Origin of the sequence: Aeromicrobium sp. WCS2018Hpa-31, assembly GCF_031843905.1 — a bacterium.
Lineage (GTDB): Bacteria > Actinomycetota > Actinomycetes > Propionibacteriales > Nocardioidaceae > Aeromicrobium.
In genome coordinates this window covers 110232-164361 of sequence record NZ_JAVTJF010000003.1, presented here as the reverse complement: position 1 = coordinate 164361, position 54130 = coordinate 110232, and the positions used below count along the sequence as shown (strand labels likewise).

The window sequence follows — 54130 nt, the reverse complement described above, 5'->3', positions numbered from 1 at the left end:
TTCGCGCGAGTCGCGGGCGACGAGGGACCGGCCCGACGCGAGCGGATCATGTTCGCGCCGGGACCACGCCGGTTCGCTCCCGACTCCGCGATCGCGACGGTCCACGGCGACGCGTCGATGTTCGTGGGTGGCATCCGTGCGCTGCTGCTCCAGTCGCTGCACCCGCTCGCGATGGCCGCGGTCGACCAGCACTCGGGGTTCCGCGGCGACCCCTGGGGCCGGCTCCAGCGCACGAGCGGCTTCCTCGCGGTCACCACCTTCGGCACCGACGCCGACGCAGCGCGGGCCATCCGCGCGGTGCGCGCCGTGCACGACACGATCTCCGGCGTCGCTCCCGACGGTCGGCCGTACCGGGCCTCGGACCCGCACCTGCTGCGCTGGGTGCACGTGGCCGAGGTCGACAGCTTCCTGCGCGCCCACGACCGGTACGGACACCGGCCGCTGGACGCCGAGGGGCGCGACGCCTACGTCCGCGAGGCCGCCGTGGTGGCACGCGAGCTCGGGGCGAGCGACGTCCCGGAGTCGGTCGCCGAGCTCGAGGCGGCCCTCGAGGCGTTCCGTCCGGAGCTCGAGAGCACCGAGGCGGCCCGACGAACCGTGCGGTACCTGCTCGTCCACCCACCCGTGCCCCTCGCCATCCGCGTCCCGTACGGCGTGCTCGCGGCGGCCGGAGTCGGACTCATGCCGCGCTGGTCGCGCTGGCCGCTTCGCCTGCCCTGGCTCCCGGTGGCCGAGGCGAGCGCCGTCCGGCTGGGCGGCGAGGTGGTGACCCGGTCCATCCGCTGGGCCATGACGCCGCCCGAGCGCCCGATCGAGGCCTGAACGTCCCACTCACCACGGATTCCTGCCACTCACCATGGCGGGCACGCCATGGTGAGTGGGAGATTCCCGTGGTGGGCTCATGATTCCCATCAAGTGATGGGAATCGCCGGGACGTGCGGTGGTCGGGAGGCCTGGCAGGATCGGGGGGTGGACCAGAAGAGCTTCGAACCTGACGTGATCGTGGTGGGTGCCGGACTGGCGGGGCTGGTGGCGACGCACGAGCTGGTGCTGGCCGGCCGCAGCGTGCTGGTCGTCGAGCAGGAGAACCGGTCGAACCTCGGCGGGCAGGCCTTCTGGTCGCTCGGCGGGCTGTTCCTCGTCGACTCCCCGGAGCAGCGGCGCATGGGCATCAAGGACTCGCCCGAGCTCGCCCTGCAGGACTGGTTCGGCTCCGCGGCGTTCGAGAGTCCGGCCGACGACGAGACCGGGCACGACGCCTGGGGCCGACGCTGGGCGGAGGCGTACGTGCACTTCGCGGCCACCGAGAAGCGCCAGTACCTGCGCGACCTCGGCCTCAAGGTCCTGCCGATCGTGGGCTGGGCCGAGCGCGGCAGCGGCAGCGCGAGCGGGCACGGCAACTCCGTCCCGCGGTTCCACCTCACGTGGGGCACCGGTCCCGAGGTCGTGCGCGTGTTCGCCGAGCCCGTGCTGGCCGCCGAGCGCGCCGGGCGGGTGCGGTTCGCCTTCCGCCGCCAGGTCGACGACCTGGTCGTCGAGGGCGGGTCGGTGGTCGGCGTGCGCGGCACCGAGCTGGAGCCGGACGAGTCCGACCGTGGCGTCGCGTCGTCGCGCACCCCGGTCGGCACGTTCGAGGAGCGCGCCGCCGCCGTGGTGGTCACGTCCGGCGGCATCGGCCACAACCGCGACCTGATGCGGGAGTCCTGGCCCACCGACCGCCTCGGACCCGCGCCGGAGCACATGATCCTCGGCGTGCCCGCCCACGTGGACGGCCGCATGCTCGCCATCACCGAGTCCGCCGGCGGCCGCGTGGTCAACCGCGACCGCATGTGGGCCTACACCGAGGGCGTGCACAACTGGGACCCGATCTGGCCCGACCACGCCATCCGCATCATCCCCGGCCCGTCGTCGCTCTGGTTCGACGCGACCGGCCGACGGCTGCCCGCGCCCAACTTCCCTGGCTTCGACACGATGGGCACGATGAAGGAGATCCTGGCCACGGGCCACGACTACTCCTGGCTCGTGCTCACGCAGTCGATCATCGAGAAGGAGTTCGCGCTGTCGGGCTCGGAGCAGAACCCCGACATCACCGGCAAGGACCTGAAGTTCCTCGCCCAGACGCGGCTCGCGAAGGGCGCACCGGAGCCGGTCGAGAAGTTCAAGCAGCACGGCGAGGACTTCGTCGTCGCGCACACGCTGGCCGAGCTGGTCGAGGGGATGAACGCGAGGAGCCGCGGCGGGGCCACGATCGACCTCGCCACGCTGGAGCAGCAGGTCGTGGAGCGCGACCGCGAGGTCGACAACGCGTTCAGCAAGGACCTGCAGCTCATGGCCGTGCACAACGCGCGTCGCTCCCGCACCGACAAGATCGTGCGCGTGGCCAAGCCGCACAAGATCCTCGACCCCGAGCACGGTCCGCTGATCGCCGTCCGGCTGAACATCCTGTCGCGCAAGACGCTGGGCGGGCTGCAGACCGACCTCGAGTCCCGCGTGCTCGACGACAGCGGCATGCCCGTGCCCGGCCTCTACGCGGCCGGCGAGGTCGCGGGCTTCGGCGGTGGCGGGGTCCACGGGCACAACGCCCTGGAGGGCACCTTCCTCGGCGGGTGCATCTTCTCCGGCCGTGCGGCGGGGCGATCGCTCGGACGACGTCTGTCCTGAGGGCCCCCTCGACGGGCTCGGGGAGCGGCGTGGGGCGGCCCGACTGGCTGGCCGCGACGGAGTGGAGCAAGATGGACGGACCACCACCGAAGGAGGGTCCGACGTGAACAAGCTGCTCATCGCGGCTGCTGGCGTCGCCGGCTACGTGCTCGGCACGAAGGCCGGCCGCGAGCGCTACGACCAGATCCGCACCCAGTCCCAGAAGGTCTGGAACTCTCCCACCGTCCAGAGCGGCGTGGACCATGCCGCCGACGCCGCCAAGAGCGCCGCCGGTGCTGCCGGCAGCGCTGCCGCCGACGCCGCCACCAGCGCCGCGAGCGCGGCCGGCTCCAAGGTCGTCGACGCGGTCAAGAGTCACCGGTCCGACGACGCGTCCTCCGACGGCGTCTCGGCCGACCCGGCCGACCCGTCGTTCGCGATCGACGAGGTCGCCGACCCCCAGCTCGACGCCGACCTGGCCGAGGCCGACACCGAGGTCCCTAGCTCGCCCTCGGTGACCACGCCGCCCACGGCGGCCGACCTCGCCGAAGACCGCCTGGGTCGCCCGTGACCGCGGCGCCGCAGGACGAGTCCACCGGCCGCCTGATCGCGCAGGCCACCGAGGACATCTCGACCCTGATCCGGGCCGAGATGGCCCTCGCCAAGGACGACCTCGCGCAGGCCGGCAAGCGGGTCGGCGTGGGTGCCGGTCTGTTCGGCGCCGCCGGCGTGATCGCGCTCTACGGCCTCGGTGTGCTGCTCAGTGCCGCCGTGCTGGGTCTGGCCAACGTGACCGACCCGTGGCTCGCCGCGCTCATCGTGGCGGTCGCCCTGTTCGTGGTGGCCGGCGTGGCCGCCCTGCTGGGCAAGAGCAACGTCTCGAAGGTCGCGCAGGCTCCTGCCGCACGCGTCGAGAGCGTGCAGGCCGACGTCGCCGCAGCGAAGGGGAACCCGTCATGAGCGAGCGCGACCAGCTGGAGGCCGAGATCGCGGCCACCCGTGAGCACCTGGCCGAGACGGTCGACGCCCTGGGCGACAAGCTCGACGTCAAGTCGCGCGCCCAGGACGCCGTTGCCGAGGCCGACAAGGGCCGTATCGCCGTGCTGGCCGGGGCCGCCGTGGCCGCGGTCGTCGGCATCGTGCTGCTGCGTCGCGGCTGAGCCACCTCGCTCAGGCAGCACGCACCCACTCGACGAACTCGAGCACCCGCGAGCGCAGGTCGTCCACCCGCAGGTCGGGCGCGCCCGTGATCGACTTGTCGTGCGGCTTGAGAGGTCGGCGCACGCGCTTCCAGCAGGCGAGGTCGCCGCACACGTACTGCCCGACCGTGTCGCCGGCCCGGCCCCGTGGGCCCGCCCGTCGGGCGACCAGCAGCCGCGCCGTCGACGTGCCGTCGTCGGTGCGGCACCAGTCGCACAAGGTCGTCCGCGCAGGCCCGACGGACGTGCCGACCCGCAGCTCGATGCCCACGGGCTCGTCGCTGATGTCCTCACCCAGCACGACGTAGGCGCGCTGCGGGGCCTTCGCGTCGACCCAGCCGAGGTAGTCGCGCTCCTCGAGGCGGTCGGGCGGCCACGGCGCGGGCAGCGTCATGGAGGCGACCTTGCTGCGCGAGCTGTTCACGAAGCAGGCCCGGACCTGGTCGGCGGAGAGCGGTTGCATGGAGCGTCCCTTCATCGTTTCCTAACACCATTAGGTATACACCTAGTGGTGATAGGCTGATCGCGTGCCCCGTGCCGGACTCACTCGCTCGCTCGTCCTCGATGCCGCCGCCGACCTCGCCGACCAGCTCGGCTTCGAGGCGGTGACGCCGTCCGCCGTCGCGCGCGCCGTGGGCATCCGCACGCCCAGCCTGTACGCGCACGTCGACGGCGCCGAGGCGCTCCGCGACGGCATCACGGTGCGGGCGCTCGACGAGATGGCCGACGCAGCGTCGAGGAACGTCGCCGGCCGCTCCGCGGGATCGGCGCTGCGCGCCCTGGCCGACGCCTACCGCGACTACGCGCGCGTCCACCCCGGCCGGTACGCGGCGACCCGACGCCGACTGGCCCCCGACCACGACGGCGTCGAGGCGGGGCGACGCCACACCCAGCTGCTCGCCTCCGTGCTGCGCGGCTACGGCGTGCCGGAGCAGGACCACGTGCACGCCGTGCGACTGATCGGCAGCACCGTCCACGGGTTCATCGCCCTCGAGGCCACCGGGTCCTTCGACCACAGCGACCCCGAGGCCGGCGTCAGCTGGGACCGGGCCGTCGACGTGCTGCACCGCGCGCTCGACACCTGGCCGCCCGCCTGAGCCTGCGACAGGCTCAGTGACCTCGGTCGATCCACTCCTGCAGGTGGGGCGCCTCGTCGCCGATGAGCGTGTCGTCACCGTGGCCGGTGTGCACGACGGTGTCCTCGGGCAGCGTCAGCAGGTGGTCACGGATGGACGCGACGATCGTGTCGAAGCTGGAGTAGCTGCGTCCGGTGGCACCGGGCCCGCCGTTGAACAGCGTGTCACCGCTGAACAGGACGCCGAGGTCCTCGCTGTAGAGGCAGGTGCTGCCGGGGGAGTGGCCCGGGGTCGCGACGGCCCGCAACGTGCTGCCGGCCACCTCGAAGGTCGTGCCGTCGGTGAGGTCGTGGTCCGGTCGCACGTCGGTGCCGTGCTCGGCCTCCCACAGCATGGCGTCGGCCGACGGGAACCAGATGGGGGCGCCGGTGAGGTCGCGCAGCTGCACCGAGGCGTTCAGGTGGTCGTTGTGCCCGTGCGTGAGCACGATGGCCCGCACCGTGCGACCGTCGACGGCCGCGGCGATGGCCTCGGCGTCGTGCGGTGCGTCGACGACGACCACCTCGCTGTCGTCACCGACGATCCACACGTTGTTGTCGACGTCCCAGCTGCCGCCGTCGAGCGCGAACTGGCCCGACGTGACGACCTTGGTCACCTGGGCGGCCATCAGATCATCACCACCGAACGCAGGACGTCGCCGCCGTGCATCTTGTCGAACGCGGCCTCGACGTCGTCGATGCCGATGCGCTCGGTGACGAAGGCGTCGAGGTCGAGCCGACCCTGGCGGTACAGGTCGACGAGCATCGGGAAGTCGCGGCTCGGCAGGCAGTCGCCGTACCAGCTGGACTTGAGCGAGCCGCCACGACCGAACACGTCGATGAGCGGCAGCTCGGGGACCTTCATGTCCGGCGTGGGCACGCCGACCAGGACCACGGTGCCGGCGAGGTCGCGGGCGTAGAAGGCCTGCTCCCAGGTCTCGGGACGGCCGACAGCCTCGATCACGACGTCGGCGCCGAACGTGTCGGTGAGCTCCTGGATGCGCTCCACCACGTCGTCCTTCGAGGCGTCGACGGTGTGGGTCGCGCCGAGGGCCGTGGCCTGCTCGAGCTTGCGCGGGTCGAGGTCCACGGCGATGATCTTGGCCGCTCCGGCCAGACGCGCTCCGGCGACGGCGGCGATGCCCACGCCGCCGCAGCCGATGACGGCCACGGAGTCGCCGCGACCCACGTTGCCGGTGTTGATCGCGGCACCGATGCCGGCCATCACGCCGCATCCGAGCAGCCCGACGGCGGCCGGGTCGGCCTCGGGGTCGACCTTGGTGCACTGCCCGGCGGCCACGAGGGTCTTCTCCGCGAACGCGCCGATGCCGAGCGCCGGCGAGAGCTCGGTGCCGTCCTCGAGCGTCATCTTCTGCTCGGCGTTGAAGGTGGCGAAGCAGTACTGCGGGCGGCCCCGCTTGCAGGCCCGGCAGTCACCGCACACGGCACGCCAGTTGAGCACCACGAAGTCGCCCGGGGCCACCTCGGTGACACCTTCGCCGACCGACTCGACGACGCCCGCGGCCTCGTGGCCGAGCAGGAATGGGAACTCGTCGTTGATGCCGCCCTCGCGGTAGTGCAGGTCGGTGTGGCACACCCCGCAGGCCTGCACGGCCACGACCGCCTCACCGGGCCCGGGGTCGGGCACGACGATGTTCTCGACGGTGACGGGTGCGCCCTTGCTGCGGGCGACGACGGCCTTGACGGTCTGCGGCATCGGGTTCCTCCTGGGGGTGGCGTGGCTCACCGCCGACGCTAGCGGAGCAGTGGGTGGCCCGCTCGGTCCAGCCCACTGAGCGGGAGTCGAGGTCTGCCGTGCAGGTCGCGCCCGACGGGCCTACCGTTCAAGCACCGACGCGACCGGCGCGTCCGGGCGAAGGAGCCTCCCGTGCGCATCATCCTGCTCATCCTCGTGGTCGTGGCCGTCATCTACCTCGTCCGGATGCTGATGGCCAAGCGCTGAGCCACCTGTTCAGATCGACCCGCTACGCTCCGGCCAGCGACGACGGAAGGACCACATGGGCGTCATCGACCACGGCAAGACCCTCGCGCTCGAGGTGCTCGGCTGGATCATGGTCCTGCTCGGCCTCGCCGCGATCTTCCTTCCCGGGCCCGGCCTGCTGCTGCTGTTCGGCGGTCTGGCCCTGCTGTCACAGCGCTACGAGTGGGCGCGCCGACGCGTCGAGCCCGTCAAGGACGCGGCCCTGCGCACCGCCGCGCAGGGCGTGCAGACCTGGCCGCGGGTCGCGCTGTCGCTGCTCGGCGTCGTGTGGCTCGCAGGGCTCGGCGTCGTGTGGGGGCTGCGTCCGCCTGCTCCCGACTGGTGGCCGCTGCGCGAGTCCTGGTGGCTGCTCGGCGGCTGGGGCACCGGCGCCACGCTCATCTTCTCCGCCGCCATCGCCCTGGCGACGATCGTCTACAGCTTCCGTCGCTTCCGCGGCCGACCGATGGCCGACGTCGAGCGCGAGATCGCCGAGACGTAGACCGGACCGAGCCTCAGGCGGGCCAGTCGACGAGGTCGTCGGACCGGCCCTCGTGCTTGCGGATCCAGCCCGCGACGTAGGGGCAGTGCGGCACGATGCGCAGGCCCGCCGCGCGCACGTCGTCGAGGGCGAACTGCACGAGCACCGACGCGAGCCCACGCCCGCCGTAGGCGTCGTCGACCTCCGTGTGCAGGAAGTCCCTGTGCGTGATGGTTCCGTGCGTGGGGGCGCCGTCGTCGCCGAGCTCCCGGTAGTCGGTGTGCCCGATGACCTCCTCACCGTCCGCCAGCTCGTAGCGGTGCCGGTCGGGGGCATGCCGGACCGTGATGCCGTCGTGCTCGATCGGGTCGAGGGCCATGGGTGTCCTCCTGGTCAGCCGCGCGGGCGGATGCGGGCGTTGGGCAGCTCGGGGGCGGGGAGGGCACGCTCGGGGTCGCCCTCGGGCAGGCCGTACAGACCGTCGGACGCGGCGCCGGCGGCCTTGCCGTCGATCTCGGCCATCCACGCGTCGCGGTACTCCACCACGTCGTCGTGGCTGCGACCGACGAAGTTCCACCACATGACGATCTGCTCGCGGAACGGCGGCCCGCCGATGAGCAGCACCCGGCTGTCCTGGCTCGCGCGCAGCGTGATGCGGTCACGGCCGGGGGCGAGGTAGCCCAGCTCGTCCTTCGCGATCGGGTCGGCGTCGGCGAGGACGGCGCCGGTGTCCACGAGCACGCCGTGCTCGAACGTCGGGTCGACATCGAGCTGCAGCACCGTGCCGGCGTCGAGGCGCAGCTCGGCACCCAGCAGCGGGGTGTGGGTGGAGACAGGGGACGTGGAGCCCAGCAGGCTGCCGAGGAACACCTGCGCGCGCCAGGCACCTCCGTCGGCGCTGCCCTCGAGGGTCGGTGGGGCGTAGTGCTCGAAGGTCTTGTCGACGAAGCGCGCCTCCTGCGGCAGCGCCACCCACAGCTGGGCACCGTGCAGCACCGTCGTGTCGCGCGTGGAGCGCTCGGAGTGGCTGATGCCGCGGCCCGACGTCATGAGGTTGAGCTCCCCGGGTCGTACGTCGGCGTGGAACCCGGCGCTGTCGCGGTGCTCGATGGTCCCCGAGAACAGCCAGCTGACCGTCTGCAGCCCGGTGTGCGGGTGGGGCGGCACGTCCATGCCGCCGGACTCGGACACGTCGTCCGGTCCGTAGTGGTCGAGGAAGCACCAGGCGCCGATGAGGGAGCGCTGACGCTGGGGCAGCGTGCGGCGCACGGTCATGGCGCGCGGCCCGCCGAGCGGCACGTCGCGCGGGGTGAGGACCTGCAGCTCGGCGGCGGAGTCTTCACCACACACCAGCTCGTCGGGCGATGTCTCGGTGTTGCTCATGGGCCGCTCCACCCCTTCGTCGTGACGGTGCCGTGTCGCGGCACCGGTCGTCGCCAGGGTAGCTCCGCGTAGTCTGTGCAGGTGACAGAGCGCGAGCCCGGCCCCTCGCGCCGCGCGAGTTCCACCGCTGTGGGTCGCCACCGCGCGGCGAGGCAGCGTGCCATGCGTCGACGTCGGCGCCGTGCCGCAGCGCTCGGCGGATCGGTGCTCGTCACGCTCGTGGTGGTGGTGCTGGCCGCCGTCCGTCCGTCGTCGGACGAGCCCGCCGCGTCGGCCGCCACGAACGTGTCGTGGGCCGACGACGCCGTCATGCCGACGCTGACCCCGGCGCCGAAGCCCACCCCCACGAAGACAACCCCCGCCCCGGAGCCGACCGACTTCCCGCAGAGCGGCGAGGGCACGTTCGCCACGGCCGCGGTCGCCGACGTGGCCGGAGCCGGGTCCGGGCGCAACCGCCGCTACTCCGTGGAGGTCGAGGGAGGCCTGCCCCAGGACCCCGACCGCTTCGCCCGGCAGGTCGCGCAGGTGCTGGGCGACGAGCGCGGCTGGCGCTCGGACGGCTGGTCCTTCGAGCAGGTCGAGGGCGGCGGCGACTTCCAGATCATGCTGGCGAGCCCCGACACCGTCGACCGGCTGTGCGCCCCGCTGCTCACCCGGGGCGAGGTGTCGTGCCGCAGCGGCTCGCGGGTCGTGCTCAACGTCAAGCGCTGGGCGCTGGGCGTCCAGTACTACGGCGACGACCTCAGCGGCTACCGCACCTACCTCGTGAACCACGAGGTCGGGCACGCCCTCGGCAAGTACCACGTCGGCTGCCCGGCACCCGGGGCGAAGGCGCCCGTCATGCTGCAACAGACCAAGGGCCTGCAGGGCTGCGTGAAGAACCCCTGGCCCTGAGCGACGTCACCGAGCCCGTGAGCGGCCGAGCAGCGCCCGGGAGGTCTTCACACCGCGCTCCCCGTGCGCGAGGGTGAGGAGCATGGACCTCGCGTGCAGCCTGCTGGTCAGCCGGACGACCTGGTGGAGTGGACCGGCGTGACGGCTCGGTCCTTGGCGCTGTCGGACGGCCGCGTGCTCGACGTGCACGTCGCCGGTGTCGACGAGCCGTCCGCTCCCTCCCTCGTCTTCCTGTACGGGACACCCCACACCGGACGCCACCCCGCGCCCGTGGTCGCTGCAGCCCGGGCGAGTGGACTGCGACTCCTCTCGGTGACCCGGCCGGGCTACGGAGCCAGCCCGCGACGCCCCGGTCGCACCGTCCTGGACTGTGCCGCGGACGTGCACGAGACGCTCGACCAGCTCGGGATCGCCCGCACCGCGGTGGCGGGCTACTCCGGTGGCGGTCCACACGCCCTCGCACTGGCCGTCCTCCTCGGTGACCGCGCGACCCACGTGGCCACCTTCGCCTCGCCCGCTCCGTACGACCACACACCGGGCTGGTTCACCGGCATGGCCGGCGGCGGTGGCGGACTTCGTCCGGCCGCCGACGGCCGCGCGGCGCGGGAACGCCACCAGCAGCACGCCGAGCTCGACCCCGAGAGCTTCACCGCCGACGACCTCACCGCCCTGTCCGGACCCTGGGCGGCCATCGGGCAGGACGCCCAGGCCGCCAGCTCGGCCGGCAGCGACCATGGGGAGATCGACGACGACCTGGCGTTCGTCGCACCGTGGGGCGTCGACCTCGCGACGATCACCGCCCGGTGCACGCTCTTCCACGGCGCCGACGACCGGATCGTGCCGTCGCACCATGCCGAGCGGCTCGCCGAGCTCGTCCCGACAACCGACCTCCGGCTCCTCCCGGGCTCCGGTCACGTCGCCGTGCTGGACGAGGTGGAACCGTGGATGCGTGCGGTGGGCGCCGACGTGGCGACGACGTCGTCACCGTGAGTGGACCCGGGCTCGAGCAACCGTCGGCTCCCCGGCGGCGACGTCGGCGGCGCAGGACCTAGGCCGACTCCTCGACCCGCGCGTCGCCGGGCCAGAACGCCACGTGGCCCTTGATCCGCCGCGCGAGCGGGGACGGGTGCCGGTAGGTCCACGCGGCGTGGCGGATCGTGCGCCCGCCGGCCGTCACGTGGAAGTAGCGGGCAACGCCCTTCCAGTAGCAGAGCGACCGCATCCAGGACGGCTCGAGCACGCCAGGCCTGATCGCGTCGAGCGGGAAGTACCGGTGTCCCTCGACCGTGACCGTCGCGTCGCTCTCCGCGACCACGTGGCCGTCGAGGACGGCGCGGTAGCTCGGCACGGCAGTCCTCCTGGCTTCGGCTCGTGGGGGGTACCCACCAGCCTGGCACGGGCTCACCAGTCGACGCTGTGGCACTCCGGTGCGCGGGCGCCCTCGACCTGCAGGGTCGCGTGCTCGACGCCGTGCCGGTCGCGCAGCGCGGCTCTGGCCTCGGCGAGGATCACGTCGACGTCGGCGCTGCCGTCGGCCACGAGGTGGGCGGTGGCCACGTTCATGCCGGAGGTGAGGACCCAGACGTGCAGGTCGTGCACGTCGCCGACGCCCTCGATGGCCTGCAGGTCCGTGACCACCTCCTCCACGTCGAGGCCCTCGGGCGCGTGCTGACCGAGCACGGCGAGGACCTGGCGCCCGAGCAGCACCGCCCGCACGGCCACGAAGGCCCCGATGGCCAGCGCGACGCCGGCGTCCCACCCGGTCTGCCCCGTGGTGGCCACGAGGACACCGGCGACGACCACGCCGACGGAGCCCGCGGTGTCGGCGACGACCTCGAGGTAGGCGCCGCGCATCACGAGCGACTCACCGGCGCCCGCGCGCAGCATCACGAGAGCGACGACGTTCACCACCAGCCCGAGGGTGCCGACGACGATCATCGGCCGGGTCTGGACCTCGACCGTGGAGCCGACCCGGGCCAGCGCCTCGACCACGACGTAGACGGACACTCCGAGCATGACGAGCACGGCGAACCCCGACGCGAACACCTCCGCGCGGTAGGAGCCGAACGTCCGTCGCCCGGTCGTGTCGGGCCGGGTGGCCACCTTGGTGGCGGCGAGCGCGGCGCCGAGCGTGACGACGTCGGCGGCCATGTGACCGGCGTCGGACAGCAGGGCGAGGGACGACGCGAGGATGCCGTAGACGAGCTCGACGACGAAGAACGCGGCGACGAGGACGAACACCACGGTCAGCCGCCCGCGGTGTCGACCGCTGGCGGGTCCCCCGGCGTGACCGTGCGCGTGGCCGTGACCCATCAGGCCGCTCCGGTCGGCTCGGTCGCGTCGGGCTCCGGGGTGCCGCCGACGGTGCGGTCGAGCAGCAGGCTGCTCGCCCGCAGCAGCGCCTCGGTGGCCTCCGGGTGGGCCAGCCGGTAGTACGACGAGCGGCCCTCGTGGCGCACGTCGAGCAGGCCGCAGTCGCGCAGGCACGCCAGGTGGGCCGAGACCGTGGACTGGGCGAGCCCCAGGTGGGCGGTCAGCTCGACCACGCGGTGCTCCCCGAGCCGGAGGTGCTCGAGGATCCGCAGCCGGCCCGGGTCGGCGAACCCGTGGAGCAGCCGGGCGACGAGGTCGGTCCCGTCGGTCCCGACGTCGAGGTCGGCGTGCCGGTGCTGCTCGTGGGTGCGCGCGCCCGCTCCGGTCCGCCGGGTGACGTGGCCGTCAGACGGGTGATGCTTCATCGCCATACGACGATGATAGCGCCGTCGGGCGCTGATGTGCCACCCTCGAGGCACCTGCCACGAGCCGCACTGCGTCCCGGCGCTCAGGCGAGCGCTACTACAGTGCGTCGTAGCCGACCTGTTCCCGCCGCCGCTCCTGGAGGTAGCCCGTGCGCTCGTTCGTCCTCGGTCTCGTCGCGACCCTTGCGTTGCTCGCCGTGCCGACGCCGGCCCTCGCTCACGCGTCCGTGGAGTCGTCCGACCCCGCCGACGGCGCCACCATGAGCGCGCTGCCGCAGACCGTCTCGGTGACGTTGAACGAGGAGATCGGCAGTGGCGCGGTGCTGCGCTTGCTCGACTCCTCGGGCACCCGGCTCGACGACGGCGAGGTGACCGTGGCCGGACGTCGGGTCCTCGTGGGCGTGCGCACCGCCGACGCCGAGCCCGGCGCCTACCGGCTCGTCTACCGCGTCGTCTCGGCCGACGGCCACGCCGTGAGCGGCCAGGTCGGCTTCACGGTGAGTGCCGGCGCGAGCGCCTCGGAGCCGTCGGCGTCGGCCGGCGCCTCCGGCAGCTCCCAGGACGACGTGACCATCACCGAGGTCGAGGACGAGCCCACGCAGAAGTGGGCTCCGCTGTGGGTCCTGGGCTTCCTCGTGATCTCGTCGGCCCTGATCGTCTACATCGTCAAGGTCGGCCTCACGTCGGCCGACGGCGAGGACGAGGTCTGAGCCGCTCCGTCAGCCCCACGCCGAGGTCGGCTGCAGCACGGCCTCGCTGAGCGCCTCGGTCCGCAGGTGGGTGACCTGCTGGTACTCCGGGTCCGCGACCATGCGGGCGAAGGCCGCGCGCGAGGGGTAGCGGACCAGGAGCACGGCGTCCCAGGCCTGACCGTCCTCGGCGACGAGCGCGGCGTGGCCCCGGCCGGCGTACACGACCTCGCCGCCCACCCGCGGCAGGAACGTCGAGACGACGGCGCGTGAGTACTCGGCGTAGAGCTCGCGGCCGCCGGGGGCGAAGCGCAGCAGGTTGAGCATCACGACCGGTCCGCCGTCGTCGGCCGCGAGGAAGGCCTTGAGGTCGGAGCCGGTGGGGTCGACGGCCATGGGTGGTCCTCTCGTCGGGGTCGGTCCAGTGTGCCCGACAGTCAGCCCAGCACCCGGTCAGCCCAGCACCAGGTCAGCCCAGCACCAGGACGAGGGCCAGCGCCATCAGCAGCGAGTCGATGCGGTCGAGCAGCCCGCCGGCGCCGGCCATCATCGTGCCGGGGTCCTTCACCTCGCGCCGCGCTTGACCATCGACTCGACCAGGTCACCCACCGGCCCGTCCTGGGCACTGCCTCCGACCCGCCAGGCCGGAGGCCCTGGCAGGCTCAGCGACGCAGGAACGCCTCGAGCAGCGGTCCCGCGGTGGCCGAGCCGGACTCGCCGTCGGCGACGAAGACCGCCACCGCGAGGTCACCCTGCGTGCCGATCATCCAGGCATGCGTGCGTGGAGGCTGGGCGTCGCCGTACTCCGCCGTGCCCGTCTTGGCCGCGACCGGGTCACCGGGGACGTCCTGCAGGAACCCGCCGCTCCCGTCGGTCACCACCGCACGCATCATCGCGGCCAGGTCGCCCGCCTCCTGCTTCGTCACGGGGTCGGCCGGGGCGGGCGGCTCGTCCGGATCCAGGTCGGGCAGCAGCACAGGGGTCACCAGGGCTCGGTCCTGCACCGACGCGGCGAGGACGGCCATCGCGAGCGGTGACGCCTCCACCCGGCCCTGGCCGATGACCGACGCGGCGCGCTCGGTGCCCTCCGCCACCGTCGGCACCTGGCCGAGGAAGGCCGGGATGCCGAGGTCGACGTCGCGGCCGAGTCCGAGGCCCGCGGCGGCCGCCGTGAGCTCGTCCTGGGGCGCCTCGTCCCGCTTGGCGATCATGGCGGTGTTGCAGGACTGGGCGATGGCGGTCCGCAACGGGATCTCACCGATCGCCGAGGCCGGGTAGTCGGAGTAGTTCTCGAACCTGCGGCCGTCCACGGTCACGGTCGCGGTGCACGGCACGTCGGTCGTGGGCTCGAGGCCGGACCGCAGGAACGCCAGCGCGGTGGCCACCTTGAACGTCGAGCCTGGGGCGTACCGTCCCGATGCCGCGGTGTCGGACCCCTCACCGCCGGGACCGCTCGCCAGCGCCAGGATCGCGCCGGTCGACGGCTCGATCGCGACGATCGCGCTGGCCGGCTCGACGTCGGCCAGGAGCTCGTCGGCGGAGGCCTGCAGCTCGAGGTCGAGCGTCGTGCGCAACGGCTTGCCCGGCTTCGGCTCGCTCAGGAAGAGCCGGCGAGGGTCGGCTCCGGCCTCGTCGTCGACGGCCACCACCTCGACGCCCGGGGTACCCCGCAGCGCGCGGTCGTACCGGGCCTGCAGGCCGGACAGCCCCGCCTGGTCCCCGGTCACGAGGTCGCCGTCGGACTTCTCGATGATCTCGGCCGTCGCCTCGCCGACGCTGCCGAGCACGGGCTGGGCGAACGCCCTGCTGGGGGCGAGCGGCAGCTCGTCGTCGATCGCCACCGCACCCGGGATTGGGGCGAGCTCGTCGGCACTCGGCACGTCGGCGTCGGCGCGCAGCACCAGTCCCTCGACGAAGGCGCGGTCGCCGGCGGCCTCGACGCGCCGGCGGTAGCCCTCCGCGTCGATGTCGAGCACGCCGGCCAACCGCTGCGCAGCGTCACCCACGGCGTCGGGTGCCGCCTCGGTCTTGTCGATGCCGACCCGCACCACCGGACGAGCCGTCACGATGGGCGTGTCGTCCGCACCGAGGATCTCGCCCCGTTCCGCGGCCGTCCGGCGCACGGCCAGGCGCTCCGTGCCGGTCACCGGAGCCACGATCGAGGGCTTCCACTCCACCTGCCAGCCGTCGTCGCCCTCCACGAGCTGCGCCGAGCTGGCGTACGACCAGGTGGCACCGGCGATGGTCCGTCGGATCGACAGGGTGGCCGTGGTGACGTCGTCCTTCTCGTCGACCGACTCGACCGCGACCTCCACCTCCTGCCCGTCGGGCACGGCCTCGAGGATCCGCTGGAGGTCGGCCTGGTTGCGCTTCGGGTCGCTGGTGCTGGGCACCGACGACACGTCGCCCGCGACGAGCGCGTCGGCGAGGACCTCGGCGGCGTCCTCGGGGCTTGGCCCGCCGAGGCTGCAGCCGGCCGTCGTGCCGAGGAGGAGCGAGAGGCTCAGACCGGCGGCGAGGGTGCGGGCACGGGACGACCGGTCCGAGAACATGCCCGAAGTAGACCAACTCGAGGCGGGAGGGTCAACGACCGGTGGTGGAGCTGAGGGGACTCGAACCCCTAACCCCCTGCTTGCAAAGCAGGTGCGCTACCAATTGCGCCACAGCCCCTCAGGGGATCAGACCGGGTCGGTCGCCTGCTCCCAGGTGGTGCGCGTGGTCGCTGTTCCGTCGTCACGACGGGACCTGACCCACAGCACCCCGAGCGCCGCGAGGACGAGGGCGAGAAGCTTCTTCATCGTGTCCTCCTCGTGCGTCCGGTGGTGGGCCCAGCTGGACTTGAACCAGCGACCTCTTCCTTATCAGGGAAGCGCTCTAACCGAGCTGAGCTATGGGCCCGCAACAGCGATGAACTCTACCCCACTGTCCTCGTGCCGGACCAATCGGGTCCTAGGCGCCGACGACGCCTCACCATCGGTGGATCGTCAACCGCAGAGGCGTCGCTGCGGTTGACGATCCACCGATGGGGGGAGCGGCTGGGATCAGCTGTCGGTGAAGGTGACCTCGATGCCACCGAGGAGCTGGGCGGCGAGGTTGTACAGGTGGGCGGCGACCGTGGCGATCGCCGTCATGAGGACCACGTTGATGGCGCTGAACACCAGCGTCAGGCCCACGAGTCGGCCGAGGCCCAGGTAGTCGGTGAGGTCGAAGCTGCCCTCGCTGTCGGAGAGCACGTTGGTGACCGTGCCGTTCAGCTGGTCCCAGATGCCCGTGAGGTCGAGCACGACCCAGAAGATCGTGACCGCGACGACCGAGACGATCATGAGCGCGACCGACACGACGAAGGCCAGACGGGTGACGGACCACGGCTCGACGTGCGTGAGCCGCAGACGGGCCTGGCGACCCGACGTGGACGCGGCGGAGGCGGCCGGAGCAGGGCTGGTCGCTGAGGGAGCGTCGTCCTTGACCGCCGGGATGACGGCGGTGGAGTCCGGGCTCTGGCGGGTGGTGCGGGCGTAGTCGCCCGCCGTCGGCGTCGACGAACGGGACGAGGTGGACGACGTCGCGGTGGACGCGCCCGAAGCCGCAGGCTTCTGCGGCGTGGACTCCGGGGTCCTGGGCGACTGCGAGGTCTTCTTGGCCTCGGCGGCCTTCTTGGTCTCGGCGCGCTTCGCTGCTGCCGACGCAGCACCCGATCGCGGTGCGCCGGGTGCGGCCTTGTCGCGCGGCGCGGCCTTGTCGGTGGGCTTCTCGGTCGGCTTCGCCGCGGGCGTCTTCGATGCAGGCTTCGCGGCGCTGCTCTCCGACGAGCTCGAGGACGACGACGACCGACCGCTCGCGGCAGGACGTGCCGGACCCGCAGGTCGGCGGGCCGTGCCGTTGGACTCGTTCTTGGCCGGCTCCTCCGGCGACTGGCGCGCCTCTCTCAGCGCGTCGGCCACGGTCTTCTGCGAACGGACGGGCTTGCCGTCGCGACCGAGTCGGGGGATCTGCTGGGTGCGCGCGGCGTCGCCGGCGCCCGGGCGCGGAGCCCGGTCCTCAGGCTTCTGCGGATCGCTCACTCGTCCTGCCCCTCGTCGGTCGTGTCGGGCCCGGCGGCGTCGGCCTCGGGCGTCACGGATTCCACCGTACCGGGAGCAGCCGCCTCGGCATCTGCGTCGGGCTCCGCCGCGCCGCTCAGATCGGTGTTGCGGGCGATCGTGACCACCCGGTCGGAGCCCTTGAACTTCACGAACGTGACGCCCATCGTGCCGCGACCCTTGGCCGGGACGCCCGCCACCTGGCTGCGCGTGACCTGACCGCTGGCCGTCACCGAGATGACGTCGTCGGTGTCCTTGAGCACGAGGCCACCGACCAGCTCACCGCGGTTCTCGGTGATCTGCATGGCCTTGATGCCCAGGCCACCGCGGCCCTGCAGGCGGTACTCGTCGATCGACGTCTTCTTGGCGTAGCCACCGTCGGTGACGGTGAAGACGTAGAGCCGGTCCTCCTCGGGCACGTCCTCGACGGCGACGTCGGCGTGCTCGTGACGAATGACCGTCATCGACAGCAGCGCGTCGTCGCCGCGGAACTTCATGCCCGTGACGCCCGACGTGGCTCGACCCATGGGCCGCAGCTGGTCGTCGTCGGCCCGGAAGCGGATGGCCTGGGCCTTCTTGCTGATCAGCAGCAGGTCGTCGTCGGGGCCGGCCACGTCGGCACCGATGAGCGCGTCGTCGTCGTCGCGGAAGTTGATCGCGATGACGCCGGCCTGGCGCGGGCTGTTGTAGTCGGCCAGGCGGGTCTTCTTGACCAGACCCTTGCGGGTGGCGAGCACCAGGTACGGCGCCTGCTCGTAGTCGCGGATGGCCAGCACCTGCGCGATCTCCTCGTCGGGCTGGAAGCTCAGCAGACCGGCCACGTGCCCGCCCTTGGCGTCACGTCCGGCCTCGGGCAGCTGGTAGGCCTTGGTGCGGTACACGCGGCCCGCCGTGGTGAAGAACAAGATCCAGTGGTGCGCCGTGGTCGGGAACAGGTGCTCGACGAAGTCGCCGTCGCGCAGCTGGGCCCCGCGCACGCCCTTGCCGCCGCGACCCTGCACCCGGTAGAGGTCGGTGCGGGTGCGCTTGGCGTAGCCGCCGCGCGTGATCGTGACGACGACGTCCTCGTCGGGGATGAGGTCCTCCATCGAGAGGTCGCCGTCGGCGGCCACGATGGGCGAGCGGCGGTCGTCGCCGTACTTGTCGGCGATCTCGGCCAGCTCCTCGGACACGATGGTCCGCTGGCGCTCCGGCTTGGCGAGGATGTCCTTGTAGTCGGCGATCTCGCGCTCGAGCGCGGCGAGGTCGTCGATGATCTTCTGACGCTCGAGGGCCGCCAGGCGACGCAGCTGCATCTCGAGGATGGCGCGGGCCTGCAGCTCGTCGATGTCGAGCAGCCCGATCAGCCCGTCGCGGGCCTCCTCGACGGTGGGGCTGCGACGGATGAGGGCGATGACGTCGTCGAGCGCGTCGAGCGCCTTGACCAGGCCGCGCAGGATGTGGGCGCGCGCCTCGGCGTCGTCGAGCAGGTACTGGGTGCGTCGCTGGATGACCTCGATCTGGTGGCTGATCCAGTGCGTGATGAAGCCGTCGAGGGTGAGCGTGCGGGGGACGTCGTCGACGATCGCCAGCATGTTGGCGCTGAAGTTCGACTGCAGCTCGGTGTGCTTGTAGAGGTTGTTGAGCACCACGCGGGCGACCGCGTCGCGGCGGAGCTTGACCACCAGACGACGACCGACGCGCGAGGAGGACTCGTCGTTGACGTCGGCGATGCCCTGCACCCGGCCGGTGAGGGCGAGGTCGGCGATCTTCTCGGCGAGGTTGTCGGGGTTGACCTGGTACGGCAGCTCCTTGATGACCAGGCTCAGGCCGCCCTTGACGTCCTCCTCGATGTCGACGATGCCGCGCATCGTGATCGATCCGCGTCCCGTGCGGTACATCGTGTCGATGCCCTGGGTGCCGACGATGAGGCCGTGGGTGGGGAAGTCCGGACCCTTGATCCGCTCCATGAGCGCCTCGAGGAGCTCCTCGCGTCCGGCCTCGGGGTGGGCCAGCGCCCACTGGGCGCCGTCGGCGACCTCGCGCAGGTTGTGCGGCGGGATGTTGGTGGCCATGCCGACGGCGATGCCCGCCGAGCCGTTGACGAGCAGGTTCGGGAACCGGGCCGGCAGGACCGTCGGCTCCTGGGAGCGGCCGTCGTAGTTGGGCCGGAAGTCGACGGTGTTCTTGTCGATGTCGCGCACCATCTCCATGGCGATGGGCGCGAGCTTGCACTCGGTGTACCGCATGGCCGCGGCGCCGTCGTTGCCCGGCGAGCCGAAGTTGCCCTGGCCCGAGATCATCGGCGCGCGCATGACCCAGTGCTGCGCGAGGCGCACGAGGGTGTCGTAGATCGCCGTGTCGCCGTGCGGGTGGTACTGACCCATCACGTCACCGACGATGCGCGAGCACTTGGAGAACCCGCGGTCGGGGCGGTAGCCGCCGTCGTACATCGCGTAGAGCACGCGACGGTGCACGGGCTTGAGGCCGTCGCGCACGTCGGGCAGCGCACGCGACACGATCACGCTCATGGCGTAGTCGATGTAGGAGCGCTGCATCTCGACCTGCAGCTCGACGGGCTCGGTGCGGTCGTGCTCGGTGGGGATATCAGTCACGGCTAGTTCCTGTCAGTGGTATCGGACGCCACGAGGTGCGTGCGATGGCAAGGTCGAGGAGCGACGCTGGCCCGGGGTTGGCCTGCGAGCGACGAGAAACGCCGCCAGCGTGCGTGCATCGTGGTGCTCCGATCAGATGTCGAGGAAGCGGACGTCTTTGGCGTTGCGCTGGATGAAGGAGCGACGCTGCTCCACGTCCTCGCCCATGAGGATCGTGAACATCTCGTCGGCCATGGCGCCGTCCTCGAGCGTCACCTGGCGCAGCACGCGCTGGGCCGGGTCCATCGTGGTGTCCCACAGCTCGGAGTCGTTCATCTCGCCCAGACCCTTGTAGCGCTGCACCGGGGCCTCCTTGGGAAGGCGCTTGCCCGCCTCGGCACCGGCGGCGAGCAGACCGTCGCGCTCGCTGTCGGTGTAGGCCAGCTCGTGGGGCGAGTTCGTCCACTTGATCCTGTACAGGGGCGGCTGCGCCAGGTACACGTGGCCGCCGTCGATGAGCGGCTTCATGAACCGGAACAGCAGCGTGAGCAGCAGGGTGGAGATGTGCTGGCCGTCGACGTCGGCGTCGGCCATCAGCACGATCTTGTGGTACCTCAGCTTGGCCATGTCGAAGTCGTCGTGGACGCCGGTGCCGAGCGCGCTGATGATCGCCTGGACCTCTGCGTTCTGCAGGATCTTGTCGATGCGGGCCTTCTCGACGTTGAGGATCTTGCCGCGCAGCGGGAGGATCGCCTGCGCGTACGGGTCGCGGCCACCCTTGGCCGAGCCACCCGCCGAGTTGCCCTCGACGATGAAGATCTCGCACTCCTCGGGGTTGCGCGACTGGCAGTCGGCCAGCTTGCCCGGCAGACCACCGCCGCCCATGAGGCCCTTGCGGTTGCGGGCGAGGTCACGCGCCTTGCGCGCGGCGAGACGTGCCGTGGCGGCGTCGATCGACTTGCGCACGATGACCTTGCCCTCGGCGGGGTTCTGCTCGAACCAGGCGCCGATGTAGTCGTTGACGACCGACTGCACGTAGGAGCGGGCCTCGCTGTTGCCCAGCTTGGTCTTGGTCTGGCCCTCGAACTGCGGCTCCTCCAGCTTGATGGAGACGATCGCGGTGAGGCCCTCGCGGATGTCCTCGCCCGAGAGGTTGTCGCTGGCCTTCTTGATGAGGCCCTGCGCCGTGGCGAACTTGTTGACCGTGGTGGTCAGCGCCGCCCGGAAGCCCTCCTCGTGCGTTCCGCCCTCGTGGGTGTTGATCGTGTTGGCGAAGGTGTGCACCGACTCGGTGAAGGAGTCGTTCCACTGCATCGCGATCTCCAGCGACAGGCCCTTGGCCTCGTCCTCGGCCTCGATGGAGATGACCTCGCGGTGGATCGGCGACTTGCTGCCGACGTTGATGTGCTCGACGTAGTCGACGAGTCCGCGGTCGTAGCGGAACTGCACCTCGCGCTCGATCTCGTCGACGACCGAGTCGTCGGCGGCGGCCTCGACGGCGGCGTCGCGGTCGTCGCGCAGCCGGATCTCGAGGCCCTTGTTGAGGAAGGCCATCTCGCGGAACCGCGTCTTGAGGGTGTCGAAGCTGTACTCGACGGAGTCGAAGATCTCGGCGTTCGCGTAGAAGGTCTGCGCCGTGCCGGTCTCGTCGGTGGCCTCGCCCTTCTCGAGCTCGGCCGTGGGCACGCCGTTGTCGAACGTCTGCCGCCAGACGAAGCCGTCGCGCTTGACCACCGTGTGCATGGTCGTGCTCAGCGCGTTGACCACGGAGATGCCGACGCCGTGCAGACCGCCGGACACCTTGTAGCCGCCACCGCCGAACTTGCCACCCGCGTGCAGCGACGTGAGCACGAGCGTGACGGCGGGGATGCCCTCGGTGGGGTGGATGTCGACCGGGATGCCACGACCGTCGTCGACGACCTTGACGCCGCCGTCGGCCTGCAGCGTGACCTCGATGTGGGAGGCGTGACCGGCCAGGGCCTCGTCGACGGAGTTGTCGACGACCTCGTAGACCAGGTGGTGCAGGCCGCGCTCACCGGTGGAGCCGATGTACATGCCGGGGCGCTTGCGGACCGCCTCGAGGCCCTCGAGCACCTGGATGTTGCTGGCGTCGTAGGAGCCGGCCACCGGGCCGCCGCGCTGCAGGGCGGTTCCGCCGTCAGCAGCTCCGCCCTCGTCCGTCACGGTGTCATCGGTCACGATGTCCTCGTTCGTCGGCGCTGAGTTCTCGGGAGTCGCGGCGTCGTCTGGAGTTGTGGTCACCGAATCAGTATACGGGCGATTCTGTGGCTCCCAGCGCACTGTCCCCAGTGTCAGCCACGGACTTTTTCCGCTCAGATGCCACTGGGAGGCCACAGAGCATGCCTGGGAGCCTCGCGCAGGGTGGTCACCCATGGCCCGATCGCCCGCCGGTCCTGTTCGGGCGTCTGCGGCCACTCTGGCGTCGTTCGACGGAGGTTGCGGCCATGCGTCATCGTTGAGCCATGGCGCTCACCGAACCCGACCCGACCACGGTACCGACGCCGCAGCGTCTGGCCCGCGGCTCCGCGGTGCGGGGTCCGGCCGCCCTCACGGCCGTCGCCGCCGTGGCCCTCGGGGGCGTCCTCGTCTGGTTCGTGCTGCTGACGCCGCTCGGCCAGCGCCTCGACGAGCGCGCCATGAACACCGTGGTCGCCGGGCGCGAGACCCAGCTGCAGGTGCTGAGCGTGCTCGGCTACGTGTCGATCGGTGCCATCGGGATCGTGTCGATCGTCTGCGTGGCGCTCGCGCTGTCGCGGGGACGGGTTCCCCTGGCGGCGGGGGCCCTGACGATCATCGCCGGGGCGAACGTCACGACGCAGGTGCTCAAGCACGTGCTGCTCCAGCGTGCCGACCTCGTCGACGGCGTCGTGGCGTCCAACAGCTTCCCGAGCGGCCACACCACCGTGATCGCCTCGGGCGTCGGAGCGCTGTGCCTCGTGTCGCCGCGGTGGATGCGCCCGCTCGTGGTCCCCGTCGGCGCGTTCGCCGTCGCCCTGACCGGCGCCTCGACCGTGGTGGCCGGCTGGCACCGTCCGTCCGACGTCGTGGGCGCCGTGCTGGTCACCACCGCGTGGACGGCTGCCGTCTCCGTGCTGCTGGGCAGCGACCACGAACGGGTCCCCGGCACCTGGCTGCTCGCCCTCGTCGGGTCGATCGGTGCGATCGTCGCACTCGTCGCCATCGGCGTGCGCCCGTCGTACGGGTGGGACGGCTTCACCGACGCCGCGCTCGTGCTCGGCGCCCTGGGTGTGGCCCTCGGCCTCGGCGTCGCCGCGGCCAACCGGGTCACGCCGACGTCGTAGGACCGTGGCCGTCATAGGTAGGTGACGTACCGAACCGGGCCCGCGGAGGTAGGTGACGCACCTCTAGGCAGCGTCGTTCGGTGCGAGAGCTACCTCTGACCTCGGCCGACCGTGGCGACGCAGCCGCAGGGCGACCTGCTCTCACCCGTAGGTGTCGCGCGGGCCGCGGCCCTTCACGGAGCGGAGGCCACGCTTCCACGACGGGGCCTGGGGACCGCGCACCTCGATGCGCAGGACCGAGCCGTCGCCGAGCTCCTCGTTCAGGCGTGCCACGAGGCGCGGCGCGAGCAGACGCAGCTGGGTGGCCCAGGCCGTGGAGTCCGTCTTCACGTGCACGATGCCGTCGGCGTACCCGTCGACCGCCGAGTGCGTGGCGATCTCCGGACCGACGATCGAGGCCCAGTCGGTGAAGACGCGCTGAGCCGAGAGGCGTCCGTCCCAGCCCTGCTGGCGCACCAGGTCGCCCAGGGCGTCGGCCACCGACGACGGGTCCTCGCGACCCTTGCGCCGAGCCGGGGTGGAGCCGTGGACCCGACGCCGCCGTGGCCGGACCGGTGCGCCCGTGCCGCGGTAGGAGTCCGCGATCTCGCGCGCCAGGCCGAGCGGGTCCGGCTCCGCCGCCCCGGCGTCCGGCACGTCGGACGTGGACGGGTCCGCGGGAGTGCCGTCGTGGGGTCCGCTCACGTCGGAGCCCTCGGCGCCGGGGCCGTCCGCGCCGGGTGCGTCCTCGTCGGGGGTGTCCTCGTCGGGGGTGTCGTCGTCGGGACCGCTCACGTCACGCTCCGGTGACCTGTCCGCCGTGGACGTCGAACCGCTGCCCGGCGAGCGCCTTGGGCACGTCCTCGGCCACGGCCGCGGTCACGAGCACCTGCTCGGCGTCGCCGACCAGCTCGGCGAGCTGCTCGCGCCGACCCTGGTCGAGCTCGGCGAAGACGTCGTCGAGGATCAGCACGGGGTCGTCGCCGTCGTCGTCGCGCAAGAGCGTGAACGACGCGAGTCGCAGGGCCAGGGCGAGCGACCACGACTCGCCGTGGCTGGCGTAGCCCTTGGCGGGCAGGGTGCCGATGGCCAGCTCCACCTCGTCGCGGTGCGGACCGACGAGCGTGACCGCCCGGTCGAGCTCGTCGCGTCGACGCTCCTCGATGCCGGCCAGCAACGCCTCCCGGACCCCGGCGGGCGACTCGTCGTCGGCCGGGGTCGATGCGCGGTAGAAGGCGGTGACGTCGCGCCGGTCGGCCGCCGCCTCGGTGGCCACCGTCCGGTAGGAGTCGACGAGGAACGGTGCCAGGTCGTGCAGCAGCGCGATGCGCGCCGCCACCAGCTCGCCGCCCAGCGTCGCCAGCTTGTCGTCCCAGATATCAAGAGTCGACATGTCGACTTGTCGATTCGAGAATCGACCACTCCGCGCGGACTTCAGCAACGCGTTGCGCTGACGCAGCACCCGCTCGTAGTCGGCCTTCACGCCGGCGAGCCGCGGGGTGCGCAGCACGAGCAGCCCGTCGAGGAACCGGCGCCGGTCCGACGGGTCGCCCTTGACGAGCGCCAGGTCCTCGGGGGAGAAGGTCACCGTGCGGAGCACGCCGACCAGGTCGCGGGTGCGCGGCAGTGCGGCGCGGTTGACGCGGGCCCGGTTGGCCCGGCCCGGCGTGATCTCCAGCTCCAGGAGCGCGGTGCGATCACCCCGCACGACCTCGGCCCGCACCACCGCGCGGTCCGTGCCGGCCCGCACCAAGGGCGTGTCCGACGAGACCCGGTGCGAGTCGAGCCGCGACAGATAGTCCACGGCTTCCACCAGGTTGGTCTTGCCCTGGCCGTTCGCCCCGATGAACGCGGTGGGTCCCGGCTCCAGAACGATCTCGACCTCGGGGTAGGACCGGAAGTCGTGCAGCGAGAGACGGGCGACGTGCATGCGTCAGGAGGGGCGTGCGTCCATGTCGGCCGGGTCGTGACCGGCCTCGGACGCAGCCTGCACGGCGTGACCGCCGAACTGCTGACGCATGGCCGCGACGGCCTGCATGGCCGGCGACTCGTCCTGGCGCGACACGAACCGCGCGAACAGCGACGCCGCGATCGTGGGTGCCGGCACCGCGTGGTCGATGGCCGCCTCGACGGTCCACCGTCCCTCGCCGGAGTCCTCGGCGTAGCCGCGGATCTTCGACAGGCCGGGGTCGTCCTGCAGGGCCTTGACCAGGAGGTCGAGCAGCCAGGAGCGCACGACCGTGCCGACCCGCCAGGAGTCGAAGACGTCGGTGACGTTGTCGACCAGCTCGGCCTTCTCGAGCAGCTCGAAGCCCTCGGCGTAGGCCTGCATCATGGCGTACTCGATGCCGTTGTGGACCATCTTGGAGAAGTGCCCCGCGCCGACGCTGCCCGCGTGGACGAAGCCGGACTCACCCTCGGGCTTGAGCACGTCGAACGCGGGCTGCACCTTCGCGATGTCGTGCGCGTCGCCACCGGCCATGAGCGCGTAGCCGTTCTCCAGGCCCCACACGCCGCCGCTCACGCCGCAGTCGACGTAGCCGATGCCCTTCTCGGCGGCCAGGGCCGCGTGCTTCTCGTCGTCGGTCCAGCGGGAGTTGCCGCCGTCGACGATGACGTCGCCCTCGCCGAGCAGCCCGATGAGCTCCTCGACCGTGGCGCGGGTGATCTCGCCCGAGGGCACCATCACCCAGACGACCTTGGGCGAGGGGAGCTCGGCGACGAGCGCCTCCAGCGAGTCGACGTCGGTGACGTCGGGGTTGCGGTCGTAGCCCGTGACGGTGACACCACCGTCGCGCAGCCGGGACCGCATGTTGCCGCCCATCTTGCCGAGTCCGACGAGTCCGAGGTGCATGGATCTCCCTCCCAGGAGTCGTGGTGTGCGAGGTGGTGCGTGCAGGTCAGCCCTGCAGACGCACCGGCATGATCAGGTAGCGGAAGGCGCCGTCGGGTGAGTCGCCGATCTCGCGGACGCCCGAGATGGCGGCCGGCTTGGTGTGCTGGGTGAACGCGAGGTGCACGACCGGCTCCGACATGACGCCGAGCCCCTCGAGCAGGTAGCCGGGGTTGAACCCGATCGAGATGTCGGCGCCGTCGATGGTCGCCTCGATCGACTCAGACGCCTGCGCCTCGTCGCCGCTGCCGGCCTCGAGGAGCACCTGGCCCTCGGAGAAGGTGAGCCGGACCGGGGTGTTGCGCTCGGCGACCAGCGACACGCGCTTGACGGCGTCGACCAGGTCGGACGTGCGCACGTACGCGACCGTCTCGGCCTGTGCCTGGAACAGCTGGCGCACCCGCGGGAAGTCACCCTCGAGCAGGCGGGTGGTGGTGCGGCGGGTGCCGTTGCCCACGGTGCCCTCGAAGCCGATGAGGCCGTCGCCGGCCTCGCCCGAGGAGATCGCGATCGTGATGTCGGAGCCCGAGACCAGCGAGCGCGCGGTCTCGCCGAGCACGCGGGCCGGCACCAGGGCGTGGCCCGAGGCGTCGCCCGCCTCGGGGAACCACTGCATCTCACGCAGGCTCGCGCGGAACCGGTCGGTCGCCATCAGCGAGATGGTGGAGCCGTCGATCTCGAGCCGAACGCCGGTCAGCAGCGGCAGCATCTCGTCGCGGCCGGCCGCGGCGCTGGCCTGCGCGACCGCGGTGGCGAACTCGTCGGCCTTGATGGTCCCGGACGAGCTGGGCATCTGGGGCAGCTGCGGGTACTCCTCGACCGGCATCGTCGACAGGCTGAAGCGGGCACTGCCGCAGGAGACCTGGACCTTGGTGCCGTCGAGGCTGACGTCGATCGGCTTGGCCGGCAGCGACTTCACGATCTCGGCCAGCAGGCGACCCGAGACCAGTGCACGCCCGTCGTCGGCGACCTCGGCGGGCAGGGTCGCTCGCGTGGAGGTCTCGTAGTCGAAACCCGACAGCGTGAGGCCGTCGCCGGACGTCTCCACGAGCAGGCCGGCGAGGACCGGCACGCTCGGCCGGGTGGGCAGGCTGCGCGCGGTCCACGCCACGGCGTCGGCGAACGTGTCGCGATCGATGCGGAATCTCAAGGATCGAGGCCTTTCGGGCATGAAGAGACTAGGACTGCATCCTGCCACGGACGCGGTGGGACAGGTAGGTCGGGAGAGGACGGGTTCGGCCGTCGGGTCGGTCGTCCACATCCCACCCCGCAGGACACTCTTGCGGAGCATCCGGACATGTAACTCTCTCGTCGTCGTCGTAGCCGGTGTGGATTCGGTGGACAACCGTCGTTCGTGCAGGTCAGGTCGCGTTCGAGCCGGTGGACAGGCCTGTGCGTGGTGCGTGGACGGCCCCCCGTGCCCTGTGCAGCGCGCCGTGTCGTTCACATGTCGTTCACACCGACGTCGCGTGTGTCCACCTCGAGTCGAGACTTTCCCACAGAGTCGTCCCCAGGTGTGCATGAACGATGCGGGCGCAGCACGACGCGGCCGAAGCCCGTGCAGGGCTTCGGCCGTGAGGTGGCGACGAGGTCAGTTCTGGCGAGCCTGCTGCTTGATGCGGTTCGTCAGCTCCGTGACCTGGTTGTAGACGGCGTGCTTCTCGGCCATGAGCTTGCGGATCTTGCGATCGGCGTGCATCACGGTGGTGTGGTCACGGCCGCCGAAGTCGGCGCCGATCTTGGGCAGCGACATGTCGGTGAGCTCACGGCACAGGTACATCGCGATCTGGCGGGCGAGCACGAGGTCGCGGCTGCGGTTCGTGCCGCACAGCTCCTCGATGGAGAACTCCGAGTAGGCCGCGGTCTGGGCAAGGATCACGCCGGAGGTGATCTCGGGCTCCTCACCTTCGGCGACCAGGTCCTTGAGCACGATCTGCGCCAGCTGGAGGTCGACCGTCGTGCCCTGCAGGTTGGCGAAGGCCGTGGCGCGGATGAGGGCGCCCTCGAGCTCGCGGATGTTCGTCTGGACCTTGCTGGCGATGAACTCCAGCACGTCGGCCGGGGCGGTGAGCTTCTCGATGGCCGCCTTCTTGCGCAGGATCGCGATCCGCGTCTCGAGGTCCGGCGGCAGCATCTCGGTCTGCAGGCCCCACTCGAACCGGTTGCGCAGCCGCTCCTCGAGCGTGCGCAGGTTCTTGGGCGGGCGGTCCGACGTCATGACGATCTGCTTGTTGGCGTTGTGCAGCGCGTTGAACGTGTGGAAGAACTCGGTCTGCGTCGACTCCTTGTTCTCCAGGAACTGGATGTCGTCGACCAGCAGGACGTCGATCTCGCGGTACTTCTGACGCAGCGCCGACGTGCGGTTCTCGCGGATCGCGTTGATCACGTCGTTGGTGAACTCCTCGCTGTTGACGTAGCGCACGCGCGAGGAGGGGTAGAGGTTCAGGACGTAGTGACCGATGGCGTGCAGCAGGTGGGTCTTGCCGAGGCCGGAGTCACCGTGGATGACGAGCGGGTTGTAGGCCTTGCCGGGCGCCTCGGCCGCGGCGACGGCGGCGGCGTGGGCGAAGCGGTTGGACGAGCCGATGACGAAGTTCTCGAAGAGGTAGCGCGCGTTGAGCCGTGCCTCGTGCACGCTCGTGCGTCGCTGGTGGGGGTCGGGCTCCTGGGCCCAGCTGGGCTTGAACTCGTCGGCGTCGATCTCCTCGACGTCCTCCTCTGGCGCCGGGTTGACCAACGTCAGGGGATTTATCGACTTGTCGTCTTGTGGATTCTTCTCGAACGAATCGCGCTGCTCGTCGGGCTGTGCCGTGGCAGCCGAGGACTTCTCGCCCAGCGCCGGCTCGATCGTGACGACGAGGCGGACCTGCTCGCCGAGCTCGGCCGACAGCGCGTGCTCCAGGGCGGGTCGCACCCGCGACTCCAGCTGCGCGCGGCTCAGGTCGTCGGGCACGCCCACGATGAAGATTCCGGGGTGCCGGCTGATCGGCTCGGCGTTGTAGACCCAGACCTTCGCGCCCATCGAGAGCGTGGACACCGCCTGCTCCCACGCGGCAGAGAGGTCGGCGACCCCACTGCCCGGCCCTGAGGCTTCGGTCATGCATCTCTCCCGGATGGTGGTGTGGTCCACAAGGTTTTCCACACGGTGTGCATCCAGCTTCCCGATGGTCGCGCGCTGTGGAAAAGTCGCAGACGGGCGACGCTAGCAGCGCGGCCAAGCCTCGATCAAGCGACTTCGGAACATTCCTGTGGATCGTCCGGCGTGTCGGTTGGACCCGCTTCATCGTAGTGCCCTATGGGGTCAGTTTGACCGGCGTCCGGCGCCCCCGTACCGTGGAGCAGTCGTGCAACACGACCGTTGCCGCATGCCCACGGATCGAGATCCTCACCGCGGGCGAGCGGTGGCCGTCGATCCCCGGCCCGAAACGTCGAAGGACCTGATTCTCGTGAGCAAGCGTACGTACCAGCCGAACAACCGCCGTCGCGCCAAGAAGCACGGCTTCCGCCTGCGCATGCGCACCCGCGCGGGGCGCTCCATCCTGGCCAACCGCCGCCGCAAGGGCCGCGCGAAGCTGTCTGCCTGAGCCGTGCTCCGACGGGCCCACCGCATGCGTGAGGCAGGTGACTTCAAGGTCGCCGTCCGTCGCGGGGCGAAGGCCTCGACGCCGACCCTCGTCGCGCATCTCTCGATCGGAACCGACGGAGACACCTCCGTCGGTTTCGTCGTGTCCAAGGCCGTCGGTCCGGCCGTGGTGCGCAACCGCGTGAAGCGTCGACTGCGCCACCTGGTGGCGCCTCACCTGGTCGGTGGCACGCCGGCGTCGGTGCCGCAGGGTTCCAAGCTGGTCGTCCGTGCCCTGCCGGCGTCGGCCCGTGTCGACAGCGTGCGTCTCGGTGCCGACCTCGACCTCGCGCTGACCACGGTCGTGCGCAAGGCCGAGCAGCGGATGCCGGCCGGAGCCGGTCGATGAGGACCGTGCTGGTGGCCCTGCTGAAGGCGTATCGTTTCGCGATCAGCCCGTTGTACGGCCAGGTGTGCCGGTACTACCCGACCTGCTCGGCCTATGCTCTCGAGGCCGTCGAGACGCACGGTGCGCTGCGTGGTTCCTGGCTGGCGGCACGTCGAGTCGGACGCTGCCACCCGTGGGCCGCCGGCGGCGTCGACCCGGTCCCCCCGCGCCGTGGGTCGGGCACCCCTGATTCTCTCGCCGTCACGACGGCGACCACCCCCACCCCTGGAGAACCATGTTCGACTTCCTAGGCTCGATCGGCTCGGCCATCATGACGCCGCTGTACTACGCGGTGTCCGGCATCCTGCTGGTCTGGCACGAGCTGTTCACCCGGATCGGGCTCGACCCCGCCGGTGGCTGGTCGTGGGCACTCGCGATCGTCGGCCTCACCGTGACGATCCGTGCCCTGCTGATCCCGCTGTTCGTCAAGCAGATCAAGAGCAGCCGCAACATGCAGCTGCTGCAGCCGCACATCAAGGAGCTGCAGAAGAAGTACGGGCACGACCGGGAGCGCCTCGCCCAGGAGCAGATGAAGCTCTGGAAGGAGCACAACACCAACCCGTTCGCCTCGTGCCTGCCGCTGCTGCTGCAGATGCCGGTGTTCTTCGCCCTCTTCCGGGTGATCGACCAGGCGGCGAAGAACGGTGCCGAGGGCGCCCGCGGCTTCATGACCGAGAAGCTCGCCGAGCAGCTGCAGGACGCGATCTTCCTCGGCGGACGCATCGCCGACACGCTCGTGAACGCCACCCACGTCGAGACGCGCATCATTGCCATCGTCATGGTGATCACGATGTGTGGCACGCAGTTCCTGACGCAGCGCCAGCTGATGAGCAAGAACATGCCGCCGGACGCGCTGTCCGGTCCCTACGCCCAGCAGCAGAAAATGCTGCTGTACGTGCTGCCGTTCGTCTTCGCGATCGGTGGTGTGGCGTTCCCCGTGGGTGTGCTCATCTACTGGACCACGTCGAACTTCTGGACCATGGGCCAGCAGTTCTACGTCATCCGCAACAACCCGGCTCCCGGCACCCCGGCCTTCAAGGCCAAGCAGGAGCGCGACGTGAAGCACGGCAAGAACGTGGCCGAGGATCCCCTGAAGGAGCTGGAGAAGCCGCACCCCGGCGTGACGCGCAACCAGCCCAAGAAGCAGACCCGCAACCAGCGTGCCTCGGGATCGCGACCCAGCCCGAACAAGAAGAAGAGGAAGTGACCGGCGCATGACGGATGCAGAGAAGCTCGAGGCCGAGGGCGACATCGCTGCGGACTTCCTGGAGGAGCTGCTCGACATCGCCGACCTGGACGGCGACATCGACATGGACGTGGAGAACGACCGCGCGTCGGTCTCGATCGTCGGTGGCGACCTGGACCAGCTGGTCGGGCGTGACGGCGAGGTGCTGGAGGCCCTGCAGGAGCTGACGCGCCTCGCGGTGTACCGCGAGACCGGCGAGCGCAGCCGCCTCATGCTCGACATCGGCGGTTTCCGCTCGCAGCGTCGTACGGCGCTGGAGTCCGTGGCGGCCGGTGCCATCGAGCGGGTTCGCGCCGGCGAGCCGAGCGTGGCTCTCGACCCGATGAGCCCGTTCGAGCGCAAGGTCGTCCACGACGCCGTCGCGGCAGCCGGCCTGGTCAGCGAGTCCGAGGGCGCCGATCGTTCGCGCCACGTCGTGGTCCTGCCAGCATCGGACGACTGATCTCCGGATGACTGTTTCACGTGAAACACCCCCGCCGCCGCCCGTGGCCGCGGGGGTGTTCCATGACCAGCTGCCGTTGGTCTCCCGGTACGCCGGCATCCTCGCGACCGACGGTGTCGAGCGCGGGATGATCGGGCCCCGCGAGGTCCCCCGTCTCTGGGACCGCCACCTCGTGAACAGCGGCGTGGTGCTGCCACGCCTCCCCCAGGGAGCCACCGTGGCCGACGTCGGCTCCGGCGCCGGGCTGCCTGGTCTCGTGTGGGCCATCGGTCGGCCCGACCTGCAGGTCACCCTGATCGAGCCGCTGCTGCGACGCACGACCTTCCTGGACGAGGTCGTGGCGGAGCTCGACCTGGAGAACGTGAGGGTGGTGCGCTCGCGTGCCGAGGACGTCGACGAGACCTTCGACGTCGTGACCGCGCGCGCCGTCGCCGCCCTGGAGAAGCTGGCGAAGTGGTGCATGCCCCTGGTGAAGCCGGGAGGCGTACTGCTGGCGCTGAAGGGGCAGTCGGCGCCCGAGGAGCTGGAGGGTGCGAAGCGCACCCTCGGACGCCTCGGTGCCACCGATACGCTGATCCGGACGTACGGTGAGGTCGAGGTCCCGACGACGGTGGTGGAGGTGACGAAGTGAACGCCCATGACGGTGGAAGCGGCCTCGGCGGCGTTTCACGTGAAACACACCCCCTGCACGGCATCTCCGAGCAGGCGAGCCCGGCATCGAGCTACGCCGCCACAGCAGCCGAGACGGCCGCAGCGACGCCGCTGCCGGACGACTCGACACCCTTGGCCCGTGAGGCCCAGGACCACGTGGACCTGGCGCGCCGGGCGCGCAGCACGAGTCAGCTGCCGCGTCCGTCCTCGACCCGCGTCTTCGTCGTCGCGAACCAGAAGGGTGGCGTCGGCAAGACGACCACCGCGGTGAACGTGGCCGCTGCGCTGGCGCAGAAGGGACTGCGCATCCTCGTGGTCGACCTCGACCCCCAGGGCAACGCGTCGACGGCTCTCGACATCCCGCACAGCGAGGGCACGCCGGGGGTCTACGAGGCCCTCGTGGAGGACGTGCCGATGAGCGACCTGGTGCAGCGCGCACCCCAGCTCGACGGACTGACCGTCCTGCCGGCCACCATCGACCTCGCCGGAGCCGAGATCGAGCTCGTCTCGCTCGTGGCGCGCGAGACGCGGCTGAAGCGGGCACTGGAGACCCACCTCGACGAGCGTGAGCGCGCGGGGGACCGCATCGACTACGTGATCATCGACTGCCCGCCGTCCCTGGGTCTGCTCACGGTGAACGCGCTGGTGGCGGCACGTGAGGTCCTCATCCCGATCCAGTGCGAGTACTACGCGCTCGAGGGCCTGGGCCAGCTGGTGCGCAACATCGAGCTCGTGCGCGCCCACCTGAACCAGCGGCTGGAGATCTCGACCATCCTGCTGACCATGTACGACGCACGCACCCGCCTGTCGGCCGGCGTCGCCGAGCAGGTGCGCGAGCACTTCGGCCCGAAGGTGCTGGCCACGGCGATCCCGCGCTCGGTGCGCATCTCCGAGGCGCCCAGCTACCAGCAGACGGTCCTCACCTACGATCCCGGTTCCTCCGGGGCGTTGTCGTACCTCGAGGCGGCCCGCGAGATCGCGCAGGCCGCGCACACCAGCGAAGGGGATGCATGATGGCACCACGCCGTGGACTCGGACGAGGCCTGGAGTCGCTGATTCCCTCGACCCCTGCCGAGGCCGAGGCGTCGGGCCTGAAGGAGGTCGCGGGGGCGCGGTTCGCCGAGCTGCCCCTGGACTCCATCGTGGCGAACCCGCGCCAGCCGCGTCAGGTCTTCGACGAGCAGGACATGTCCGAGCTCGTGCACTCCATCAAGGAGGTCGGCCTGCTGCAGCCCGTGGTCGTGCGCGAGGCGTCCCCGGGCTCGTTCGAGCTGATCATGGGCGAGCGCCGGTGGAGGGCGAGCCGCCTCGCCGGCCTCGACACCATCGGCGCCATCGTGCGGGACACGACCGACGAGGACCTCCTGCGCGACGCGTTGCTGGAGAACCTGCACCGCTCACAGCTGAACCCGTTGGAGGAGGCCGCCGCGTACCAGCAGCTCCTCGAGGACTTCGGCTGCACCCAGGAGGAGCTGGCCGACCGGATCGGTCGCTCACGTCCCCAGGTCACCAACACGCTGCGTCTGATGAAGCTGCCGCCCGCGGTCCAGCGTCGTGTGGCGGCCGGTGTGCTCTCGGCGGGCCATGCTCGTGCGCTGCTCTCGGTGGGCAACCCCGAGGTGCAGGACCGGCTGGCCGCCCGGGTGGTGGCCGAGGGCATCTCGGTGCGTGCCCTCGAGGAGATCGTGAAGTTCGGTGACTCCGAGGACCAGGCCACGTCACGCTCGCGCACGCAGGGTCGCACGGTGACGGCACCTCGCCTCGCCGACCTGGCCTCGCGCCTGTCCGAGCGCTACGACACCCGGGTGAAGGTGGACCTCGGCAAGTCCAAGGGCAAGATCACGGTGGAGTTCGCGACGGTCGACGACCTCGAGCGCATCGTGGCCATGATGGACCCGCCGCGGAACCACTGATCGGCGGCCACTGAAGTCGATGTGTCGACAAATCGACAAGTCGCTTTGACTCTATAACGCTTGCACGACCGGTGCCAGTCGTCCCCAGCTGCTGCGGGGCTCGGTGGCCTTTCGGTTGCTGCGTCGCTGTGGATCGTCATACACCTGCGCCCCGAAAGGCCTCGACCGGCGGCGGGATCCAGACTCGGTCGGGCTCTCGGACCGCGGCCTCGGTGACGCAAGGTTCTGCGTTCGCGCGTGAGGGGGCGAAGGATGCTGCGTTCGCTACGGGATGCCGTCGTGAACGAAGCATCGTTCGGGCTTCCGCGCGCAAAGGCAGAATCCTGCGTCCACCGGTGGCGTCTCGTGCGGCGGGGGGTAGGGATTCTTCCTTTGCGTGGACCGTTCCACGACAAAGGAGAATCTCTGCCCGTACGGGGTCCTTTTCGTCGCCACGCTTCTTCCTTCGGGAGGCACGGTCCACGCGAAGGAAGAATCGTGCGTGGATTCCGCGCAGAGGGAGAATCGTGGCCGCGCCCCGCAGACCCAGCCGGCACGAGACCGCTGCTCCGGTCGAGGCCCTTTCGGAGACCGACCCCACGGTCAGCCGCAGCGTCCCAGCAGCGAGTGGAGGCTCACCCGGAGCGGCGCAGCAGGACGTCGAGGCGCAGTCCGCCCACCAGGTACAGGCCGCGCGTCCTCGAGGAACGACGAAGCCCCGGTGCGATGCACCGGGGCTTCGTCAGGTCAGACGCTCAGGCGCCTGCGGGTCAGGCGTACTCGGACAGCTCGCCGAGGATGGCCGATTTGGGGCGGACGCCGACGATCGACTTCACGACCTCGCCCTTGTAGTAGAGGTTCATCGTCGGCAGGCCGGTGACCCGGTACTGCGACGGGGTGACGGGGTTCGCGTCGGCGTCCATCTTGACGATGGTGAGCGCCTCGCCCTTCTCGGCGGCGATCTCCTCGAGGATCGGGGCGAGCTGGCGGCACGGGCCGCACCAGCTGGCCCAGAAGTCGACGAGCACGGGGCCGTCGGCCTTGAGGACCTTCTCGTCGAAGTCGGCGTCGGTGACGGGGGTGATGTCAGGCATGGGGTTCTCCTTCAGCAGGTGGGGTCGGGGTGGTCGGTGGGCGTGCAGGTCACTCGGCGTACTGGGCCATGGCGACGTCGGGAGCGGGCAGTCCGGCCTGCTCCATGTCGGCGAGGAACCGCTCGGCGTCGAGCGCGGCCGAGCAGCCGGTGCCGGCGGCCGTGATGGCCTGGCGGTACGTGTGGTCCACGAGGTCGCCCGCGGCGAACACACCGGGCAGGTTGGTCGCGGTGCTGCCGGGCTTCACCAGCACGTAGCCCTCGTCGTCGAGGTCGACCTGGCCGGTGAGCAGCTCCGAGCGCGGGTCGTGACCGATCGCGATGAACAGGCCCGTGGCGTCGAGGTCGCGGGTCTCGCCGGTCACCGTGTCGCGCAGCGTGATCTTCTCGAGTCGGCCCTCGCCGTGCAGCTCGGCGACCTCGGAGTTCCAGGCGAACTCGATCTTGTCGTTGGCGATGGCGCGGTCCTGCATGATCTTGGACGCGCGCAGCTCGTCGCGACGGTGCACGAGCGTGACCTTGGAGGCGAAGCGGGTGAGGAACGTGGCCTCCTCGACGGCGGAGTCGCCGCCGCCGACGACCACGATGTTCTGCTCGCGGAAGAAGAAGCCGTCGCACGTGGCGCACCAGCTGACGCCGTGGCCGGACAGCTCGTCCTCACGGTCGACGCCGAGCTTGCGGTAGCCCGAGCCCATGGCCAGCACGACCGCGTGGGCGCGGTAGGTGCTGCCGTCGGCCAGGCTCACGGTCTTGACGTCGCCGGTGAGGTCGACCGCGGTGACGTCGTCGGAGATCAGCTCGGCACCGAAGCGCTCGGCCTGCGCACGGAAGTTGTCCATGAGGGCCGGGCCCATGATGCCGTCGGGGAAGCCGGGGAAGTTCTCGACCTCGGTGGTGTTCATGAGGGCACCGCCGGCGGTGACCGAGCCCTCGAAGACGAGCGGCTCCAGGTTGGCGCGCGCCGCGTACACCGCGGCGGTGTACCCGGACGGGCCAGAGCCGATGATGATGAGGTTGCGGACGCCATCGGTGGACGACTGAGTGCTCATGGATGCCTTCTCGTAGACGGGTCTCTCCCTGTTGCAACGCAGTCTAGGTGCCGAACATTCCAGGCACCGCCGACAGCAGGGGTCAGCGTCGGCCCTGCACGGTGACCTCGCGCACCTCGCCCTGGAAGTCGCCGGGCCTGACCTCGGGGAGCCGGGTGAGCCACAGGACGATCCGCCGGGTGTACGTGCCCTCGGGGAAGCTCACGGTGACGTCGCTGCCGAGGTCGTCGAGCGCCGCGATGCGCTGCAGGTCGGCGAGCCGGGTGGGCACCTCGCCGCCAGGGCTGGAGGCGTACACCGACAACGACGTGCCGGCACCACCGAGGAGCACGCGAACCGACTCGACCTCGCGCGGGCCGCCGAGGTCGAGGACCAGCCCGACGCCGTCCTTGAGGCCGCCCAGGTCGGCGCGGTTGAAGTAGGTCGTGGTGCGCCAGGCGGTGTCGGGGTCCCCGTCGACGGCCAGCGGGACCTCGTCGGGGTTCTCCTCGCCGTCCTCTCCCTGGGGGTCGAGGTCCTGGACGTCGACCACGGGGAGCGTCTCGGCCGCGGCACGGTCCTCGCCGGCGGTGGTCCCCACCAGCGGGGCTCCCTCGTCGGTGGAACGACCCACCACGAAGGCCAGACCGGCAGCGATCAGGAGCACCATGACGATGCCCGCGACCACGAGCTTGCGGTCACCGGTCGACGTCGCCCGCCTGGCGCGGGAGACGCCCCGCTCGAAGGTCGTGGGCGGGGCCGGCTCGAAGGCCTTGGGCCGGCGGCGCGGCGGCTCCAGGCCCGGAGGTGGCCCGGCCGGCACGATCACCGGGTCGAGCCTCAGCAGGTCGGGCGACGAGATGTGCAGCGGGCTCGGGTCGTCGACCTCCGACTCGTCCTCACCGGTCAAGCGCAGGGCCCGGGCGATGTCGCCGGCCGTGCGCAGCGGGGTGCGGTGGTGCATGGGCGGGCGGCCGAGGATCCGGTCGCACACGGCGTCGACGTCGCGCGAGACGCCGGCCCTCACCTGTCGGGGCCGCAGCAGCCGTCCGTGCTCGACGGGCGCCGACCTCAGGCCGTCGACGGGAACCCCGGGCCACCGGCTCACCAGGCAGGCGTAGAGCAGCTTGCCCAGGGCCTCGACGTCCATCTGCTCGTAGGCCTGCAGGTCGTCGAAGGTGTCGCGGTGGCCGGCGGGCGCGAGGGCGGTGGCCACCCCCAGACCGACGATGCGCACGGCACCGGTCTGCTTGAGCAGCACGTGGTGCGGGGTCAGACGTCGGTGGAAGAGGTTCTTCTCGTGGGCGTGGGCCAGCGCCTCGGCGACCTCGGCGACCACGGTGGCCGCGCGGCGGTTGGGCAGCGCCGACTGGCGCAGCAGCTGGTCGAGGGGGAAGGCCCGCGCCCACTCCCGGACGACGACGTGGTGGTCGTGGTCGGACTCCACGAGGTCGAGCACGCGCAGGAAGCGGGGGTCGGTGACGGTGGTCGACTGGCGGGCGGCCTCGAGGAAGTTGTCGGCGCGCGGGTCGGTGCTCGGGAGCACCTCGATGCCGACGTTGCGCGCCAGCACGGTGTCGTGCGCACGCCAGGTGCTGGCGCCGAGCTTCTCGGTGACGAGGTCCTGCAGCACGTAGCGTCCGTCGAGCTCGTCACCGGCCCCCAGGGCCCGCCGCTCGGTCATCGCCACCTCTTCCGTGTGCGCTCCCATCGTAGGACGCGACACCTGGCCCGGTGGGCGCCACGCAGCGACGGGACGACCGGTCAGCCGACGAGGAACCCTGGTGGCGGGACGGCGGGGGTGACGAGCAGCGTCATGCCGGCCTCGGCGGGGGTCCGGTCGGCCTTGCGATGGTTGCACCGCAGGCACGCGGCCACGGCGTTCTCCCAGGTGAGCGTGCCCCCACGGCTGCGCGGGACGATGTGGTCGACGGTCTCGGCCCGGCCACCGCAGTAGCCGCACATCTTGTCGCGCGCCTTGACGGCCGACTTGGTGCACAGGTGACCCCGACGGTGCCGCCAGCGGGCCACCACGTAGCGCACCAGCCGCAGCACCTTGGGCTTGGGGAACGGACCGAACGTGCCCTCGTCCTCCTCCTCGATGACCGCCACCTCACGCACGAGCATCTTGATGGCGTGGCGCAGCGAGACGCGTTGCAGCGGCTCGTAGCTGGCATTGAGGACGAGCACGTGGTCGGCCATGGGCGCACCCTTTCCGCGACCAGGGTAGCCGCCGCGCCCGACACCGGGGGGCGAAGACGCCGTGTCGGTCAGGTGGTCAGAGCACCCAGAACAGTCCGGCCGCCGAGGGCACGAGCGAGACGAGCGCCCACGGCCAGGAGAGGTAGGGCGTCGCCGCGAGGATGGCGCGGGTCGCGATGCTGATGCCGACGGCGAGCAGGGCCGACATGACCACCAGCACGATCGCACCGCTTCGTCGGTCCTGGCCGGCGATGACCTCGGCCACCACCACGAGGCCGATGACGCCGTGGATCGCCACGACGAAGAAGCAGATGGCGGTCGTGCGCCGGCGCACCTTCTGCAGCGCGGCCGTCTCCTCGGCACTCATGGTGCGGGACACCGCGCGCCGGACGTCGCCCTCGGCCTGGTCGTTCACAGGCCCAGCGTACGACCCGGCTCAGTCGTCGCGCGTGGACCGGCCGAGGAGGCCACCGAGCAGGGCGCCCAGGCCGAACCCGACGGCCAGGGGCCGCACGTAGCCGACGTCGGCCGGCTCGACCTCGACCACGTCGTCCTCGACCCACGCCCCGTCGTCGTCGGCGACGCGGTCGCGCCCGTCCTCGCCGAGGCCCGCGCTCTCCAGCGCAGCGATCTCGGCCAAGGTCTCCTCATCGGTGCAGGCCCACGAGACGCCGTACATGACGAGACGGGAGAAGTAGTAGATCCACACGACCAGGGTCAGCGCGATCGCGAGCGACGCGACGGGCACCGAGCTGGCGCCACGGAGGATGAGACTGGCGAACTGCTTGATCAGCTCGAAGCCGACCGCCGAGAACAACGCGCCCCGCCACAGGGCGGCGGCCGGGAGGTCGGGCTTCGGCAGCAGGCGGAAGATGGCCCAGAACAGCAGGGTGCTGACCGCCACGCCGACCGCGACCGACAACAGCGTGAGCAGCACGGCGCCGAGCGGCCCGGGCAGCCCGATCGCGTCGAGGATCGTCGACCCGAGCGCGACCGGCAGACCACCGATCGACACCGACGCCACGAGCACGAGCCCCAGCACGACGAGGGTCACGAGGTCGGTGCCCTTGGCCTTGACGATGTTGCCGGCCTCGGTGGTGGGCAGGTCCAGCATCTGGTTGAGGCCGTCGCGCAGTCCGCTGACCCAGTTCAGGCCGGCGTAGAGCGCCGTGGCCAGACCGACCGTGTAGATGGCCGGGGCGTTGGACGCGATGTCGGACAGGGCGATGCGCCCGGGCGCGGGATCGACCGACACGATCCCCGGCAGCACCCCGCTGAGGGCGTCGACGAAGTCCTGCTGGGCGTCGGGGTAGACCTCGGCGAGCTGGCCGACGACCGCGAACGAGACCGCCAGGAGGGGGAAGAAGCTGAGGAAGCCGAAGTAGGTGGCGCCACCGGCGGCCAGGTTCCCGCGGCGCTGGCCGTAGTGGTCGAGCATCCGGATCACGTGGGCCAGGAACGGGCTCGCCGCAGCGATGCGCTCCTTGATGCCGGGCTTCTCGTGCGGTCCGCCCCCGTCGTCGCTCATGCTCCGACCCTAGGAGTCCTGGAGGTCCGGTGCGACTCGGTGGGCGCGGACCCGATCCCCTGCGGGGGTGCACGGGGCGCCGGGGTCCGCTAGACAGGAGACGAAACACGACCGACACCTCCTCTGCCTAGGGTGGCCACGTGAGCGACGCGCACCTCTTCGACGGCTACGGACCCGTGGCCGGGTTCGACGAGATGTTCGACGGTGACAGCCTGCGCAGCGAGTACGCGCGGGTGCACTCCGCCTTCTCGCAGATGGGCAACGAGGAGATCCGCTCGCGCGCCGACTCGCTCGCGTCGGCCTACCTCGACCAGGGCGTCACGTTCGGCGTCGGGGGCGAGGAGCGGCCGTTCCCGCTCGACATCGTCCCCCGGATCATCGAGGCGGCCGACTGGGCGCACGTCGACACGGGCGTGCGGCAGCGGGTCAAGGCGCTCGAGGCGTTCCTGGCCGACGTCTACGGCCCGGGCGAGGTGTTCACCGACGGCGTCGTCCCCCGCGAGACGGTGCTGACGTCGCCGCACTACCACCGCGTCGTGGCCGGGCTGGAGCCTCCCAACGGGGTGCGGGTGCACATCTCCGGCATCGACCTCATCCGCGACGGCGACGGCCGGTTCCGGGTGCTGGAGGACAACTGCCGCGTCCCGTCGGGCGTCTCCTACGTGATGACGAACCGGCCGGCCATGTCCGCCGCGCTGCCGGAGGTCTTCGCCGACCACCGCATCCGGCCAGTGCAGCAGTACTCGCGCAACCTGCTCGCCGCGCTGCGGGCGTCGGCACCGTCGGGCGTGAGCGACCCGAACGTCGTGGTGCTCACCCCGGGCGTCTACAACTCCGCCTACTTCGAGCACACCCTGCTCGCGCGCACGATGGGCGTCGAGCTGGTCGAGGGTCGCGACCTGGTCTGCCAGCAGGGTCGCGTGTCCATGCGCACCACCCGCGGGCTGGAGCCGGTGCACGTCATTTACCGGCGCATCGACGACGAGTTCCTCGACCCGATGCAGTTCGTCCCCGAGTCGGTGCTCGGCGTCCCCGGCCTCGTGAACGCGGCCCGCGCGGGCAACGTGACGATCGCCAACGCCGTGGGCAACGGCGTGGCCGACGACAAGCTGATCTACACGTACGTCCCCGACCTCATCCGCTACTACCTGGGCGAGGACCCCATCCTCTCCAACGTCGACACCTGGCGCCTGGGCGACGTCGACCAGCGCGAGGAGGTCCTCGACCGGCTCGGCGAGCTGGTGCTCAAGCCGGTGGACGGCTCCGGCGGCAAGGGCATCGTCATCGGTCCGGCGGCGTCGGCCGAGGAGCTCGACGAGCTGCGCGGCAAGATCCACGCGGACCCGCGCGCGTGGATCGCCCAGCCGGTCGTGTCGCTGTCCACCGTCCCGACGCTCGTGGAGCAGGGCATCCGGCCACGGCACGTCGACCTGCGTCCGTTCGCGGTGAACGACGGCGACGACGTGTACGTGCTGCCCGGCGGCCTCACGCGCGTGGCCCTGCCCGAGGGCGAGCTGATCGTGAACTCCTCGCGCGGCGGCGGCTCCAAGGACACGTGGGTGCTCGCCGACCCCTTCACCCCCGCCGACCCGAAGGACACGGTCGACGAGGACGACGACGTGCCGGACAAGAAGCCGAAGAGATCCGCCCAGACGCAGACCCAGGACGGGCAGACCCAGTCCCAGGGTGGCCAGTCCCAGATCGGTGGAGGTGCCTGATGCTGAGCCGCATCGCCGAGTCGTTGTTCTGGATCGGCCGCTACCTCGAGCGTGCCGATGACCCCCAGCGAGAGGTGGCGGGCGGATGCTGAGTCGTATCGCCGAGTCGTTGTTCTGGATCGGCCGCTACCTCGAGCGTGCCGATGACACAGCGCGCATCCTCGACGTCCAGCTGCAGGTGCTGGTCGAGGACCCGGCCATCGACGAGGCCGCGTCGTGCGAGCAGCTGCTGAGCGTCATGGGCGTCGAGGACTACGCCGGGTCGATCAACCGGTGGACGATCCTCGACCTGCTGGCGCACAACGTCGACTCGCCGAGCTCGATCGCCGCGGCGATCACCGCCGCGCGCGAGGGCGCCCGAGGTGCGCGCGAGACGTTGTCGACCGACATCTGGGCCTCGATCAACACCATGTGGCGCGGGCTGCCGTCGGCGCGCACGAAGCGTCCGCCGGACATGTTCGCGTGGGTGCGCAACCGCACGGCCATGATCAACGGCATCGCCGACGGCACCATGCCGCGCGACGAGGGTTGGAACTTTTTCGTGCTCGGCCGCAGCATCGAGCGGGTCGACATGACCGCTCGACTGCTGTCGACCGCGGCGCTCGCGTCGGACACCCAGGTCGCGTGGCCGACGACGTTGCGCGCGTGCGGGGCCTACGAGGCGTTCATCCGGGCGTACCGCGGTCTCGACGGCGACCGCCAGGCGGCGGAGTTCCTGCTGCTCGACCGCTGGTTCCCGCGGTCGGTGGTCTCGGCGCTCATGGAGGCCGAACGAGCGCTCAGCCGGCTCGAGGCGCGCGGCCAGCGGTCCGGCTTCGGCGACGAGGCGCAGCGTCTGCTCGGTCGGGCGCGCACCGAGCTGGAGTACCGGCCCCTGGCCGAGATCGTCGAGGCGATGCCGATCGAGATGGAGCGGCTCCAGCGCACCTGCGGAGCGGCCAGCGAGGCGGTCTCGGCGCGGTACTTCTCGCACTCGGAGAACCACGCGTGGACGGGCGGGGTGGCACTGTGAACGGCCAGCTCCAGTCCCAGACGCAGGGCGGCGGCTCGGGTCGGCCGATGCAGCTGCGCATCCGCCACGTCACCGGCTTCACGTACGACGAGGGCGCGGCGGCCTCCTACAACGAGGCGCGCCTGACGCCACTGACGACGCCCGACCAGTTCGTGCTGCGCTCCCGGATCGAGGTCACGCCCACGGCCTGGTCGCAGGAGTACCGCGACTACTGGGGCACCGTGGTCACGGCGTTCGAGGTGCACGAGCCGCACGACGCGCTCACGGTGGTCGCGACGTCGACGGTCGAGAGCACCCCGCACCCGGTCGACGAGCCGACGGTGGGGTGGGACGCCCTGCCGGCCGTGGCCGACGAGTGGTGCGAGTTCCTGGTGCTCGACGACTGGGTCCGGCCCGACGTCGCCCTCGAGTCGCAGCTCGACGACCTGCGGGCCGGCTCGGCCACGCCGGGCGAGTACGCGGCCGCGGTCTTCGGACTCGTGCACGGCCACCTGCGCTACCTGCCGGGTGCGACCGTCGTGTCCACCACGGCCGCCGAGGCCTGGCAGGCCGGTGCGGGCGTCTGCCAGGACCTCGCGCACGTGACGGTCGGCGCACTGCGACGGGCGGGCATCCCGGCCCGGTACGTGTCGGGCTACCTGCACCCCGCGTCCGAGCCGGTCGTGGGCGAGACGGTGCAGGGCGAGTCGCACGCGTGGATCGAGTACTGGGACGGCGACTGGCGCGGCTACGACCCGACCAACGCCGTGGTGCCCGGCGAGCGGCACGTGCTCGTGGCCCGCGGACGCGACTACTCCGACAGCACCCCGCTGCGCGGCATCTACTCCACCCAGGGGGAGTCCGAGCTGTTCGTCTCGGTCGAGATCACGCGCCTGCGTTGAGCCGCGGGCGTACGTTCGGCCCATGGCACTCCTGCACGGCGGCTCCCAGATCCGTCCGACCAAGCCCGAGGTCCTCGCGACCTACCTCGCGGACCGACCCTGGGCGAGCGACGGCGAGATCGAGGTCCTCGGCGCCTACCGGCTGGAGGATCCCGACGGTGAGGTCGGCCTCGAGACGCACCTCGTCCGCACCGCCGACGGCACGGTCGTGCAGGTGCCGCTGACGTACCGGGGAGCGCCGCTGGCCGGTGCCGACCCGTACCTCGTGGCCACCATGGAGCACTCGGTGCTCGGCCCGCGCTGGGTGTACGACGGGTGCGGCGACCCCGTCCACGTGGCGGCGCTCGCGGCGTCCGTCCTCGCCGGTGGCACCCAGGCCGAGCTGGTGCGCGAGCTCCCGGACGGCTCGTCGAGCGTCGTCGACCCCTCGGTCCGGGTGCGTGGGACCGGCCACGAGGCCCACCCTGGGTCGGTGGGGCTGGTCGACGTGCGTGAGGAGCGTGACGTGACCGTCGTGGTCACGTCCGTCGGCGACCTGCTCGTGCGGCGGGTGCTCGACGAGGCCGTGCCCGAGGGCGGACCACTCCTCGAGGGCACGTGGCCGGGTGTGGTGCAGCCGGTCCCGCTCGTCGTGCTGCGCCCTCACTGATCGGTCTCGCCTGATCGTTGCCGCCCGACCGACCGGGACCTCGATCCGGGCTCGTCGGCGTCGGGGCTCAGACGCCGGTGTTGAGCGGGGTGGTCTCGGCTCCGGGCCGGTCCCGTCCGGGCATCGACGAGGCGGAGCCGGCGACCACCAGGAGCGCGGCGAGCGCGAGCGCAGCCGTGGACGAGCCGAGGTCGACCATCGAGTCGATCGCGTCGGGAGCGCCACCGACCGCGTTGTCGTGGCCGAACCCGCGCAGCCAGGCGAGCCACGCGACGATCGCACCCGCGGAGCCGACGGTGGTCAGGGCCACGGCGGCCGTGCGGGCCGACCGAGCCGCCGACGGCTGGGCGAGGACGGCGAGCATGGCCACGCCGATGAGGCCGACGCCCCACGGGGTCGGCAGCACCAGGAGCGGCGCCTTGCCCAGCGCTGCGGCGGCGACGAGCGCGACGGCGCAGACGCCCAGCACCACCCCGATCACCGTCCTCATGGGTCCAGGGTGACGGGTCGGGGACGATACGTCACGTCGAGTCGGAACCCGTTCCACCCGGCCGGTCCCTCCGTCTCGGACAGCTGCGGGGCATGCGGGACACCCCGAGTGCCCCGGAAGTGTCCGAGACGCAGGGACGGCGGTCAGCGGACCGGGTCGCGCAGCGCCACCCACGCGGCGACGCCGGCGCAGACCGTGAGGGCCGGCAGGAGCACCAGCTGGGTGACGGCGAGCGGATGGAACGCGGCGTGGGTGGCGAGCAGCCGCACGATCCAGGTCGCCGCGAACAGCGCGGTGGTCAGGTCGAGCCAGACGTAGCGAGGACGGTCCCCGAGCGGGACGCCCCGGGCCCGCAGCACCGCGTCGACCCGCGGTGCCGATCCACGCCCGGCCGCACCGAGCGCGACCGCCGCACCCGCAGCCGCCACCCACAAGGTCCAGGACCCGTCGAGCGAGGCGAACGCCGACCCGCAGGCGACCACGCACACCGCGAAGGCGCTCGCGGGCAGCACCGCGTCGCGTCGGCGCAGGAACGGTGCGGCTCGTCGCAGCTCCTCGTCGTCGAGATGTCGCGCGCGGTGGGCCAGCAGGGTGGGTTGAAGCACCTTCACCACCGCCAGGAAGGTCAGCGCACCGAGCACCGCGATCGCCACGACCATGCCCGCACCCTCCCACGGTCGGCTCGACGGGTGAGGAGTGGCGTGCCTCGGTAGCGTCGGGTCCATGACCGAGGAGCGCTACTGGGCCGACGCCGTGCCCGAGACCCACCGTCCGTACGTCGCCGCCGAGGACCGGTACACCCACCTCGACTACCGCCGGGTCGGCACGAGCGGCCTGCTGCTGCCGCCGATCTCGCTGGGGCTGTGGTGGAACTTCGGTGACGACCGGCCGTTCGCGACGCAGCGCGAGATCCTGCGGCACGCGTTCGACAAGGGCGTCACCCACTTCGACCTCGCCAACAACTACGGCCCGCCGTACGGCTCGGCGGAGGAGAACTTCGGGCGGATGATGCGCACCGACTTCAAGCCGTACCGCGACGAGCTGGTGCTCTCGAGCAAGGCCGGCTGGGACATGTGGCCGGGCCCCTACGGCAAGCTCGGGTCGCGCAAGTACCTGCTCAGCAGCCTCGACGCGTCGCTGGAGCGGATGAGCGTCGAGTACGTCGACATCTTCTACTCCCACCGCACCGACCCCGGCACGCCCGTCGCGGAGACGATCGGCGCGCTCGACACCGCGGTGCGCCAGGGCAAGGCGCTCTACGTCGGCATCTCGTCCTACTCGCCGGAGATGACCGCGGAGGCGGTCGCGGTGGCCCGCGACCTGGGAACGCCGCTGGTCATCCACCAGCCGTCGTACTCGATGCTCAACCGCTGGATCGAGTCCGGCAGCACCGATGCGCGCCCTGCCGGGTTCGGCGCGACCGGCGGCGCCGGGAGCGGGTCGAGCCTGCTGTCGGTCCTCGACGAGCACGGCATGGGCTCGATCGGCTTCACCCCGCTCGCGCAAGGCCTGCTCACGTCGAAGTACCTGGGCGACGAGCCGGCGGAGCGCTCGGGCGAGCGCGGCTCCTTCACCGACGACGTCGTCACGCCCGACATGGTCGAGCGTCTGCGCGGGCTGAACGCGATCGCCGAGGAGCGCGGCCAGACCCTCGCGCAGCTCGCGATCTCGTGGGTGCTGCGGCCCGGCGGCGTCACGTCGGCGCTCATCGGCGCCTCGTCGACCGAGCAGCTCGACGAGAACCTCGCCGCCGCGGCGAACGTCGACTTCAGCGACGAGGAGCTGTCACGCATCGACGACCTCGCCGGCAGCGTCGACGGCGTCAACATCTGGAGCGTCTCCAGCGACCTCTGACCCGTCTCGGTGATTCCCATCAGCTGATGGGAATCGCGAGCCCACCATGGTTCTCCCCCACCCACCTGCGGATGCATCCCGAGGTGAGTGGGGGAGAACGGTGGTGAGTGCGGGTCAGGCCCCCAGCCGGACGGCCCGGTCGGCGACGTCGGTCGGCACGACGTCGTGCGAGTCCGCGGCCGACACCGGGCTCGACGCGACGATCGACAGCGGCACGACGCCGGCCCACGCTCCGGCCTCGACGTCGGCGTCGTCGTCCACGGGGTCCCCGGTGCGCACCTTCACCGACGCCTCGCGCAGCGGGACGGCCAGCACGGCGGTGGCCGCGACCTCCTTGCGGGTGGGCCGGCGCAGGGTGGCCGACCGGCCGGGCACGACGTGGTCGACGGTCAGGTCGAGCGCGCGCGCCTTCTCGTCCGGGTCGTCCACGACCCGCGCCTCCCCCACCACCACCGCGGAGCGGTAGTTCATCGAGTGGTGGAAGCCGGAACGCGCGACGACGAGCCCGTCCAGCAGCGTCGCCGTGACGCAGACGGTGCGTCGGCCCGAGCGGGTCATCCAGCGCGCGGCGACCGAGCCGTGCACGTAGAGGGTGCCGTCGGCGTCGGGGCCCTCGGGATCGACCGCGATGGCGACCGGCAGGACCACGGGATGGTCGCCGACGTCGACGCCGAGGTGCGCGACGAGCGCCTCGTCGAGGATCGCGTGCAGCGCGGCACGGTCGGTGAGCCCACGCTCGCGCGAGCGACCAAGGGTCGTGCGCGGGGTGGGGGAGAGCGGTGACGTGTCGATCGCGGCCATGACCCCAGCGTGCCGACCAAGTGGTCCGACGTCGAGGGCCACTATCGTCGGCATCGTGCAGACCACTTCGCGCTCGCCCGCGCTGCCGGTGCACCTCGACCGGACCGCCGCCACGCCCCTGCCGGCGCAGCTCGCCGCCGACGTGCGGCGGCTCGTCGCGGCCGGGACGCTGCGGCGGGGCGTGCGGCTGCCGGCGAGTCGCGCCCTCGCCCTCGAGCTCGGGGTCTCCCGCTCGGTGGTCACGCAGGCGTACGAGCAGCTGGTCGCCGAGGGCTGGCTCGACGCGAGCCACGGCTCGGGCACCTTCGTCGCCGGGACGGCGACGGCCCACCCCTCGCCCGCCGTCGCTCAGCAGGCAGCGGCGACGACGGCGGACCCGCGCCTCGTACGGCTCGACACCGGCACGCCGTGGATCGATCCGCGCCACCGGGCCGGATGGAGCCGAGCCTGGCGCGACGTCGCCGCCGCCACCCCACCGGCGGGCTACGACGACCCCTGCGGCATCCCCGACCTGCGCGCCGCGATCGCCGAGCGGCTCGGCCGGCTCCGCGGCGTGGAGTGCGGGGCCGACGACGTCGTCGTCACGCAGGGCACCACCGACGGCCTGCGCGCCCTGCTCGAGGTGCTGCCCGCCGGCGCGGTCGCGGTCGAGGACCCCGGCTACCGGGCGGCGGTCGCCACGGTCCGTTCCGCGGGGCGGGCCGTGGTCGACGTGCCGGCCCGGGGAACCCCGACCGTGCCACCGGACGTCGTCGCGACCTACGTGACCCCCGCGCACCAGCACCCGCTCGGCCACGTGCTGCCCGCCGCCGACCGCGTGGCGCTGCTCGCGGCGGCGAGGGAGCGGGGCGCCGTGGTCGTCGAGGACGACTACGACTCCGAGTTCCGCTACGACGTCGCGCCCGTCCCCGCGCTCGCGTCGCTCGACCGCACCGGCGTCGCCTACCTCGGCACCGCCTCGAAGTCGGTCTCGCCGAGCCTGCGCCTCGGCTGGCTCGTCCCGCCCCCGCACCTGCTCGACGCCGTCCGCTCCGCTCGCGCGGTGCGGCACGAGGGCATCTCGTGGCCGGTCCAGCGCGCCTTCCTGTCGATGCTGCGCGACGGGTACGTCGACCGGGTGGTGCGCTCGGCCCGACGGGTCTACGCCGACCGGGCGCCGCGCGTCGCGGAGGTGCTCGCACCGCACGCCGAGCCCGCGGGTCCGAGTGCCGGCATGTACTCGACCTGGCTGCTCCCACCGGACCGGGCCGACGCCGCCGTCCGCTCGGCGGCACGCGCCGGGTTCGACGTCCCGCTGTTGTCCGACTACGCGCGCAGCTCCGGGCTCACCGGGCTGGTGGTCGGCTTCGGCGGCGTGGGCGACGTCGAGCTCGACGCCGCCCTGGGCGCCCTGGTCCGGGGTCTGGTCGACCGTCCGTCCCGACGTCGGTCCCACTGACGAGGCTGCACCCACGACACCCCTGGGGTTCACTGGGGACATGGCTGACGACGCCTCCACCATGCCGTTGCCCGGTGGCGGGCACGCCGACCCGCCGGACCGGCTCACGCCGTTCCAGCAGCGCGTCGCCGACGTGGTGGGCGCCCTGCCGCCCGGCGAGCTGCTGACCTACGGCGAGGTGGCCCTGGAGGCTGGTCACCCCGGGGCGGGCCAGGCGGTCGCGAACGTGCTGCGTCGCGTCCCGGGACTGCCCTGGTGGCGCGTCCTGCCCACGAACGGCCGGCTCTACCGCCAGCACCGCGAGGCAGCCACCCCGCTCCTGCAGGCGGAGGGGTACCGCGTCGACGACGAGGGGCGGGTGCGGCCGGACCGCGGCTGAGCCGGGGTCGACGTCAGCCGCGGCGGGCCGCCGCCAGCGCCTCGCGCCGCAGCTGCGCCGCGTCGTCGGGGCTCAGGTGCCGCACCGCCACGAGCCGCGCCGGTCCGACGGCGAGCGTGCCGTCGTCGAGCGGCTCGGACCGGATGCCCGCGTGCCCTCGCATGGCCTGGTGGGCCCCCGGCGCCAGCACGACGTCCATCCACGCGCAGGGGTTGGCCCGGGTGAGCGAGCGGAAGGTCAGGCGGGCCCCGCCGACCTCGAGCGTGAACTCGCTGTGCACCAGCGACTCGACGTCGAGCCCCCGGGTGAGCACGTTGCGACGCGTGAGGAACGGGTCGAGCCCGGAGGCATCGAGGTCGGCGCCCACCCGGGCGAGCTCCTCCACGGCCAGGAACGTGACGGCGGCGAAGCGGTGCCGGGTGCCGAAGTAGCGGTCGCCCACCAGACCCTTGCCGGCCCGCACCTGCACCGACGACACCCGCTCCGTGCCGCCGGTGGCCTCCGCGACGGACGGCCTCGGCCCGTCGGAGGGGCGCCCGTCGTAGCGGTGACGTGGAGAGACGACGAGCCCGACGATCTCGAGGTCGACCGGCTCGAAGCCGGTGGGAAGCGCGTCCTGCACCCCGCCACGCTAGCGCCGACCCCCACCATCCGGCGTCGTGACGGGGTCCGGCGCGGATTTGGCCTGCGATCACCGGCACGGCTAGACTTCCGTGGTTGCCCGTTCTGGGCACACCTCCTGCTGCGGACCGTCCGTAGCCGTTCAGACCGAAGGAGGACGCACCTTGTCGTTGCGTCACTACGAAGTCATGGTCATCCTCGACCCCGATCTCGACGAGCGCACGGTCGCTCCGAGTCTCGACACCTACCTCAACGTCGTGAAGAACGACGGCGGCAGCGTGGAGAACGTCGACGTGTGGGGCAAGCGCCGCCTCGCGTACGAGATCGACAAGAAGAACGAGGGCATCTACGCCGTCATCGACTTGACCGCCACCCCCGACACGGTCAAGGAGCTCGACCGTCAGCTCGGGCTCAACGAGTCCGTCGTCCGCACGAAGGTCACCCGACCCGACGTGAAGTAAGGGCTCTCGAGCTCCCTGTGGACGACGGCACCGCCGTTGTCCGCGCCCTGGGGTTGACTGGCGTCGACCCCCACCCAGCACCGCAACCACAGCCACACCGAAAGGCTGGTCCCATGGCAGGCGAGACCGTCATCACCGTCGTCGGCAACATCACCGACGATCCCGAGCTGAAGTTCACCCCGTCCGGCGCGGCGGTCGCGAACTTCACCGTCGCCTCGACGCCCCGGTCCTTCGACCGGCAGTCGAACGAGTGGAAGGACGGCAACCCGCTGTTCATCCGCTGCTCGGTGTGGCGGCAGATGGCCGAGAACGTCGCCGAGTCGCTGCAGAAGGGCCAGCACGTCATCGTGCACGGCGCCCTGAACGTGCGTCAGTACGAGCGGCAGGACGGCGGCCGGGGCACCAGCGTGGAGATGAACGTCTACGAGGTCGGAGCGTCCCTGCGCTTCGCCACGGCCAAGGTCACCAAGGCCTCCCGTGGCGGTGGCGGCGGTGGCGGCGGCGACTTCGGTGGCGGCTCCGGCGGTGGCGGTGGCTACGGCGGCGGACAGGGCGGCGGAAACGCCGGTGGCGGCAGCGCCAACCCCTGGTCCTCGCCGCAGGCTGCACCGCAGGGTGGGAACCACGCCTGGGGCGGCGGCGGCGCCGCCGCCGAAGAGCCCCCGTTCTGAGTCACACACCCCGTTCTTAGATTCACAGTTCAAGGAGAACCATGGCGAAGCCAGTCATCCGGAAGCCGAAGAAGAAGAGCAACCCGCTCGCGGCCGCCGGTGTCACCACGATCGACTACAAGGACACGGCGCTGCTGCGCAAGTTCATCTCGGACCGCGGCAAGATCCGCGCGCGCCGGGTGACCGGTGTGTCCGTGCAGGAGCAGCGTCAGATCGCCAAGGCGATCAAGAACGCCCGCGAGATGGCGCTCCTGCCCTACACGTCCAGCGGACGCTGAGAGAGGGCTGATCCGATGAAGCTCATCCTCACGCACGAGGTCACCAACCTCGGCGAGCCCGGCGACATCGTCGAGGTCAAGGACGGCTACGGCCGCAACTTCCTGCTCCCCCGCAACTACGCCATCCGGTGGAGCAAGGGCGCAGCCAAGCAGGTCGAGTCCATCAAGGCCGCGCGCGACTCGCGCGCCGTGCACGACCTCGAGGAGGCCCAGCAGATCAAGGGTCGCCTGGAGGCCGAGCCGGTCAACGTCCCGGTGCGCGCCGGCGAGAGCGGTCGCCTGTTCGGCGCCGTCACCGTCTCCGACATCGCCTCCGCCCTCGAGGCGGCCGGCGGCTCGGTCGACAAGCGTCGTATCGAGGTCGGCAACCCGATCAAGTCGCTCGGTGCCCACCAGGTCACCGTGCGCGTCCACCCCGAGGTGACCGCCGAGGTCCGCCTCAACGTGGTGGCCTCCAAGTAGTTCGACGTCGGGGTCCGGATCGGCAGCGCCGGTCCGGACCCCGTCCTCGTTCCACGAGCCCTCTCCTCATGTCGCAACGCCGAGCGCACCCGCGCCGCACGCGCACCGTCGCCGCCGTGGCAGGTTCGATCCTGCTGGTCGGCGGCTGCTCGTGGTTCTCCGGCGACACCGAGCAGCCCGGTGGCGCGGCCACGCAGCAGGCCGCTGACACCCGCACGGCGTGGGAGCGCGCCGACGTCGCCGACGTCGAGCCCGGCGGCACCCTGCGGCTGGCCGTCGCGGAGCAGCCCACGAACTTCAACCCCGCCCACGCCGACGCCGCCGGCAGCGAGGTCGAGCGCCTGCTGGGACCCACCAGCGGCAACGCCGTCCGCATCACCGCCGACGGCGGCTGGGAGGTCGACCCCGACTACGCGCGCGACGTCGAGGTCGTCGACGAGGATCCCTTCACGGTCCGGGTCCGGCTCAACCCCGACGCCGTGTGGCAGGGCGGCACCGCCATCACGGCCCGCGACATGACGGCCTACTGGAAGGCCCTGCGCGGCAGCGACGACGCCTACCAGGTCGCGAGCAGCGACGGCTGGGACGACATCGAGGACGTCACCACCGACGACGACCCGTATGAGTACGAGGTCGAGTTCGAGGACCGCCGGCCCGACTGGCCGCTGTTCGTCTACCCGCGCCTGCCCGCCAACGCCTCGTCGAAGCCCACGATGTTCAACACCGGCTTCGTCGACCGGCCCATCTCGTCCAACGGTCCGTTCGTGGTCACCTCCGTCGACGAGTCCACCGGCACCATCACGCAGGAGCGCAACCCGCGTTGGTGGGGCCAGAAGCCTCGGCTGTCGAAGGTCGTGTGGCGGGTGGCCCAGCCCGCGGTGCAGGCGGCAGCGTTCGACGCCGACGAGCTCGACGTCGCGACCCTCGACGCCGAGGGCTACGACCAGGTCGACGAGGACCGGGTGCAGCACGCCGGTGGCTCGCAGTGGTCGCACCTGACCGTCAACGCCGGTCGCGGGGCGCTGCGCGACGTCGAGGTGCGCCGGGCCGTGGCGGCTGCCCTGGACCGCGAGGCGCTGGCCGCGGCCGTGGCCACCCCGGTCGGGGCCGAGCCCAGCACCGCCGACAGCGTGCTGGTCCTGCCCGGGCAGGCGGGGTACGACGAGGTCGCCGAGCCACGGAAGCGCGACCTCGCCGAGGCCCGGTCGCTGCTCGAGAAGGCCGGCTACGAGGTCTCCGGCGGCGAAGCACCGAAGGCCACGAAGGACGGCGACCAGCTCACGCTGACCCTCCCCGTGGTGGGTGGCTCACCGTCCATCGCCGCCCGGGCCAAGAGCATCGCCGCGCAGCTGGCCGAGGTCGGCATCGCCGTCGAGGTGCGGTCGGTCGAGCCCGACGCCTTCACCGCCGACGTTCTCGTGCCGCTCGACTTCGACCTGCTCACCTTCAGCTGGGGACCGTCGCTGCTCGGTGCCGAGGCCGCCCGCGACCGGTTCCGCCCGATCACCTCCACCTCCAACTTCACGGGCGTCTCGTCGCCCGCGAAGCCGTGGAACGTCGCCCGCGACGCCGACGACGAGGACGCGCTCGTCGACGCCCTGCGCGACCTCGAGGCCGACCTGCGCAAGGACGCGGTCGTGGTGCCGCTGGCGGTCACGCCGTCGGTGGTCGCCGTGCGCGAGGGCGTGGTGAACGTCGGCGCCACCTCCTTCGAGCAGCCGCAGTGGACCACCGTGGGCTTCCGGGCCGGCGACTGACCCGCACCGCCTAAGGTGTCGGCGTGCCGAAGCTGAGACGGACCACGACCACCCACCTCGCGGTGCTCCGCGAGCTGGAGGTCGTCCGCGTCCACGACGTGACGCCGGGGATGCGTCGGCTCACGCTGGCCGGTCCGGCGCTCGGGGAACGGGACGTCGAGGGACCGGGCGGGCAGCCGGTGACGCTGCCTGCTTTCACGTCACCCGGCTTCGACGACCACGTGAAGGTGTTCGTGCCGCCGTCGGGTGCCGAGCGTCCCGTCCTCCCGCGGCAGCGGCCCGACGGGCTCGACTTCACGACCGAGGGCGTGCGTCCGCTCGGCAAGGACTACACGCCCCGGCGGGTGACGCCCGACGAGGTCGAGCTCGACTTCGTGCGCCACGGCCACGGGCAGGCGGCCGGCTGGGCCGAGCGGGTGCGTCCGGGCGACCCGGCGTGGATCGCCGGGCCCACCATCGGCCAGGCGTTCCCGCACGACGTGGACGCGTTCGTGGTCGCCGGCGACGAGACCGCCCTGCCGGCGATCGGACGGTTCCTGGAGGAGCTGCCGCCGGGGGTGCCCGCCCAGGTGGTGGTGGAGGTCGCGGGACCGCAGGACG

The 54130-nt window shown here is 71.6% G+C and carries 63 protein-coding genes and 2 tRNA genes (2 of these 65 only partly in view); 33 read left to right on the top strand and 32 right to left on the bottom strand.

Annotation, left to right across the window (positions count from 1 at the left end):
- From RQG84_RS04755 to RQG84_RS04735, 5 genes are all read left to right on the top strand, one after another.
- Window positions 1–822, top strand: partial view of an oxygenase MpaB family protein gene (locus RQG84_RS04755; RefSeq protein ID WP_311209080.1) — the 3' portion only. It extends 45 nt beyond the left edge of the window; 822 of the gene's 867 nt are visible here — the last part of the coding sequence; its start codon lies off the left edge, out of view; its stop codon occupies window positions 820–822.
- A gap of 147 nt (window positions 823–969) precedes the next feature.
- Complete coding sequence (locus tag RQG84_RS04750; protein ID WP_311209079.1) at window positions 970–2661, top strand: FAD-binding dehydrogenase; 1692 nt, start codon at window positions 970–972, stop codon at window positions 2659–2661.
- 103 nt (window positions 2662–2764) lie between these two features.
- Window positions 2765–3211 carry a hypothetical protein gene (locus tag RQG84_RS04745; RefSeq protein WP_311209078.1) on the top strand — a complete coding sequence of 149 codons (447 nt, stop codon included), beginning with the start codon at window positions 2765–2767 and terminating at the stop codon, window positions 3209–3211.
- On the top strand, window positions 3208–3600 hold the full coding sequence (locus tag RQG84_RS04740; protein WP_055962510.1) for a phage holin family protein: 393 nt from the start codon (window positions 3208–3210) through the stop codon (window positions 3598–3600). The genes RQG84_RS04745 and RQG84_RS04740 overlap by 4 nt, the downstream gene beginning before the upstream one ends.
- Complete coding sequence (locus RQG84_RS04735; protein WP_055962507.1) at window positions 3597–3800, top strand: DUF3618 domain-containing protein; 204 nt, start codon at window positions 3597–3599, stop codon at window positions 3798–3800. The genes RQG84_RS04740 and RQG84_RS04735 overlap by 4 nt, the downstream gene beginning before the upstream one ends.
- A gap of 10 nt (window positions 3801–3810) precedes the next feature.
- Here the strand turns inward: RQG84_RS04735 and RQG84_RS04730 are convergent, their stop codons facing one another.
- On the bottom strand, window positions 3811–4302 hold the full coding sequence (locus RQG84_RS04730) for an FBP domain-containing protein (protein WP_311209077.1): 492 nt from the start codon (window positions 4300–4302) through the stop codon (window positions 3811–3813).
- A gap of 64 nt (window positions 4303–4366) precedes the next feature.
- Here RQG84_RS04730 and RQG84_RS04725 point away from each other — a divergent pair, with 64 nt between their 5' ends.
- Window positions 4367–4936, top strand: a complete 570-nt coding sequence (locus RQG84_RS04725; RefSeq protein WP_311209076.1) for a WHG domain-containing protein — start codon at window positions 4367–4369, stop codon at window positions 4934–4936.
- Between the two features lie 13 nt (window positions 4937–4949).
- Here RQG84_RS04725 and RQG84_RS04720 read toward each other — a convergent pair whose 3' ends face one another.
- Window positions 4950–5582: an MBL fold metallo-hydrolase gene (locus RQG84_RS04720; protein ID WP_311209075.1), complete on the bottom strand. Its 633-nt coding sequence runs from the start codon at window positions 5580–5582 to the stop codon at window positions 4950–4952.
- A complete protein-coding gene (locus RQG84_RS04715; protein WP_311209074.1) occupies window positions 5582–6670 on the bottom strand; it encodes an S-(hydroxymethyl)mycothiol dehydrogenase in 1089 nt (362 codons plus the stop codon). The genes RQG84_RS04720 and RQG84_RS04715 overlap by 1 nt, the downstream gene beginning before the upstream one ends.
- A gap of 301 nt (window positions 6671–6971) precedes the next feature.
- On the opposite strand from RQG84_RS04715, the gene RQG84_RS04710 reads away from it, so the two are divergent.
- Window positions 6972–7436 carry a PGPGW domain-containing protein gene (locus RQG84_RS04710; RefSeq protein ID WP_055962492.1) on the top strand — a complete coding sequence of 155 codons (465 nt, stop codon included), beginning with the start codon at window positions 6972–6974 and terminating at the stop codon, window positions 7434–7436.
- A gap of 13 nt (window positions 7437–7449) precedes the next feature.
- Here RQG84_RS04710 and RQG84_RS04705 read toward each other — a convergent pair whose 3' ends face one another.
- On the bottom strand, window positions 7450–7794 hold the full coding sequence (locus RQG84_RS04705; RefSeq protein ID WP_311209073.1) for a GNAT family N-acetyltransferase: 345 nt from the start codon (window positions 7792–7794) through the stop codon (window positions 7450–7452).
- Window positions 7795–7808: 14 nt separating this feature from the next.
- A complete protein-coding gene (locus RQG84_RS04700; RefSeq protein ID WP_311209072.1) occupies window positions 7809–8798 on the bottom strand; it encodes a pirin family protein in 990 nt (329 codons plus the stop codon).
- 162 nt (window positions 8799–8960) lie between these two features.
- Here RQG84_RS04700 and RQG84_RS04695 point away from each other — a divergent pair, with 162 nt between their 5' ends.
- Both RQG84_RS04695 and RQG84_RS04690 read left to right on the top strand, forming a co-directional pair.
- Window positions 8961–9692 (top strand): DUF3152 domain-containing protein, encoded by a 732-nt coding sequence (locus tag RQG84_RS04695; RefSeq protein WP_311209071.1) that lies wholly within the window; start codon window positions 8961–8963, stop codon window positions 9690–9692.
- A 93-nt stretch (window positions 9693–9785) separates the two neighbouring features.
- Window positions 9786–10682, top strand: a complete 897-nt coding sequence (locus RQG84_RS04690; RefSeq protein WP_311209070.1) for an alpha/beta hydrolase — start codon at window positions 9786–9788, stop codon at window positions 10680–10682.
- Window positions 10683–10740: 58 nt separating this feature from the next.
- Here RQG84_RS04690 and RQG84_RS04685 read toward each other — a convergent pair whose 3' ends face one another.
- From RQG84_RS04685 to RQG84_RS04675, 3 genes are read right to left on the bottom strand one after another with little or no spacing between them, the layout of a single operon-like run.
- Window positions 10741–11040 carry a DUF427 domain-containing protein gene (locus RQG84_RS04685; RefSeq protein WP_311209069.1) on the bottom strand — a complete coding sequence of 100 codons (300 nt, stop codon included), beginning with the start codon at window positions 11038–11040 and terminating at the stop codon, window positions 10741–10743.
- A gap of 53 nt (window positions 11041–11093) precedes the next feature.
- On the bottom strand, window positions 11094–12005 hold the full coding sequence (locus tag RQG84_RS04680) for a cation diffusion facilitator family transporter (RefSeq protein ID WP_311209068.1): 912 nt from the start codon (window positions 12003–12005) through the stop codon (window positions 11094–11096).
- Window positions 12005–12436 carry a metalloregulator ArsR/SmtB family transcription factor gene (locus RQG84_RS04675; protein ID WP_311209067.1) on the bottom strand — a complete coding sequence of 144 codons (432 nt, stop codon included), beginning with the start codon at window positions 12434–12436 and terminating at the stop codon, window positions 12005–12007. The genes RQG84_RS04680 and RQG84_RS04675 overlap by 1 nt, the downstream gene beginning before the upstream one ends.
- 143 nt (window positions 12437–12579) lie before the next feature.
- Here RQG84_RS04675 and RQG84_RS04670 point away from each other — a divergent pair, with 143 nt between their 5' ends.
- Window positions 12580–13140, top strand: coding sequence for a copper resistance protein CopC (locus tag RQG84_RS04670; protein ID WP_311209066.1), 561 nt, complete (start codon window positions 12580–12582; stop codon window positions 13138–13140).
- Window positions 13141–13149: 9 nt separating this feature from the next.
- Here the strand turns inward: RQG84_RS04670 and RQG84_RS04665 are convergent, their stop codons facing one another.
- The 9 genes from RQG84_RS04665 to gyrB form a co-directional block, all read right to left on the bottom strand.
- Window positions 13150–13515, bottom strand: coding sequence for a DUF1330 domain-containing protein (locus RQG84_RS04665; protein ID WP_311209065.1), 366 nt, complete (start codon window positions 13513–13515; stop codon window positions 13150–13152).
- A gap of 73 nt (window positions 13516–13588) precedes the next feature.
- Entirely contained in the window at window positions 13589–13687 is a 99-nt protein-coding gene (locus RQG84_RS04660; protein ID WP_311209064.1) for a phosphatidate cytidylyltransferase, read from the bottom strand.
- Between the two features lie 94 nt (window positions 13688–13781).
- Entirely contained in the window at window positions 13782–15671 is a 1890-nt protein-coding gene (locus RQG84_RS04655) for a penicillin-binding transpeptidase domain-containing protein (protein ID WP_311209063.1), read from the bottom strand.
- Between the two features lie 42 nt (window positions 15672–15713).
- Window positions 15714–15789 (bottom strand) — tRNA-Ala (locus RQG84_RS04650).
- A gap of 8 nt (window positions 15790–15797) precedes the next feature.
- The gene (locus tag RQG84_RS04645) at window positions 15798–15917 is read right to left on the bottom strand and encodes a DLW-39 family protein (RefSeq protein WP_311209062.1); all 120 of its coding nucleotides are present in this window, start codon (window positions 15915–15917) and stop codon (window positions 15798–15800) included.
- A gap of 22 nt (window positions 15918–15939) precedes the next feature.
- Window positions 15940–16017 (bottom strand) — tRNA-Ile (locus RQG84_RS04640).
- A 143-nt stretch (window positions 16018–16160) separates the two neighbouring features.
- Window positions 16161–17180: a DUF3566 domain-containing protein gene (locus RQG84_RS04635; protein WP_311209061.1), complete on the bottom strand. Its 1020-nt coding sequence runs from the start codon at window positions 17178–17180 to the stop codon at window positions 16161–16163.
- Window positions 17177–19735: a DNA gyrase subunit A gene (gene gyrA, locus RQG84_RS04630; protein ID WP_396135241.1), complete on the bottom strand. Its 2559-nt coding sequence runs from the start codon at window positions 19733–19735 to the stop codon at window positions 17177–17179. Before gyrA ends, RQG84_RS04635 begins: the two co-directional genes overlap by 4 nt.
- A 189-nt stretch (window positions 19736–19924) precedes the next feature.
- Entirely contained in the window at window positions 19925–21970 is a 2046-nt protein-coding gene (gene gyrB / locus RQG84_RS04625; protein WP_396135240.1) for a DNA topoisomerase (ATP-hydrolyzing) subunit B, read from the bottom strand.
- Window positions 21971–22254: 284 nt separating this feature from the next.
- Here gyrB and RQG84_RS04620 point away from each other — a divergent pair, with 284 nt between their 5' ends.
- Entirely contained in the window at window positions 22255–23094 is an 840-nt protein-coding gene (locus tag RQG84_RS04620; protein ID WP_311209059.1) for a phosphatase PAP2 family protein, read from the top strand.
- A gap of 141 nt (window positions 23095–23235) precedes the next feature.
- Here the strand turns inward: RQG84_RS04620 and RQG84_RS04615 are convergent, their stop codons facing one another.
- From RQG84_RS04615 to dnaA, 5 genes are all read right to left on the bottom strand, one after another.
- On the bottom strand, window positions 23236–23868 hold the full coding sequence (locus RQG84_RS04615; protein WP_311209058.1) for a DciA family protein: 633 nt from the start codon (window positions 23866–23868) through the stop codon (window positions 23236–23238).
- 1 nt (window position 23869) lies between these two features.
- Window positions 23870–25003, bottom strand: coding sequence for a DNA replication/repair protein RecF (gene recF / locus RQG84_RS04610; protein ID WP_311209057.1), 1134 nt, complete (start codon window positions 25001–25003; stop codon window positions 23870–23872).
- A 3-nt stretch (window positions 25004–25006) separates the two neighbouring features.
- Window positions 25007–25927 (bottom strand): phosphogluconate dehydrogenase (NAD(+)-dependent, decarboxylating), encoded by a 921-nt coding sequence (gnd, locus tag RQG84_RS04605; RefSeq protein WP_055962451.1) that lies wholly within the window; start codon window positions 25925–25927, stop codon window positions 25007–25009.
- 46 nt (window positions 25928–25973) lie between these two features.
- Window positions 25974–27116: a DNA polymerase III subunit beta gene (dnaN, locus tag RQG84_RS04600; RefSeq protein ID WP_055962449.1), complete on the bottom strand. Its 1143-nt coding sequence runs from the start codon at window positions 27114–27116 to the stop codon at window positions 25974–25976.
- Between the two features lie 441 nt (window positions 27117–27557).
- A complete protein-coding gene (dnaA, locus tag RQG84_RS04595; protein WP_311209056.1) occupies window positions 27558–29066 on the bottom strand; it encodes a chromosomal replication initiator protein DnaA in 1509 nt (502 codons plus the stop codon).
- Window positions 29067–29412: 346 nt separating this feature from the next.
- On the opposite strand from dnaA, the gene rpmH reads away from it, so the two are divergent.
- Genes rpmH through RQG84_RS04555 form a run of 8 tightly spaced genes read left to right on the top strand, consistent with a single transcriptional unit; the run spans window position 29413 to window position 34228 of the window.
- Window positions 29413–29550 carry a 50S ribosomal protein L34 gene (gene rpmH, locus RQG84_RS04590; RefSeq protein WP_055962443.1) on the top strand — a complete coding sequence of 46 codons (138 nt, stop codon included), beginning with the start codon at window positions 29413–29415 and terminating at the stop codon, window positions 29548–29550.
- 3 nt (window positions 29551–29553) lie between these two features.
- Complete coding sequence (rnpA, locus tag RQG84_RS04585) at window positions 29554–29937, top strand: ribonuclease P protein component (RefSeq protein ID WP_311209055.1); 384 nt, start codon at window positions 29554–29556, stop codon at window positions 29935–29937.
- On the top strand, window positions 29934–30227 hold the full coding sequence (yidD, locus tag RQG84_RS04580; protein WP_311209054.1) for a membrane protein insertion efficiency factor YidD: 294 nt from the start codon (window positions 29934–29936) through the stop codon (window positions 30225–30227). The genes rnpA and yidD overlap by 4 nt, the downstream gene beginning before the upstream one ends.
- Complete coding sequence (gene yidC, locus RQG84_RS04575) at window positions 30212–31183, top strand: membrane protein insertase YidC (protein ID WP_311209053.1); 972 nt, start codon at window positions 30212–30214, stop codon at window positions 31181–31183. Before yidD ends, yidC begins: the two co-directional genes overlap by 16 nt.
- A gap of 7 nt (window positions 31184–31190) precedes the next feature.
- Window positions 31191–31664, top strand: coding sequence for a R3H domain-containing nucleic acid-binding protein (locus tag RQG84_RS04570; protein ID WP_311209052.1), 474 nt, complete (start codon window positions 31191–31193; stop codon window positions 31662–31664).
- A 55-nt stretch (window positions 31665–31719) separates the two neighbouring features.
- Entirely contained in the window at window positions 31720–32295 is a 576-nt protein-coding gene (gene rsmG, locus RQG84_RS04565) for a 16S rRNA (guanine(527)-N(7))-methyltransferase RsmG (protein WP_311209051.1), read from the top strand.
- Window positions 32292–33329 (top strand): ParA family protein, encoded by a 1038-nt coding sequence (locus RQG84_RS04560; protein WP_396135227.1) that lies wholly within the window; start codon window positions 32292–32294, stop codon window positions 33327–33329. Before rsmG ends, RQG84_RS04560 begins: the two co-directional genes overlap by 4 nt.
- Complete coding sequence (locus RQG84_RS04555) at window positions 33326–34228, top strand: ParB/RepB/Spo0J family partition protein (RefSeq protein ID WP_396135226.1); 903 nt, start codon at window positions 33326–33328, stop codon at window positions 34226–34228. The genes RQG84_RS04560 and RQG84_RS04555 overlap by 4 nt, the downstream gene beginning before the upstream one ends.
- A 749-nt stretch (window positions 34229–34977) precedes the next feature.
- On the opposite strand, the gene trxA is transcribed toward RQG84_RS04555, so the two are convergent.
- The 6 genes from trxA to RQG84_RS04525 form a co-directional block, all read right to left on the bottom strand.
- Window positions 34978–35301, bottom strand: coding sequence for a thioredoxin (gene trxA / locus RQG84_RS04550; protein ID WP_055966076.1), 324 nt, complete (start codon window positions 35299–35301; stop codon window positions 34978–34980).
- Between the two features lie 49 nt (window positions 35302–35350).
- The gene (gene trxB / locus RQG84_RS04545) at window positions 35351–36349 is read right to left on the bottom strand and encodes a thioredoxin-disulfide reductase (protein WP_311209050.1); all 999 of its coding nucleotides are present in this window, start codon (window positions 36347–36349) and stop codon (window positions 35351–35353) included.
- An 82-nt stretch (window positions 36350–36431) separates the two neighbouring features.
- Window positions 36432–38012, bottom strand: coding sequence for a protein kinase family protein (locus RQG84_RS04540; protein WP_311209049.1), 1581 nt, complete (start codon window positions 38010–38012; stop codon window positions 36432–36434).
- An 80-nt stretch (window positions 38013–38092) separates the two neighbouring features.
- Complete coding sequence (locus RQG84_RS04535) at window positions 38093–38530, bottom strand: HNH endonuclease (protein ID WP_056556876.1); 438 nt, start codon at window positions 38528–38530, stop codon at window positions 38093–38095.
- Window positions 38531–38606: 76 nt separating this feature from the next.
- Window positions 38607–38945 carry a hypothetical protein gene (locus RQG84_RS04530; RefSeq protein ID WP_311209048.1) on the bottom strand — a complete coding sequence of 113 codons (339 nt, stop codon included), beginning with the start codon at window positions 38943–38945 and terminating at the stop codon, window positions 38607–38609.
- 21 nt (window positions 38946–38966) lie between these two features.
- Window positions 38967–40058, bottom strand: coding sequence for a YhjD/YihY/BrkB family envelope integrity protein (locus RQG84_RS04525; protein ID WP_311209047.1), 1092 nt, complete (start codon window positions 40056–40058; stop codon window positions 38967–38969).
- Between the two features lie 194 nt (window positions 40059–40252).
- Between RQG84_RS04525 and RQG84_RS04520 the strand changes: the two genes are divergently transcribed.
- From RQG84_RS04520 to RQG84_RS04500, 5 genes are read left to right on the top strand one after another with little or no spacing between them, the layout of a single operon-like run.
- Window positions 40253–41776, top strand: a complete 1524-nt coding sequence (locus RQG84_RS04520) for a circularly permuted type 2 ATP-grasp protein (RefSeq protein WP_396135239.1) — start codon at window positions 40253–40255, stop codon at window positions 41774–41776.
- Window positions 41776–41868, top strand: a complete 93-nt coding sequence (locus tag RQG84_RS04515; RefSeq protein ID WP_082495336.1) for an alpha-E domain-containing protein — start codon at window positions 41776–41778, stop codon at window positions 41866–41868. Before RQG84_RS04520 ends, RQG84_RS04515 begins: the two co-directional genes overlap by 1 nt.
- Window positions 41862–42788, top strand: a complete 927-nt coding sequence (locus RQG84_RS04510) for an alpha-E domain-containing protein (RefSeq protein ID WP_055962403.1) — start codon at window positions 41862–41864, stop codon at window positions 42786–42788. The genes RQG84_RS04515 and RQG84_RS04510 overlap by 7 nt, the downstream gene beginning before the upstream one ends.
- A 47-nt stretch (window positions 42789–42835) precedes the next feature.
- Window positions 42836–43669, top strand: coding sequence for a transglutaminase family protein (locus RQG84_RS04505; RefSeq protein ID WP_311209045.1), 834 nt, complete (start codon window positions 42836–42838; stop codon window positions 43667–43669).
- Window positions 43670–43691: 22 nt separating this feature from the next.
- The gene (locus tag RQG84_RS04500; protein WP_311209044.1) at window positions 43692–44318 is read left to right on the top strand and encodes a maltokinase N-terminal cap-like domain-containing protein; all 627 of its coding nucleotides are present in this window, start codon (window positions 43692–43694) and stop codon (window positions 44316–44318) included.
- Between the two features lie 67 nt (window positions 44319–44385).
- Here RQG84_RS04500 and RQG84_RS04495 read toward each other — a convergent pair whose 3' ends face one another.
- Together RQG84_RS04495 and RQG84_RS04490 are read right to left on the bottom strand one after the other, a co-directional pair.
- The gene (locus tag RQG84_RS04495) at window positions 44386–44808 is read right to left on the bottom strand and encodes a hypothetical protein (protein ID WP_311209043.1); all 423 of its coding nucleotides are present in this window, start codon (window positions 44806–44808) and stop codon (window positions 44386–44388) included.
- Between the two features lie 143 nt (window positions 44809–44951).
- Complete coding sequence (locus RQG84_RS04490) at window positions 44952–45467, bottom strand: hypothetical protein (RefSeq protein WP_311209042.1); 516 nt, start codon at window positions 45465–45467, stop codon at window positions 44952–44954.
- A 64-nt stretch (window positions 45468–45531) separates the two neighbouring features.
- Here RQG84_RS04490 and RQG84_RS04485 point away from each other — a divergent pair, with 64 nt between their 5' ends.
- A complete protein-coding gene (locus RQG84_RS04485) occupies window positions 45532–46662 on the top strand; it encodes an aldo/keto reductase (RefSeq protein WP_056556894.1) in 1131 nt (376 codons plus the stop codon).
- 114 nt (window positions 46663–46776) lie between these two features.
- On the opposite strand, the gene RQG84_RS04480 is transcribed toward RQG84_RS04485, so the two are convergent.
- Window positions 46777–47463: a pyridoxamine 5'-phosphate oxidase family protein gene (locus RQG84_RS04480; protein WP_311209041.1), complete on the bottom strand. Its 687-nt coding sequence runs from the start codon at window positions 47461–47463 to the stop codon at window positions 46777–46779.
- A gap of 55 nt (window positions 47464–47518) precedes the next feature.
- On the opposite strand from RQG84_RS04480, the gene RQG84_RS04475 reads away from it, so the two are divergent.
- Window positions 47519–48901, top strand: coding sequence for a PLP-dependent aminotransferase family protein (locus RQG84_RS04475; RefSeq protein ID WP_311209040.1), 1383 nt, complete (start codon window positions 47519–47521; stop codon window positions 48899–48901).
- 40 nt (window positions 48902–48941) lie between these two features.
- Window positions 48942–49280: an MGMT family protein gene (locus RQG84_RS04470; protein WP_311209039.1), complete on the top strand. Its 339-nt coding sequence runs from the start codon at window positions 48942–48944 to the stop codon at window positions 49278–49280.
- 13 nt (window positions 49281–49293) lie between these two features.
- Here RQG84_RS04470 and RQG84_RS04465 read toward each other — a convergent pair whose 3' ends face one another.
- The gene (locus RQG84_RS04465) at window positions 49294–49902 is read right to left on the bottom strand and encodes a molybdenum cofactor biosysynthesis protein (protein ID WP_311209038.1); all 609 of its coding nucleotides are present in this window, start codon (window positions 49900–49902) and stop codon (window positions 49294–49296) included.
- Window positions 49903–50071: 169 nt separating this feature from the next.
- On the opposite strand from RQG84_RS04465, the gene rpsF reads away from it, so the two are divergent.
- The 6 genes from rpsF to RQG84_RS04435 form a co-directional block, all read left to right on the top strand.
- The gene (gene rpsF / locus RQG84_RS04460; RefSeq protein WP_055962375.1) at window positions 50072–50362 is read left to right on the top strand and encodes a 30S ribosomal protein S6; all 291 of its coding nucleotides are present in this window, start codon (window positions 50072–50074) and stop codon (window positions 50360–50362) included.
- A gap of 113 nt (window positions 50363–50475) precedes the next feature.
- A complete protein-coding gene (locus tag RQG84_RS04455; protein WP_311209037.1) occupies window positions 50476–51033 on the top strand; it encodes a single-stranded DNA-binding protein in 558 nt (185 codons plus the stop codon).
- A 41-nt stretch (window positions 51034–51074) separates the two neighbouring features.
- A complete protein-coding gene (gene rpsR, locus RQG84_RS04450; protein ID WP_055962368.1) occupies window positions 51075–51311 on the top strand; it encodes a 30S ribosomal protein S18 in 237 nt (78 codons plus the stop codon).
- 15 nt (window positions 51312–51326) lie between these two features.
- Window positions 51327–51773 carry a 50S ribosomal protein L9 gene (gene rplI, locus RQG84_RS04445; RefSeq protein WP_055962365.1) on the top strand — a complete coding sequence of 149 codons (447 nt, stop codon included), beginning with the start codon at window positions 51327–51329 and terminating at the stop codon, window positions 51771–51773.
- Between the two features lie 116 nt (window positions 51774–51889).
- The gene (locus tag RQG84_RS04440) at window positions 51890–53530 is read left to right on the top strand and encodes an ABC transporter family substrate-binding protein (protein WP_311209036.1); all 1641 of its coding nucleotides are present in this window, start codon (window positions 51890–51892) and stop codon (window positions 53528–53530) included.
- A 23-nt stretch (window positions 53531–53553) separates the two neighbouring features.
- Window positions 53554–54130: the 5' portion of a siderophore-interacting protein gene (locus RQG84_RS04435; protein ID WP_311209035.1), read on the top strand. The gene runs 242 nt beyond the window's last position; 577 of the gene's 819 nt are visible here — the first part of the coding sequence; it begins with the start codon at window positions 53554–53556; its stop codon lies off the right edge, out of view.

Bases quoted from the DNA above. Each gene is read 5' to 3' on its own strand.
- RQG84_RS04535 (WP_056556876.1), bottom strand. From the start codon at position 38,530: ATGGCCGACCACGTGCTCGTCCTCAATGCCAGCTACGAGCCGCTGCAA.
- RQG84_RS04510 (WP_055962403.1), top strand. From the start codon at position 41,862: ATGCTGAGTCGTATCGCCGAGTCGTTGTTCTGGATCGGCCGCTACCTC.
- RQG84_RS04470 (WP_311209039.1), top strand. From the start codon at position 48,942: ATGGCTGACGACGCCTCCACCATGCCGTTGCCCGGTGGCGGGCACGCC.
- RQG84_RS04655 (WP_311209063.1), bottom strand. From the start codon at position 15,671: ATGTTCTCGGACCGGTCGTCCCGTGCCCGCACCCTCGCCGCCGGTCTG.
- RQG84_RS04500 (WP_311209044.1), top strand. From the start codon at position 43,692: ATGGCACTCCTGCACGGCGGCTCCCAGATCCGTCCGACCAAGCCCGAG.
- RQG84_RS04520 (WP_396135239.1), top strand. From the start codon at position 40,253: ATGTTCGACGGTGACAGCCTGCGCAGCGAGTACGCGCGGGTGCACTCC.
- RQG84_RS04480 (WP_311209041.1), bottom strand. From the start codon at position 47,463: ATGGCCGCGATCGACACGTCACCGCTCTCCCCCACCCCGCGCACGACC.
- RQG84_RS04715 (WP_311209074.1), bottom strand. From the start codon at position 6,670: ATGCCGCAGACCGTCAAGGCCGTCGTCGCCCGCAGCAAGGGCGCACCC.
- RQG84_RS04680 (WP_311209068.1), bottom strand. From the start codon at position 12,005: ATGGGTCACGGCCACGCGCACGGTCACGCCGGGGGACCCGCCAGCGGT.
- RQG84_RS04540 (WP_311209049.1), bottom strand. From the start codon at position 38,012: ATGACCGAGCGGCGGGCCCTGGGGGCCGGTGACGAGCTCGACGGACGC.
- rpsR (WP_055962368.1), top strand. From the start codon at position 51,075: ATGGCGAAGCCAGTCATCCGGAAGCCGAAGAAGAAGAGCAACCCGCTC.
- RQG84_RS04525 (WP_311209047.1), bottom strand. From the start codon at position 40,058: ATGAGCGACGACGGGGGCGGACCGCACGAGAAGCCCGGCATCAAGGAG.
- yidC (WP_311209053.1), top strand. From the start codon at position 30,212: ATGTTCGACTTCCTAGGCTCGATCGGCTCGGCCATCATGACGCCGCTG.
- RQG84_RS04555 (WP_396135226.1), top strand. From the start codon at position 33,326: ATGATGGCACCACGCCGTGGACTCGGACGAGGCCTGGAGTCGCTGATT.
- RQG84_RS04710 (WP_055962492.1), top strand. From the start codon at position 6,972: ATGGGCGTCATCGACCACGGCAAGACCCTCGCGCTCGAGGTGCTCGGC.
- RQG84_RS04485 (WP_056556894.1), top strand. From the start codon at position 45,532: ATGACCGAGGAGCGCTACTGGGCCGACGCCGTGCCCGAGACCCACCGT.
- RQG84_RS04505 (WP_311209045.1), top strand. From the start codon at position 42,836: ATGCAGCTGCGCATCCGCCACGTCACCGGCTTCACGTACGACGAGGGC.
- rplI (WP_055962365.1), top strand. From the start codon at position 51,327: ATGAAGCTCATCCTCACGCACGAGGTCACCAACCTCGGCGAGCCCGGC.
- RQG84_RS04705 (WP_311209073.1), bottom strand. From the start codon at position 7,794: ATGGCCCTCGACCCGATCGAGCACGACGGCATCACGGTCCGGCATGCC.
- RQG84_RS04665 (WP_311209065.1), bottom strand. From the start codon at position 13,515: ATGGCCGTCGACCCCACCGGCTCCGACCTCAAGGCCTTCCTCGCGGCC.
- RQG84_RS04675 (WP_311209067.1), bottom strand. From the start codon at position 12,436: ATGGCGATGAAGCATCACCCGTCTGACGGCCACGTCACCCGGCGGACC.
- RQG84_RS04455 (WP_311209037.1), top strand. From the start codon at position 50,476: ATGGCAGGCGAGACCGTCATCACCGTCGTCGGCAACATCACCGACGAT.
- gyrA (WP_396135241.1), bottom strand. From the start codon at position 19,735: ATGCAGCGCTCCTACATCGACTACGCCATGAGCGTGATCGTGTCGCGT.
- RQG84_RS04730 (WP_311209077.1), bottom strand. From the start codon at position 4,302: ATGCAACCGCTCTCCGCCGACCAGGTCCGGGCCTGCTTCGTGAACAGC.
- RQG84_RS04720 (WP_311209075.1), bottom strand. From the start codon at position 5,582: ATGGCCGCCCAGGTGACCAAGGTCGTCACGTCGGGCCAGTTCGCGCTC.
- RQG84_RS04495 (WP_311209043.1), bottom strand. From the start codon at position 44,808: ATGAGGACGGTGATCGGGGTGGTGCTGGGCGTCTGCGCCGTCGCGCTC.
- RQG84_RS04620 (WP_311209059.1), top strand. From the start codon at position 22,255: ATGGCGCTCACCGAACCCGACCCGACCACGGTACCGACGCCGCAGCGT.
- yidD (WP_311209054.1), top strand. From the start codon at position 29,934: ATGAGGACCGTGCTGGTGGCCCTGCTGAAGGCGTATCGTTTCGCGATC.
- RQG84_RS04570 (WP_311209052.1), top strand. From the start codon at position 31,191: ATGACGGATGCAGAGAAGCTCGAGGCCGAGGGCGACATCGCTGCGGAC.
- RQG84_RS04735 (WP_055962507.1), top strand. From the start codon at position 3,597: ATGAGCGAGCGCGACCAGCTGGAGGCCGAGATCGCGGCCACCCGTGAG.
- RQG84_RS04645 (WP_311209062.1), bottom strand. From the start codon at position 15,917: ATGAAGAAGCTTCTCGCCCTCGTCCTCGCGGCGCTCGGGGTGCTGTGG.
- recF (WP_311209057.1), bottom strand. From the start codon at position 25,003: ATGCACGTCGCCCGTCTCTCGCTGCACGACTTCCGGTCCTACCCCGAG.
- RQG84_RS04695 (WP_311209071.1), top strand. From the start codon at position 8,961: ATGCGTCGACGTCGGCGCCGTGCCGCAGCGCTCGGCGGATCGGTGCTC.
- gnd (WP_055962451.1), bottom strand. From the start codon at position 25,927: ATGCACCTCGGACTCGTCGGACTCGGCAAGATGGGCGGCAACATGCGG.
- RQG84_RS04515 (WP_082495336.1), top strand. From the start codon at position 41,776: ATGCTGAGCCGCATCGCCGAGTCGTTGTTCTGGATCGGCCGCTACCTC.
- dnaA (WP_311209056.1), bottom strand. From the start codon at position 29,066: ATGACCGAAGCCTCAGGGCCGGGCAGTGGGGTCGCCGACCTCTCTGCC.
- RQG84_RS04490 (WP_311209042.1), bottom strand. From the start codon at position 45,467: ATGGTCGTGGCGATCGCGGTGCTCGGTGCGCTGACCTTCCTGGCGGTG.
- trxA (WP_055966076.1), bottom strand. From the start codon at position 35,301: ATGCCTGACATCACCCCCGTCACCGACGCCGACTTCGACGAGAAGGTC.
- trxB (WP_311209050.1), bottom strand. From the start codon at position 36,349: ATGAGCACTCAGTCGTCCACCGATGGCGTCCGCAACCTCATCATCATC.
- RQG84_RS04700 (WP_311209072.1), bottom strand. From the start codon at position 8,798: ATGAGCAACACCGAGACATCGCCCGACGAGCTGGTGTGTGGTGAAGAC.